The sequence below is a fragment of the Serpentinicella sp. ANB-PHB4 genome, assembly GCF_031432315.1.
Classification (GTDB): Bacteria; Bacillota; Clostridia; order Peptostreptococcales; family Natronincolaceae; genus Serpentinicella.
Genome location: NZ_JAVKGO010000005.1, coordinates 1 through 57,671, shown reverse-complemented (window position 1 = coordinate 57,671; position 57,671 = coordinate 1). Strand labels below are relative to the sequence as shown.

At 32.6% G+C, this 57,671-nt stretch carries 58 protein-coding genes, 1 other RNA gene and 2 riboswitches (1 of these 61 running past the window's edge); of the genes, 50 read left to right on the top strand and 9 right to left on the bottom strand.

Translation table 11 applies throughout. The features are described from left to right. The 23 genes from RH915_RS05720 to RH915_RS05610 form a co-directional block, all read left to right on the top strand. A protein-coding gene (locus RH915_RS05720; protein ID WP_310478511.1) for a DegV family protein crosses the window boundary here: on the top strand, window positions 1-368 show its 3' end. It extends 481 nt beyond the left edge of the window; only the last 368 of its 849 coding nucleotides appear in the window; its start codon lies off the left edge, out of view; the stop codon is at window positions 366-368. 203 nt (window positions 369-571) lie between these two features. Continuing rightward, entirely contained in the window at window positions 572-1,522 is a 951-nt protein-coding gene (gene trxB, locus RH915_RS05715) for a thioredoxin-disulfide reductase (protein ID WP_310478510.1), read from the top strand. A gap of 275 nt (window positions 1,523-1,797) precedes the next feature. Beyond that, on the top strand, window positions 1,798-2,832 hold the full coding sequence (locus tag RH915_RS05710) for a BMP family lipoprotein (RefSeq protein ID WP_310478509.1): 1,035 nt from the start codon (window positions 1,798-1,800) through the stop codon (window positions 2,830-2,832). Window positions 2,833-2,934: 102 nt separating this feature from the next. Beyond that, on the top strand, window positions 2,935-4,473 hold the full coding sequence (locus RH915_RS05705) for an ABC transporter ATP-binding protein (RefSeq protein WP_310478507.1): 1,539 nt from the start codon (window positions 2,935-2,937) through the stop codon (window positions 4,471-4,473). Further along, on the top strand, window positions 4,473-5,570 hold the full coding sequence (locus tag RH915_RS05700) for an ABC transporter permease (protein WP_310478505.1): 1,098 nt from the start codon (window positions 4,473-4,475) through the stop codon (window positions 5,568-5,570). Before RH915_RS05705 ends, RH915_RS05700 begins: the two co-directional genes overlap by 1 nt. Then, window positions 5,567-6,547 carry an ABC transporter permease gene (locus tag RH915_RS05695; protein WP_310478503.1) on the top strand — a complete coding sequence of 327 codons (981 nt, stop codon included), beginning with the start codon at window positions 5,567-5,569 and terminating at the stop codon, window positions 6,545-6,547. Before RH915_RS05700 ends, RH915_RS05695 begins: the two co-directional genes overlap by 4 nt. 103 nt (window positions 6,548-6,650) lie before the next feature. Further along, complete coding sequence (rpoN, locus tag RH915_RS05690) at window positions 6,651-8,024, top strand: RNA polymerase factor sigma-54 (RefSeq protein ID WP_310478502.1); 1,374 nt, start codon at window positions 6,651-6,653, stop codon at window positions 8,022-8,024. Window positions 8,025-8,071: 47 nt separating this feature from the next. After that, a complete protein-coding gene (gap, locus tag RH915_RS05685; protein WP_310478501.1) occupies window positions 8,072-9,082 on the top strand; it encodes a type I glyceraldehyde-3-phosphate dehydrogenase in 1,011 nt (336 codons plus the stop codon). A 71-nt stretch (window positions 9,083-9,153) separates the two neighbouring features. Continuing rightward, window positions 9,154-10,353 (top strand): phosphoglycerate kinase, encoded by a 1,200-nt coding sequence (locus tag RH915_RS05680; protein ID WP_310478500.1) that lies wholly within the window; start codon window positions 9,154-9,156, stop codon window positions 10,351-10,353. A gap of 13 nt (window positions 10,354-10,366) precedes the next feature. Next, window positions 10,367-11,113 (top strand): triose-phosphate isomerase, encoded by a 747-nt coding sequence (tpiA, locus tag RH915_RS05675; RefSeq protein ID WP_310478499.1) that lies wholly within the window; start codon window positions 10,367-10,369, stop codon window positions 11,111-11,113. Between the two features lie 16 nt (window positions 11,114-11,129). Beyond that, complete coding sequence (gene gpmI / locus RH915_RS05670) at window positions 11,130-12,665, top strand: 2,3-bisphosphoglycerate-independent phosphoglycerate mutase (RefSeq protein ID WP_310478498.1); 1,536 nt, start codon at window positions 11,130-11,132, stop codon at window positions 12,663-12,665. A 31-nt stretch (window positions 12,666-12,696) separates the two neighbouring features. Beyond that, a complete protein-coding gene (eno, locus tag RH915_RS05665; protein WP_310478496.1) occupies window positions 12,697-13,992 on the top strand; it encodes a phosphopyruvate hydratase in 1,296 nt (431 codons plus the stop codon). 79 nt (window positions 13,993-14,071) lie between these two features. Further along, the gene (secG, locus tag RH915_RS05660; RefSeq protein WP_310478493.1) at window positions 14,072-14,302 is read left to right on the top strand and encodes a preprotein translocase subunit SecG; all 231 of its coding nucleotides are present in this window, start codon (window positions 14,072-14,074) and stop codon (window positions 14,300-14,302) included. Between the two features lie 33 nt (window positions 14,303-14,335). After that, window positions 14,336-16,354, top strand: a complete 2,019-nt coding sequence (locus RH915_RS05655; RefSeq protein WP_310478492.1) for a sodium-translocating pyrophosphatase — start codon at window positions 14,336-14,338, stop codon at window positions 16,352-16,354. 144 nt (window positions 16,355-16,498) lie between these two features. Beyond that, the gene (locus RH915_RS05650; protein WP_310478490.1) at window positions 16,499-16,813 is read left to right on the top strand and encodes a DUF1294 domain-containing protein; all 315 of its coding nucleotides are present in this window, start codon (window positions 16,499-16,501) and stop codon (window positions 16,811-16,813) included. Window positions 16,814-16,923: 110 nt separating this feature from the next. Beyond that, on the top strand, window positions 16,924-19,053 hold the full coding sequence (rnr, locus tag RH915_RS05645) for a ribonuclease R (RefSeq protein ID WP_310478488.1): 2,130 nt from the start codon (window positions 16,924-16,926) through the stop codon (window positions 19,051-19,053). A gap of 157 nt (window positions 19,054-19,210) precedes the next feature. After that, window positions 19,211-19,678: an SsrA-binding protein SmpB gene (gene smpB, locus RH915_RS05640; RefSeq protein ID WP_310478487.1), complete on the top strand. Its 468-nt coding sequence runs from the start codon at window positions 19,211-19,213 to the stop codon at window positions 19,676-19,678. A 3-nt stretch (window positions 19,679-19,681) separates the two neighbouring features. Further along, window positions 19,682-20,030, top strand: a transfer-messenger RNA (tmRNA) gene (ssrA, locus tag RH915_RS05635). A gap of 172 nt (window positions 20,031-20,202) precedes the next feature. Next, window positions 20,203-20,982, top strand: coding sequence for an ABC transporter ATP-binding protein (locus RH915_RS05630; protein WP_310478486.1), 780 nt, complete (start codon window positions 20,203-20,205; stop codon window positions 20,980-20,982). Then, complete coding sequence (locus RH915_RS05625) at window positions 20,963-22,984, top strand: ABC transporter permease (protein ID WP_310478485.1); 2,022 nt, start codon at window positions 20,963-20,965, stop codon at window positions 22,982-22,984. The genes RH915_RS05630 and RH915_RS05625 overlap by 20 nt, the downstream gene beginning before the upstream one ends. A gap of 151 nt (window positions 22,985-23,135) precedes the next feature. Further along, entirely contained in the window at window positions 23,136-24,215 is a 1,080-nt protein-coding gene (locus tag RH915_RS05620; RefSeq protein ID WP_310478484.1) for an alpha/beta hydrolase, read from the top strand. A gap of 96 nt (window positions 24,216-24,311) precedes the next feature. Continuing rightward, the gene (locus tag RH915_RS05615; RefSeq protein WP_310478483.1) at window positions 24,312-25,481 is read left to right on the top strand and encodes a DEAD/DEAH box helicase; all 1,170 of its coding nucleotides are present in this window, start codon (window positions 24,312-24,314) and stop codon (window positions 25,479-25,481) included. A gap of 50 nt (window positions 25,482-25,531) precedes the next feature. Further along, window positions 25,532-26,254, top strand: a complete 723-nt coding sequence (locus RH915_RS05610) for a M48 family metallopeptidase (RefSeq protein ID WP_310478482.1) — start codon at window positions 25,532-25,534, stop codon at window positions 26,252-26,254. Between the two features lie 57 nt (window positions 26,255-26,311). Here the strand turns inward: RH915_RS05610 and RH915_RS05605 are convergent, their stop codons facing one another. Continuing rightward, window positions 26,312-26,632: a hypothetical protein gene (locus RH915_RS05605; protein WP_310478480.1), complete on the bottom strand. Its 321-nt coding sequence runs from the start codon at window positions 26,630-26,632 to the stop codon at window positions 26,312-26,314. Window positions 26,633-26,828: 196 nt separating this feature from the next. Here RH915_RS05605 and RH915_RS05600 point away from each other — a divergent pair, with 196 nt between their 5' ends. The 4 genes from RH915_RS05600 (at window position 26,829) to RH915_RS05585 (ending at window position 29,378) form a co-directional block, all read left to right on the top strand. Next, a complete protein-coding gene (locus RH915_RS05600; RefSeq protein ID WP_310478479.1) occupies window positions 26,829-27,110 on the top strand; it encodes a hypothetical protein in 282 nt (93 codons plus the stop codon). A gap of 17 nt (window positions 27,111-27,127) precedes the next feature. Beyond that, complete coding sequence (locus RH915_RS05595) at window positions 27,128-27,712, top strand: GDSL-type esterase/lipase family protein (protein WP_310478477.1); 585 nt, start codon at window positions 27,128-27,130, stop codon at window positions 27,710-27,712. A gap of 28 nt (window positions 27,713-27,740) precedes the next feature. Continuing rightward, the gene (locus tag RH915_RS05590) at window positions 27,741-28,223 is read left to right on the top strand and encodes a flavodoxin domain-containing protein (protein WP_310478475.1); all 483 of its coding nucleotides are present in this window, start codon (window positions 27,741-27,743) and stop codon (window positions 28,221-28,223) included. 129 nt (window positions 28,224-28,352) lie between these two features. Further along, window positions 28,353-29,378 (top strand): nucleoid-associated protein, encoded by a 1,026-nt coding sequence (locus tag RH915_RS05585; RefSeq protein WP_310478473.1) that lies wholly within the window; start codon window positions 28,353-28,355, stop codon window positions 29,376-29,378. Here the strand turns inward: RH915_RS05585 and RH915_RS05580 are convergent. From RH915_RS05580 to RH915_RS05560, 5 genes are all read right to left on the bottom strand, one after another. Beyond that, window positions 29,375-30,049 (bottom strand): VanZ family protein, encoded by a 675-nt coding sequence (locus tag RH915_RS05580; protein WP_310478472.1) that lies wholly within the window; start codon window positions 30,047-30,049, stop codon window positions 29,375-29,377. The two genes, RH915_RS05585 and RH915_RS05580, sit on opposite strands and share 4 nt — an antisense overlap. A 172-nt stretch (window positions 30,050-30,221) precedes the next feature. Then, window positions 30,222-31,016: an ABC transporter ATP-binding protein gene (locus RH915_RS05575; RefSeq protein WP_310478471.1), complete on the bottom strand. Its 795-nt coding sequence runs from the start codon at window positions 31,014-31,016 to the stop codon at window positions 30,222-30,224. Next, a complete protein-coding gene (locus RH915_RS05570) occupies window positions 30,982-31,890 on the bottom strand; it encodes an ABC transporter permease (protein WP_310478470.1) in 909 nt (302 codons plus the stop codon). The genes RH915_RS05575 and RH915_RS05570 overlap by 35 nt, the downstream gene beginning before the upstream one ends. After that, entirely contained in the window at window positions 31,883-32,911 is a 1,029-nt protein-coding gene (locus RH915_RS05565; RefSeq protein ID WP_310478469.1) for an ABC transporter substrate-binding protein, read from the bottom strand. Before RH915_RS05565 ends, RH915_RS05570 begins: the two co-directional genes overlap by 8 nt. 301 nt (window positions 32,912-33,212) lie before the next feature. Then, on the bottom strand, window positions 33,213-33,629 hold the full coding sequence (locus RH915_RS05560; RefSeq protein WP_310478468.1) for a HutP family protein: 417 nt from the start codon (window positions 33,627-33,629) through the stop codon (window positions 33,213-33,215). 134 nt (window positions 33,630-33,763) lie between these two features. On the opposite strand from RH915_RS05560, the gene RH915_RS05555 reads away from it, so the two are divergent. Beyond that, a complete protein-coding gene (locus RH915_RS05555; RefSeq protein WP_310478466.1) occupies window positions 33,764-34,021 on the top strand; it encodes a hypothetical protein in 258 nt (85 codons plus the stop codon). A 130-nt stretch (window positions 34,022-34,151) separates the two neighbouring features. Here the strand turns inward: RH915_RS05555 and RH915_RS05550 are convergent, their stop codons facing one another. Continuing rightward, window positions 34,152-35,072 carry a peptidoglycan-binding protein gene (locus RH915_RS05550; protein WP_310478465.1) on the bottom strand — a complete coding sequence of 307 codons (921 nt, stop codon included), beginning with the start codon at window positions 35,070-35,072 and terminating at the stop codon, window positions 34,152-34,154. A 3-nt stretch (window positions 35,073-35,075) separates the two neighbouring features. Then, a riboswitch (cyclic di-AMP (ydaO/yuaA leader) is annotated at window positions 35,076-35,209 on the bottom strand. 245 nt (window positions 35,210-35,454) lie between these two features. On the opposite strand from RH915_RS05550, the gene RH915_RS05545 reads away from it, so the two are divergent. From RH915_RS05545 to RH915_RS05500, 10 genes are all read left to right on the top strand, one after another. Further along, the gene (locus tag RH915_RS05545) at window positions 35,455-36,789 is read left to right on the top strand and encodes a DEAD/DEAH box helicase (RefSeq protein WP_310478464.1); all 1,335 of its coding nucleotides are present in this window, start codon (window positions 35,455-35,457) and stop codon (window positions 36,787-36,789) included. A 170-nt stretch (window positions 36,790-36,959) separates the two neighbouring features. Continuing rightward, complete coding sequence (locus tag RH915_RS05540) at window positions 36,960-39,434, top strand: WG repeat-containing protein (protein ID WP_310478463.1); 2,475 nt, start codon at window positions 36,960-36,962, stop codon at window positions 39,432-39,434. Between the two features lie 121 nt (window positions 39,435-39,555). Then, entirely contained in the window at window positions 39,556-40,461 is a 906-nt protein-coding gene (queG, locus tag RH915_RS05535) for a tRNA epoxyqueuosine(34) reductase QueG (protein ID WP_310478462.1), read from the top strand. 85 nt (window positions 40,462-40,546) lie between these two features. Continuing rightward, the gene (locus RH915_RS05530) at window positions 40,547-42,205 is read left to right on the top strand and encodes a glutamine--tRNA ligase/YqeY domain fusion protein (RefSeq protein WP_310478461.1); all 1,659 of its coding nucleotides are present in this window, start codon (window positions 40,547-40,549) and stop codon (window positions 42,203-42,205) included. A 132-nt stretch (window positions 42,206-42,337) separates the two neighbouring features. After that, entirely contained in the window at window positions 42,338-42,544 is a 207-nt protein-coding gene (locus tag RH915_RS05525) for a DUF1657 domain-containing protein (RefSeq protein WP_310478460.1), read from the top strand. Between the two features lie 14 nt (window positions 42,545-42,558). Next, window positions 42,559-43,419 (top strand): DUF421 domain-containing protein, encoded by an 861-nt coding sequence (locus RH915_RS05520; RefSeq protein WP_310478459.1) that lies wholly within the window; start codon window positions 42,559-42,561, stop codon window positions 43,417-43,419. 10 nt (window positions 43,420-43,429) lie between these two features. Continuing rightward, window positions 43,430-43,909 carry a stage V sporulation protein AC gene (spoVAC, locus tag RH915_RS05515; RefSeq protein ID WP_310478458.1) on the top strand — a complete coding sequence of 160 codons (480 nt, stop codon included), beginning with the start codon at window positions 43,430-43,432 and terminating at the stop codon, window positions 43,907-43,909. Then, entirely contained in the window at window positions 43,910-44,911 is a 1,002-nt protein-coding gene (spoVAD, locus tag RH915_RS05510) for a stage V sporulation protein AD (protein WP_310478456.1), read from the top strand. 13 nt (window positions 44,912-44,924) lie between these two features. Further along, window positions 44,925-45,278 carry a stage V sporulation protein AE gene (gene spoVAE / locus RH915_RS05505; RefSeq protein ID WP_310478455.1) on the top strand — a complete coding sequence of 118 codons (354 nt, stop codon included), beginning with the start codon at window positions 44,925-44,927 and terminating at the stop codon, window positions 45,276-45,278. Between the two features lie 32 nt (window positions 45,279-45,310). Continuing rightward, window positions 45,311-45,514: a DUF1657 domain-containing protein gene (locus tag RH915_RS05500; protein WP_310478453.1), complete on the top strand. Its 204-nt coding sequence runs from the start codon at window positions 45,311-45,313 to the stop codon at window positions 45,512-45,514. Window positions 45,515-45,575: 61 nt separating this feature from the next. Here RH915_RS05500 and speD read toward each other — a convergent pair whose 3' ends face one another. After that, window positions 45,576-46,397 (bottom strand): adenosylmethionine decarboxylase, encoded by an 822-nt coding sequence (gene speD / locus RH915_RS05495; protein ID WP_310478452.1) that lies wholly within the window; start codon window positions 46,395-46,397, stop codon window positions 45,576-45,578. Between the two features lie 153 nt (window positions 46,398-46,550). Here speD and RH915_RS05490 point away from each other — a divergent pair, with 153 nt between their 5' ends. From RH915_RS05490 to RH915_RS05440, 11 genes are all read left to right on the top strand, one after another. Next, window positions 46,551-47,321 carry a hypothetical protein gene (locus RH915_RS05490; protein WP_310478451.1) on the top strand — a complete coding sequence of 257 codons (771 nt, stop codon included), beginning with the start codon at window positions 46,551-46,553 and terminating at the stop codon, window positions 47,319-47,321. A gap of 105 nt (window positions 47,322-47,426) precedes the next feature. Next, window positions 47,427-47,512, top strand: a riboswitch (cyclic di-GMP riboswitch). A gap of 162 nt (window positions 47,513-47,674) precedes the next feature. After that, window positions 47,675-47,839: a Flp family type IVb pilin gene (locus RH915_RS05485; RefSeq protein WP_310478449.1), complete on the top strand. Its 165-nt coding sequence runs from the start codon at window positions 47,675-47,677 to the stop codon at window positions 47,837-47,839. A 74-nt stretch (window positions 47,840-47,913) separates the two neighbouring features. Continuing rightward, the gene (locus RH915_RS05480; protein ID WP_310478447.1) at window positions 47,914-48,417 is read left to right on the top strand and encodes an A24 family peptidase; all 504 of its coding nucleotides are present in this window, start codon (window positions 47,914-47,916) and stop codon (window positions 48,415-48,417) included. A 4-nt stretch (window positions 48,418-48,421) separates the two neighbouring features. After that, window positions 48,422-48,823: a TadE/TadG family type IV pilus assembly protein gene (locus RH915_RS05475; RefSeq protein ID WP_310478446.1), complete on the top strand. Its 402-nt coding sequence runs from the start codon at window positions 48,422-48,424 to the stop codon at window positions 48,821-48,823. A gap of 12 nt (window positions 48,824-48,835) precedes the next feature. Beyond that, a complete protein-coding gene (locus RH915_RS05470) occupies window positions 48,836-49,747 on the top strand; it encodes a pilus assembly protein TadG-related protein (RefSeq protein WP_310478444.1) in 912 nt (303 codons plus the stop codon). Window positions 49,748-49,768: 21 nt separating this feature from the next. Continuing rightward, window positions 49,769-50,479, top strand: coding sequence for a Flp pilus assembly protein CpaB (cpaB, locus tag RH915_RS05465; RefSeq protein ID WP_310478443.1), 711 nt, complete (start codon window positions 49,769-49,771; stop codon window positions 50,477-50,479). 32 nt (window positions 50,480-50,511) lie between these two features. After that, entirely contained in the window at window positions 50,512-51,732 is a 1,221-nt protein-coding gene (locus RH915_RS05460; RefSeq protein ID WP_310478441.1) for an AAA family ATPase, read from the top strand. A gap of 12 nt (window positions 51,733-51,744) precedes the next feature. Next, complete coding sequence (locus RH915_RS05455) at window positions 51,745-53,106, top strand: CpaF family protein (RefSeq protein WP_310478440.1); 1,362 nt, start codon at window positions 51,745-51,747, stop codon at window positions 53,104-53,106. A gap of 16 nt (window positions 53,107-53,122) precedes the next feature. Then, window positions 53,123-54,085, top strand: a complete 963-nt coding sequence (locus RH915_RS05450) for a type II secretion system F family protein (RefSeq protein ID WP_310478439.1) — start codon at window positions 53,123-53,125, stop codon at window positions 54,083-54,085. Window positions 54,086-54,096: 11 nt separating this feature from the next. Continuing rightward, window positions 54,097-55,017: a type II secretion system F family protein gene (locus tag RH915_RS05445; RefSeq protein WP_310478438.1), complete on the top strand. Its 921-nt coding sequence runs from the start codon at window positions 54,097-54,099 to the stop codon at window positions 55,015-55,017. Window positions 55,018-55,019: 2 nt separating this feature from the next. Further along, on the top strand, window positions 55,020-55,379 hold the full coding sequence (locus tag RH915_RS05440; protein ID WP_310478436.1) for a DUF192 domain-containing protein: 360 nt from the start codon (window positions 55,020-55,022) through the stop codon (window positions 55,377-55,379). 82 nt (window positions 55,380-55,461) lie between these two features. Here the strand turns inward: RH915_RS05440 and uppS are convergent, their stop codons facing one another. After that, the gene (gene uppS, locus RH915_RS05435) at window positions 55,462-56,106 is read right to left on the bottom strand and encodes a polyprenyl diphosphate synthase (RefSeq protein WP_310478434.1); all 645 of its coding nucleotides are present in this window, start codon (window positions 56,104-56,106) and stop codon (window positions 55,462-55,464) included. A 199-nt stretch (window positions 56,107-56,305) separates the two neighbouring features. Here uppS and RH915_RS05430 point away from each other — a divergent pair, with 199 nt between their 5' ends. Further along, window positions 56,306-57,508, top strand: a complete 1,203-nt coding sequence (locus RH915_RS05430) for a pyridoxal phosphate-dependent aminotransferase (RefSeq protein ID WP_310478432.1) — start codon at window positions 56,306-56,308, stop codon at window positions 57,506-57,508. The last annotated feature ends 163 nt before the right edge of the window (window positions 57,509-57,671 follow it).

The window sequence follows — 57,671 nt, the reverse complement described above, 5'->3', positions numbered from 1 at the left end:
TTGATACAATGGAAAACCTAAAAAAGGGTGGTAGAATTAATCCTATGAAAGCATCTATCGCTACAATGCTAAACATTAAACCAATATTAACGGTAGTTGATGGTTTAGTTGAACCCCTAGATAAAGTAAGAGGTAGTAAAAAAGTATTTAGTAAAATGATAGAACTTGCCAAAGAACGTGGAGGAGATTTTAGTAACAAAACTGTTTGTATAGCTCATGCAAGTAGTTTAGAACGAGTACATATTCTAAAGGAAAAAGTTGAATCAGATCTAAACCCAAAGGAAGTTATTATAACAGATATTGGGTGTACAATTGGAACGCATTGCGGAAAAGGTACACTAGCACTATTTTACTATCGAACAGAATAATTATATGTAATAGAGATCATTGTATGATTTAAAGCAGAGTGTAATGTGCTAAAAACACATTCTACTCTGTTTATTGACTTGTATAGAAATAAATATCATTTTTATGTTAAAGAATTTTAAAAAAGGGTAATATAGTTAGTGGATACAAAAGCGTAAAAATGGAATGATTATAATAAAATTGATTGGAACAAGGAGTGTTTTATATGGAAAAAATATATGATGTAGTTATAATAGGTGGCGGTCCTGCAGGTTTATCAGCAGCACTATATGCCACAAGAGCCAAGCTTACAACAATTATGATTGAAAAAGAAAAAACAGGTGGACAAATAACTAGTACAACAGAAGTAGCCAATTATCCTGGTTCAATTGAAAATGCAACAGGTGATTCACTATCAAATAGAATGGTGGAACAGTGTAAAGAGTTTGGGGCGGAACTACAAAAAGATGAAGTACAAGAAGTTAAACTGGAAGGCGAAATTAAAGAAGTAGTCGGTAAACAACAAACCTATAAAGCGAGATCAATTATTGTGGCTACAGGTGCTTCACCAAGGTATCTTGACGTTCCAGGTGAAAAAGAATTTACAGGAAAAGGCGTTTCTTATTGTGCAACTTGTGACGCAGACTTCTTTACGGGTTTAGAGATATTTGTAATTGGTGGAGGCGATTCTGCTGTTGAAGAAGCATTGCTGCTTACTAAGTTTGCTAGAAAAGTAACCATTGTTCATAGAAGAGATGAATTTAAGGCTGCAAAATCAATACAAGAGAGAGCGTTTAAGAATCCTAAAATTGATATAATATGGGATACAGTAATTGAAGAAATAAAAGGCGAAGGTTTAGTTCAATCAATTAAAATGAAGAACTTAAAAACAGATGAAGTTACTGAGTACAAAGCCAATGAGGATGAAGGAACCTTTGGAATTTTTGTATTTGTAGGGTACTTACCAGAAACACAATTATTTAATGGGATTCTAGATATGGATGGAGCCCATTATATAAAAACCGATGAAAACATGAACACGAATATTCCAGGGGTATTCGCAGCAGGTGACTGTAGAGTCAAAACTTTAAGACAGGTTGTAACTGCAGTTTCTGATGGCGCAATTGCGGCAATACAGGCAGAAAAGTATATAGAAAATACATTTGATGATCAGTAAGTAAAACGGATAAAATTCTTTTGTAATGATCTAAACAATTAAGGAAATTGTATAATTAAACTATCTATAAGATAAGGTTTGATTATGCAATTTTTTTATTTATGAGAAGATACTAACTGTTAATGTATTTAACAGTATCTGAGTGTAGAATAAATTATTGACTGTTTGGAATAATTAAAGTAAGTGCTTAGTTCAAAAATAGTAATTAATATAAAAGCCAGTAAATAAGGTAAATATTTAGAAAGGGGGAGAAAAAATAACAGGAGGTAAAACCTATGAAATTAAAAAGAATATCATCACTTTTAATTGTTACTTTGTTAATGACTACTATAGTAATTGGATGCGGCAGTGAGCAATCAGAGGATGATACAACAGATCCAATAACGCAAACTAATCGAGTAGCAATGGTAACAGATGTTGGTGGAGTACAGGATCAATCTTTTAATCAAGCAGCTTGGGAAGGATTACAAAAAGCTGAAAATGATTTTGGCATAGATGTTGCTTATAGAGAGTCGAACCAAGAGGCTGACTATGAACCGAATATTGATGATCTTGTAAATGCTGGATATGATTTTATCTGGGGAGTTGGATTTAAAATGGCTGATGCAATCCAAGAAGCTTCTTTTAATTATCCAGATCAACTATTTGGGGTAATTGATTATTCATATGGGGAAGAAACACCGGAAAATGTTATAGGGGTTATTTTTAAAGAAGAAGAGGCCTCTTACTTAGTTGGATTAATTGCAGGGGAAATGACTGAAACGAATAGAATAGGTTTTTTAGCCGGTATGGACTCAGATGTTATTCGTCGTTTTCAATATGGGTTTTATGCTGGTGTAATGGATGCCAACCCTGATGCAGAGTTATTATATCAGGATGCTAATAGTTTTGATGATGAGGCATTGGGTAAATCAATTGCCAATCAATTCTATCAACAAGGAGCGGATATTATATTTCATGCTGCTGGAGCTACTGGTACGGGAATGATTGAAGCTGCAAGGGAGCAAGATAGGTGGGCTATTGGTGTAGACAGAGATCAAAATTACTTAGCTCCAGATCATGTATTAACATCTGCTATGAAGGGTGTTGATTTGGCAGTATATGAAGTTGCTGAACAACTTAAAGATGGCACCTTTGAAGGCGCACAAACCATAGTATATGGATTAGCAGAGGGTGGTGTAGATATTGCACCAACATCGGATAAAAATGTACCTGAAGAAATCTTACAACGAGTAGAAGAGGCAAAACAACAAATTATAAACGGTGAAATTGATGTTCCTGCTACTAGAGAGGAGTTCGAAGCACGTTAGAATTATGAGAAAATATTCCAGATTACTACTCTGGGATATTTTTTTTGTAAAATAGGAAAGTATAAGACTAAAATCATTATTATAGCACTAAGGAGGACGAATATGGATGGGGAAGTAAATATTGATTTTTCAAATAAAATGGTCGAGATGAAAAATATAGTTAAAAAATATGGAGACTTTGTTGCAAATGATGATATAAGTATAAAAGTTCATAAAGGTGAAATACATGCACTTTTAGGTGAAAATGGTGCAGGGAAATCGACATTAATGAACATACTATATGGATTACATCAACCAACTTCTGGTGAGATATATATAAATGGCGAGAAAATTCAGGAAAATAGTCCGGCATTGTCTATTGAAAAAGGAATAGGTATGGTGCATCAACATTTTATGTTAATACCTAATTTTACTGTTTCTGAAAATATTATACTAGGGATGGAGCCAGTACGTAAATGGAATCAGCTAGATATAAATAAAGCAAAAAATGATGTAAGTGAAATATCCAATAAATATGGACTGCGAGTAGATCCTAATTATAAAGTCCAAGACATTAGTGTAGGAATGCAACAGAGAGTTGAAATATTAAAAGCGTTATATAGAGGTGCGGAAATACTTATCTTGGATGAGCCTACGGCTGTACTTACGCCCCAAGAAATAAACGAACTTATTATTATTATGAAAAATCTAACGAAACAAGGAAAATCAATTATTTTGATTACACACAAACTTAAAGAAATAAAAGACGCTGCTGACTTTTGTACAATTATACGAAAAGGAAAAATGATAGATACTGTAAATGTCAAGAAAGTAACTTCGGATGAACTCGCTTCTAAGATGGTAGGTAGGGAAGTGAGCTTTGAAGTAGAGAAAAAACTACAAGCACCTGGCAATAGTGTACTTAAGGTTTCAAAGCTGTCAGCAATGAATAACAGAGGCATTCCAGCTTTAAGGGAACTTGACTTAGAAGTTAGATCGGGCGAAATATTAGGTATAGCTGGAATAGAGGGAAATGGACAATCGGAGTTGGTAGAGGTTTTAACTGGATTAAGAAAGGCTTTAAGTGGTTCAATTAAAATAAATGGTGAGGAAATACTAAATGAAATACCTAAAAAAATAATGAAATCAGGTGTAAGTAATATACCAGAGGACAGACAACGAAGAGGACTAGTATTAGATTTTAGTATTGCAGAAAATATTGTTTTGCAAAATTATGAAAGAGAACCTTTTTCAAAAACCTTTGTTTTAAATGAACAAGCAATAAAATCTTTTTCTAAAGAGTTAATAAAGAAATTTGATATAAGACCTACAAACGAAAATATAAAAGTAAAAGCCCTATCCGGTGGAAATCAACAGAAGGTAATTATAGCAAGAGAGGTGACAAATGATCCCGATTTACTAATTGCAACTCAGCCTACTAGAGGACTTGATGTGGGAGCTATAGAGTACGTACATAAATCCTTGGTCAATCAAAGAGATAAAGGAAAAGCTGTTTTATTAATTTCTTTAGAACTTGATGAAATAATGAGTATATCAGACAGGATAGCAGTAATTTACGAAGGAAAAATAGTTGATATTTTAGATATAGCAGAAGCAAATGAAGATAAACTGGGTTTACTAATGGCTGGAGGTAAAAAATAATGTCTAGAGGAAAACGTTTTAAAGGTAAGATGTTAGATCTAATTTTAAATAAAGACTTAAAACTTACGCTAATTTCTATAGCATTAGGATTAATAACCGGTGGAATGATCTTACTAGTTGCAGGATTTAATCCATTTAGTGCATATCAACTAATGTTTTTAGGGATGTTAGGGTCAAGTCGTAATATTGCATGGACGGTAGTTCAATCCACACCACTTATTTTAACAGGACTGTCTGTAGCATTTGCATTCAGAACCGGTCTATTCAATATTGGTGTTGAAGGCCAGTTTATAATTGGTGCTTTAGCAGCAGCTATGGCGGGATATCTATTAAACTTACCCGCTATTCTTCACATACCTATAACAATTATTGCTGGAATGTTAGCCGCAGGATTATGGGCAGCAATTGCAGGTTTTTTAAAAGCAAAATTTGGAGTACATGAAGTTATAGCGACAATAATGCTTAACTGGATCGCTTTATATTTAAATAATTATTTTCTTGAATTTGACTTTTTTAGAAGACCTTCTAGTGAATCTTCCCATCGTATTCAAGAAAGTGCATCCATAGCGATCGGATGGCTACGAGACATTGTTGGACCAGCCGTAAGAGTAAATTGGGGTATTGGCATAGCTATTTTAACAGTTATAGTAATTTCGTTCATTTTAAAAAGAACCACACTGGGATTTCAACTAAGAGCAGTGGGCTATAATCGAGATGCAGCTGAGTATGGAGGAATCAATGTTAATAGAAACATCGTTCTTTCTATGGCAATAGCCGGGATACTAGGCGGTATGGGAGGAGCTTTACATGTAATGGGTGTTTCAAGACAAGTAAGTGTATTGGCAACGATGGAAGGCTTTGGGTTTAATGGGATTGCAGTAGCACTCATTGGAAATAATACACCTATAGGCGTTCTTTTTTCAGCATTTTTATTTGGTGGCATATCATACGGAGGAAGAAATATGCAAAACATTGGTGTGCCCACAGAAATTATAAGTATTGTAATAGGCGCAATTGTTTTTTATATAGGTAGTTATAGACTACTGGATATCGTACTTAAAAAGTCAAAGCGAAGTAAGGGGAGAAATATTGAATGATTAATAATATAGCACTTATTATCAGTATCACTTTAATGTATTCTACACCTCTTATATTTGCAGCATTAGGTGGTGTAATGTCTGAAAAATCAGGGGTTATTAATATTGGATTAGAAGGCATGATGACAATAGGTGCATTTGCTGGTGCTGCAGCAGGAGTACTTACAGGGAATCCCTGGGCAGCTTTTTGTATCGCGGGAATTGCCGGTGGTATATTTGGGCTTATACATGCACTAGCATCTGTAACTTTATATGCAAATCAAGTTGTTTCAGGCATAGCAATAAATTTTATTGGGCCTGGAATTGCATTGTTTTTAAGTAGAATTATTTTTGAAGGCGCAACAATGACGCCTCTTATCCCATTAGAGAATAAGATGCCCCGTCCATTTAATAATTTATTTACCCTCTTAAACAATAGGTTGCCAGAACCATTAAATAATTTTTTTGCACGAAACTCAGTTATGGATCTAATTTTTAATCAATATATAACCGTTTATATGGCATTTGTCCTAGTCGCAATAGTTTGGTTTGTATTATACAAGACAAAAACCGGACTGCGAATAAGGGCGGTAGGAGAACATCCAAAAGCTTCGGATACTTTAGGTGTTAATGTTTACAAAATTAGATATTTTTGTGTTATAATATCAGGAGTATTGGCAGGATTTGGAGGCGCGTCACTAAGTTTAGCAATAGTTTCTACTTTTAGAGCTACTTTAGTTTCTGGTCAAGGGTTTATTGCACTAGCTGCAGTTATATTCGGCAAATGGAAACCTCAAGGGGCACTAATTGCTTGTCTTATTTTTGGCCTAGCTACTGGACTTAGAATATACTTAGGTGGTGCCACAGTAGGGTTAGACATATCAGAGAATTTGCTATCGATGTTACCTTATATAATAACCTTGATTGCCCTAGTTGGTTTTGTTGGTAAATCTGTAGCACCAGGTTCATTAGGAATACCATATGAAAAAGAAGATTGATTATGCAATAAATATGCCAAATGCATCTTAATTACGCTTTATTAAATTAACTTTTAATGATATAATATTACCGAAGGTCTAATGACGAATAAAGGGTGATATTATGAGAATGGGCTATGGCTTGCACTTAGAACAAACACAAAAACTAGTTATGACACCTCAGTTAAAACAAGCAATACAGATTCTACAATTTACATCAATGGAGTTAGAAAAATTTATAGAGACTGAACTTGAAATAAATCCTGTACTTGAAGTTGATATTGCTGAAAAACCATATGGAGAAGCAGATGCAGAAAGTAAAAAAATTGATTGGAAAGAATACGTAAAAAAGGATAGTTCTAGTTATAGTGTTCAAACAAATTCAGCAGATGAAGAGAACGAATTTAGTTTTGAGAGTGTAACATCAAAAGAGACAAGCTTACAAGAACACCTTTTATTTCAATGTCACTTAACCTTTTTAAATAATAACCATAAAAAAATAGGAGAATATATAATAGATAGCCTTGATGAAAATGGATATTTAACATTACCCTTAGACGAAATAGCAAAAGACTTAAAAACAGATGTCAATATAATAGGTGATGTTCTTGATATTATTCAAAATTTCGACCCTTCAGGAGTTGCTGCAAGAAATCTTAACGAGTGCTTATTACTACAATTACGAAATTTAGAAGTGAAAAACGAAAAAGTATTTACAATCGTTGAGAACTATTTAGAAGAAGTAGCATCAAGAAAATATCCACTCATTGCAAAGAAAATAGGTATAAAAACAACAGAAGTCCAAGAAATTTGTGATTTTATTAAAACCTTAGAACCAAAACCGGGTAGAAAGTTTTCGAAAATTAACAATAACTACGTTATACCAGATGTGATCATAACAAAAATTGGCGATGAATACGTGACTCAAGTAAACGATAATAAAGTGCCAAGGTTAATTATAAGAGATGATTATAAGAAACTTCTGTTGAGTGAAGAACAAAACGAAGAGGCAGTAAAATATTTAAATGATAAACTTAACTCAGCAGCATGGTTAATTAAAAGTATTGAACAGAGAAGACAAACAATCTATAATGTTGTTCAATCTATATTGAAGAAACAAAAACAATTTTTTGAAAAAGGAAAAAAACATCTACGACCAATGACTCTAAAGGAAGTTGCAGAAGAAATAGAAGTTCATGAGTCAACTGTAAGTAGAGCTACAACCGGCAAATATGTCGAGACACCAATTGGTGTATTTGAACTTAAATACTTTTTCTCTAGTGGTGTAGAAGGATTTTCAGGAGAAGAATATGCTTCAGAAAGTATTAAAAATTATATAAAAGATATTGTAAATGAAGAAGACGCTTCGAAACCATTAAGTGATGATAAAATTGCAAAACAATTAGCGATAAAAGGAATAAACATCTCCAGACGTACAGTAGCAAAATATAGAGACGATTTAAATATCCCACCTTCATCAAGAAGAAGGCGATATTAAATATATATAATTATAACAATTTAATTAAAATTATAGGAGGTTATGTTTTGAGTATTAAAGTAGCAATAAATGGATTTGGAAGAATTGGTAGAAATGCTTTTAAAGTTGCTTTAGAACAAGAGAGAGACTGGGAAATTGTTGCCATTAACGACTTAACAGATGCAGAAACACTTGCACATTTATTAAGATATGATAGTTTGTATGGCAAGTTTAATGGTACAATTGAAACCACTGAAAAGGGATTAATTGTAAATGGAAAAGAAATAAAAGTAACAGCAGAAAGAGATCCTGAACAGTTACCATGGAAAGAATTAGGGATTGACATAGTTATAGAGGCTACTGGTATTTTTAGAAGTAAGGAGCAAGCTACAAAGCACCTTAATGCAGGAGCTAAAAAAGTAGTAATTACGGCTCCTGCTAAAAAGGAAGATATAACCGTTGTAATGGGTGTAAATGAAGACAAGTATGATGCTAAGAACCATCATATTATTTCAAATGCTTCATGTACAACAAATTGCATAGCACCTGTTGCAAAAGTTATAAACGATACATATGGAATCAAAAGAGGTCTAATGACAACAATACATGCTTACACAAATGACCAAAAAATATTAGATCTACCACATAGTGATTTAAGACGTGCCAGAGCTGCAGGCCAATCAATTATTCCAACAACAACTGGGGCAGCAGAAGCTGTTGCACTTGTGTTACCAGAATTAAAAGGAAAACTAAGTGGAATGGCAATGCGTGTACCAACGCCAACAGTTTCGGTTGTTGATTTAGTTGTTGAACTAGATAAAAACGTAACAAAAGAAGAACTTAATAAGACCCTTAGCGAAGCAGCAGCAAACTCACTAAAAGGTATTTTGGAATATTCAGAGGAGCCTTTAGTATCTGTTGATTACAAACAAGATCCTAATTCTTCTATTGTTGATGGATTATCAACAATAGTAACTGGAGATAACATGGTGAAAATTGTATCATGGTACGACAATGAGTGGGGATATTCAGTAAGAGTAGTAGATCTTGTTTCACATATTGTTACTAAAGGATTATAATCAGAGGGTCCGATTTTATATTTTATAGAATCGGGCTTTTGATATGTATATTTTTATAGGAGGACTACTTTATGAAAACATTTAATAAAAAAACTGTAGAAAATATAGATGTAAACAATAAAAAAGTACTAGTAAGATGTGATTTTAACGTACCAATGCAAGACAATAAAAATATAACTGACGATCGCAGAATAAGAGCAGCTTTGCCAACTATTGAACACTTACTAGAAAAAGGTGCTTCTATTATACTTATGTCTCACTTAGGTAGACCAAAAGGGGAAGCAAAAAAAGAATTCTCCCTGGAACCAGTGTCAGAGAGACTATCCCAATTATTAGATAAATCTGTAATCTTTTCAGACGATGATGAAGTGCTGGGAAATAAAACTAAATTAATTGCAAAAGATTTAAAGCCTGGACAAATTCTACTTTTACAAAATATGCGCTTTAGAAAAGAAGAAGAAGAAAATGATACTGACTTCTCTAAAGAACTAGCTTCTTTAGGGGATATTTACATAAATGATGCCTTTGGCACTGCACATAGAGCTCATAGCTCAACAGCTGGGATTGCAGACTTTTTACCATCAGCAATGGGATATCTAATCGCAAGAGAGGTAAAGGTAATTGATGAGGTATTAAATGCACCTCAAAGACCACTAGTAGCGATTTTAGGAGGAGCTAAAGTTTCTGACAAAATTGGCGTAATTGAAAACTTACTTAATACAGTAGACACTTTATTAATAGGAGGCGGAATGGCCTACACATTTATTAAAGGAATGGGGTATGAAGTGGGACAGTCGCTATTAGAAGAAGATAAAATTGATTTAGCTAAAGAATTAATAATTAAATCAAAAGAACATAATGTTGAACTGCTACTCCCAATTGATGTTGTTGTTGCTGAAAAATTTGATGCAAGTGCAAAGCACTATATCACATCGATCAAGGATATTCCTAAAGATATGATGGGATTAGATATTGGAGAAAAAACTAGGAAGTTATTCGAAGAAAAAATTAGCAGTGCATCAACTGTAATTTGGAATGGCCCAATGGGTGTTTTTGAAATGCCAGCTTTTGCAAAAGGGACAGAGGCAGTAGCCGCTTCTATGGCAAAAAGCAATGCAAAAACAATTATTGGCGGAGGAGATAGTGCTGCCGCTGCAGAAATGTTAGGATATTCAGATAAAATGAATTATATATTAACTGGTGGAGGAGCATCATTAGAACTACTTGAAGGCAAAATGCTACCAGGAATTGAAGCGATAGAAAACATCTAAGAGGAGGAAAAACATGCGTAAGCCATTAATTGCAGGAAATTGGAAAATGAATGGGGATATGAAAACCTCTTACAAATTAATTACAGAATTAAAAGAAGGTATCTTGAATTCGGATGTTGAAACGTTAATATGTTGTCCATTTACTTTAATAAATGAAGTATCAACGTTAATAAAAGGATCAAACATAAAACTTGGTGCACAAAATATGCACTGGGAAAACAAGGGAGCCTACACTGGTGAAATTAGTGCAGACATGCTTAAAGAATTAGATGTTGAGTATGTAATACTAGGGCATTCAGAGCGAAGAGAAATCTTTCTTGAGACGGATTCCATTGTAAACAAAAAAGTATTAAAAGCACTTGAGAAAAACATAAAGCCTATTTTGTGTGTTGGTGAAACTTTGGAAGAAAGAGAAAAAAAACAAACAAAAGATAAAATAAAAGAACAGGTTTTAAGGGCTTTAGAGAATGTAGATGAGAATGAAATCATAAATGTTGTAATTGCATATGAACCAATATGGGCAATAGGCACAGGCAAGACTGCAACCCCAGTTGAAGCAAATGAGGTAGTAGGTTTTATAAGAGAAATCTTAGAAAATAAGTACGGAGTAGACATTTCAGAAGAAATTCGCATACTATATGGTGGTAGTGTTAAACCTGAGAATGCGACAGAAATTTTAAATAAGCAGGATATAGACGGAGCTCTTGTTGGGGGTGCAAGTCTAAAAGCAAATGACTTTATTTCAATAATCAATTTTTAAGAAGAGGGGAAACGATATGACCGATCCAGTAGCCTTAGTCATTTTAGATGGCTTAGGCATAAGTGATAATAAAATTGGTAATGCCGTTAGTCTTGCTAACATGCCTAATTACAAAAAATTGCTTAATAAATACCCGAGTACTAATATAAAAGCTAGTGGATTAGATGTAGGGCTTCCTGAGGGACAAATGGGCAATTCAGAAGTTGGACATTTAAATATCGGAGCAGGAAGAATAGTATACCAAGAATTAACTAGAATATCCCAAGCGTTAAGAACTGGGAAATTTTATAAAAATAATACTTTGCTAAATGTTATGAAACATGTAAAATCAAATTCTAAAAAGCTTCATTTAATGGGATTAGTTTCTGATGGTGGGGTGCATAGTCACATAGATCATATTCTTGGGCTAGTAGACATGGCCAAAGAACAAGGTATACAAGAATTATATATTCATTGCTTTTTAGATGGGCGAGATACACCACCGAAAAGTGCATTAAAGTACATAAAACAATTGGAAGATAAAGTTACAGAAGTAGGGTTAGGACAAATTGCAACAGTAAGTGGCAGATATTATGCAATGGATAGAGATACTCGTTGGGAAAGAACGAAGCAATCTTTCGATGCAATGGTTCACGGTGAAGGAAGAAAAGCACAAAGCGCTACAGAGGCTATTGAATATGCATACGAGCAAGGGGAAACAGATGAATTTGTTAAACCAACCGTAATACAAATTGAAAACGATGGAATGATTGACAGTAACGATGGAATTATATTTTTTAATTTTCGTCCAGATCGTGCAAGACAATTAACCCGTGCACTTGTCGATAAAAAATTTGCCGATTTTGAAAGAAATATAGTGAATTTAGATCTTCATTTTGTTACAATGACTTTGTATGATAAAAATATACAAGATGTTAATATTGCATACGCTCCACAAACACATAAAGATACCCTAGGAGAATACATAAGCAATCAAGGGTTAAAACAATTAAGAATAGCTGAAACGGAAAAGTATGCACATGTAACTTATTTCTTTAATGGTGGTATTGAGAAAAAATATCCAAATGAAGATAGAAAGCTTGTTAAATCTCCAGATGTAGCAACATATGATTTAAAACCTGAAATGAGTGCTAAAGAAGTTACAGACGAGTTAACATCATTATTAAGTGGAAATCATTATGATCTAATAGTATTAAATTTTGCGAATCCAGACATGGTGGGTCATACAGGTGATTTGGATGCGGTAATAAAGGCACTAGAAGTGGTTGATGACTGCTTAGGCATTGTTGTAGATAAAATAACAAATCTAGGTGGAAAACTTATTATAACCTCTGACCATGGAAACGCTGAAGAGATGATCAATGAAGAAAAAGGAATTAAAGTTACAGCCCATACGACAAATCCTGTACCATTAATACTAATTGATCAAGAAGTAAAAACCTTACGTTCAGGCGGACGTCTTTGTGATATAGCACCAACTATATTAGATTTAATGGGCTTAGATAAACCTGGGGAAATGACAGGAAATAGTCTTATATTAGAAAAAATTTAAAATAAAGTAGAAAAATGGGGAGGCGTACATAATGTCAATTATAAGTGATGTATATGCAAGAGAAGTATTAGATTCTAGAGGGAATCCAACAATTGAAGTAGAAGTATACTTGGAAAGTGGGGTTATGGCCAGTGCTATAGTACCTTCTGGGGCATCAACAGGTGCTTTTGAAGCAGTTGAATTAAGAGATGGCGATACTGAAAGATATCTTGGAAAAGGTGTATTAAAAGCTGTAGAAAACGTAAACGAAGTGATCGCACCTGAAATAATTGGGATGGATGTTATAGACCAAGTTGGTATTGATGAAATTTTACTTAGAGTAGATAGCACTGAAAATAAAGCGAATTTAGGGGCAAATGCAATACTAGGCGTATCAATGGCTGTTGCTAAAGCTGCTGCAGAAGACTTAGAAATGCCCTTATTCCAATACTTAGGCGGAGTGAATGCGAAACAACTTCCAGTACCTATGATGAATATTTTAAATGGTGGTGCCCACGCGGATAATAATGTAGATATTCAAGAATTTATGATAATGCCTGTTGGTGCTAAAACATATAAAGATGGACTTAGAATGTGTGTTGAGATATATCATAACCTAAAATTAGTGCTTAAAAACAAAGGATTAATGACTGGTGTTGGTGATGAAGGTGGATTTGCACCAAATCTTTCATCTAACGAAGAAGCACTACAGGTGATAATAGAAGCGATAGAAAAAGCAGGATATAGTCCGAATGAAGATATTAAACTTGCATTAGACGTCGCAGCAACAGAATTATATGATGAACAAGATAAAGTATATAAACTAGCTGGTGAAGGAGTTGTAAAAACAGCCTCTGAAATGGTTGAGTTTTATGCAGATTTAATAGAAAAGTACCCGATTATTTCTATAGAAGACGGATTAAGTGAAGATGACTGGGAAGGTTGGAAGATTATGACTGATTCATTAGGTCATAAAGTTCAGATTGTAGGAGACGATCTATTTGTAACAAATACTACAAGACTTGAAAAAGGGATCAAAACAAGAACAGCTAATTCAATATTAATTAAACTTAATCAAATAGGTACGATTACAGAAACCCTTGATGCAATTGAAATGGCAAAAAGAGCTGGGTATACTGCTGTAATCTCACATCGTTCAGGAGAAACTGAAGATTCAACAATTGCAGATATTGCAGTTGCAGTAAATGCTGGTCAAATAAAAACAGGCGCTCCTGCAAGAACTGATAGAGTAGCAAAATATAACCAGTTATTAAGAATAGAAGATTACTTAGATGAAACAGCAAAATATTTAGGAGACGATGTATTTTATAATCTGAACGCCTTCTAGGGAGTACTAGTATAATCCTTGATTTTAAAGATATGCTGTGTTAAAATATGAGTGTTAATTACGGTCTGGAGGTGTAAACATGTTAAGAAATGTATTAATGGTAATTCAATTAATAGTTTCAGTTATTTTGATTGCAACAGTATTACTACAAACAGGTAAAAGCGCAGGTCTTACTGGATCAATTGGCGGTGGAGCTGAGCAAACATGGAGTGGAAAAAACAAAGGTTATGAAGGTATGCTTAGTAAATTAACAGTTGTAGCTGCAGTACTTTTTGTAATTGTTGCTATAGCCTTAGTTACTATACAATAAAATTGAATAATAACAAAGGGAGGAACTAAAGAGATGAATTGGATGATCTTAGCGCCAGTTGCAGGTGTAATTGCCCTGTTATTTGCGTACATGCAAGCAAGTAAAATTAACAAAGTAGAACCAGGAAATGATAGAATGAAAGAGATTGCTTCTTATATTCAAGAAGGATCAATGGCATTTTTAACTAGAGAATACAAAACCCTTGTAATATTTGCAATTGTTTTATTCCTTGTATTAGGGTTTGGATTAAATAGCTGGTTAACTGCTATAAGTTTCTTAATTGGAGCATTATTCTCAGGTTTAGCAGGATTCTTTGGAATGCGTGTAGCAACCCAAGCGAATGTAAGAACTGCTAACGGTGCAAAAGAAGGCGGAATGAACAAGGCATTAAGCGTAGCTTTCTCAGGTGGAGCAGTTATGGGAATGTCTGTTGTTGGATTAGGATTATTAGGTGTTGGTGGTTTATTTATACTTATTAATAATGTAACTGGAGATCCTAGTGAAGCTATTGAAATGGTAACAGGATTTGCATTAGGTGCATCTTCTATTGCATTATTCGGACGTGTTGGTGGAGGAATTTACACCAAAGCAGCTGACGTAGGTGCTGACCTAGTTGGTAAAGTTGAAGCAGGTATACCAGAAGATGACCCAAGAAATCCTGCAGTTATTGCAGACAATGTTGGTGACAATGTTGGTGACGTTGCGGGTATGGGTGCTGACTTATTTGAATCATATGTTGGATCAATTATCTCAGCTATTACATTAGGTTTATTAGCACATGGTATGGACGGGGCGCTATTCCCATTATTATTAGCTGCAACAGGAATTATTGCATCAATCGTTGGAACTTTCTTCGTTAAAGGTGATGAAAATACAGATCCATCTAAAGCATTACATATGGGTACTTGGGTAAGTGCTGGGCTTGTAGTTGTAGCTGCATACTTCTTAAGTACAAATTTACTTGGAGATGCTACAGGATTTTTAGCAATTGTAACAGGCTTAATTGTTGGATTATTAATTGCAAATATAACTGAAAGATATACTTCAGGGGAGTTTGCACATGTTAAAAAGATTGCGCAACAATCTGAAACAGGTCCAGCAACAACAATTATTAGTGGATTAGCAGTAGGTATGGTGTCAACTGCATGGCCAATATTAATTATTGCGGTTGGTATTCTAATAGCCTTTGGTGTAGCAGGACTATATGGGATCGCTTTAGCGGCTGTAGGTATGCTTGCAACAGCAGGTATGACAATTGCAGTAGATGCATATGGACCAATTGCTGATAACGCTGGTGGTATTGCAGAGATGTGTGAACTTCCTAAAGAAGTTAGACAGATTACAGATAAATTAGATGCAGTAGGTAACACAACAGCTGCTATTGGTAAAGGTTTTGCAATTGGATCAGCAGCATTAACTGCACTAGCTCTATTTGCAACATATACAGCAGCAGTTAATTTAGAAATTATTGACTTAACTAGTCCATCAGTAATTGTGGGTATGTTAATTGGTGGAATGTTACCATTCCTATTCTCAGCGATGACAATGGAAGCAGTAGGTAAAGCTGCATTTGAAATGATAGAAGAAGTAAGAAGACAATTTAGAGATATCCCTGGTATCATGGAAGGTAAAGGAAAACCAGAATACGCAAAATGTGTTGATATAAGTACAGCTTCAGCATTAAAAGAAATGGTTATTCCAGGGGTATTAGCAGTTGTTGCTCCTATAGCAACTGGATTACTTTTAGGGGCAGATGCAGTAGGTGGATTACTTGCAGGCGCATTAGTAGCAGGGGTTTTACTAGCTATTATGATGGCAAATGCAGGTGGTGCATGGGATAATGCGAAGAAATACATTGAAGAAGGAAACCACGGTGGTAAAGGTAGTGAGCCACATAAAGCCGCAGTAGTTGGCGATACAGTTGGTGATCCATTTAAAGATACATCAGGACCTTCTATTAATATCTTAATTAAATTAATGACAATTGTATCTGTTGTATTTGCACCTTTATTTGCACAATATGGTGGAATGATTGTAAAGTTCTTTGAATAAAATAAATTAATAATAAGCCCTTGATCAAGGATTAAGGGCTTTTATTAATATTGAATTAAACCAGTTAGTATAGAAAATATTCTAACTGGTTTTTAATTTATATAATTAGGTATAGAAAATTAAATAATAAGGGATGCGTGTGAAATGCTAGACACTTTATTAGCTCAAGAAACAGGTTTAAAGTATTTATTTTATTTTATACTACTTTTGGGATTAATAAATATAGGTGCTTTTATATTTATGGCTGTTGATAAATATAAAGCAGTACATAACAAATGGCGAGTGAAAGAGATACATTTATTAATTATTGCGTTATTTTTTGGTGCTACTGGGGTATTAATAGGAATGGTAGTTTTCAAACACAAAATAAATAATAAGAAGTTTAACTATGGCATTCCTTTTTTACTAATTTTAAATAAAATCTTAAAATATTTTGTGATATATTATATTTTGAAATGACTGTAAATTAGACTCATTGCCCAGGAAAAGTAGAATAATTATATAAAAGACTAAAAGTAATAGTTTTTGTGAATAATATACATAAGAAGATAAAAAAAGGAGGGTATAAATTGACTATAAAAGAACGTATTGTTGAATTTATGCGCGAATTAGCCTATAGTCCAATGCTGGAAGAAGAATTGCATGCTGCCTTGGATATAGATAAAAAACAAAGAAAAGTTTTCAAAAAACTTTTAAAGGAAATGGAAGAAGAAGGATTAATTATTAAGACCAGAAAAAAGAGATATGGCGTACCAGAACGCATGGGTCTCATTGTGGGTAGACTTGAGAGCCATTCAAAAGGCTATGGGTTTGTTGTGTCAGATTTACCCGATGTAAACGATGTATTTATCCCATCAAATTATATGAATGGAGCTATGCATCAAGACCGGGTTATTGCTCGAGTAAATGTAATGAGTGATAACACTAAAAAATGTGAAGGCGAAGTTATAAGAATTCTTCATCGAAATAACGAAGAAATAGTAGGAACATATGAAGACAGCAGAAACTTTGGATTTGTTGTGCCTGATGACAATAAATTAAACATGGATATATTCATACCAAAAGGTGAAAAAGGAACAGCCACTACTGGAAGCAAAGTAGTCTGTAAAGTTACAAAATGGCCAGAAGCTCGACGTAATCCAGAAGGTAAAATCATTGAAGTATTAGGACATAAAGACGATGCTGGAACCGATATATTAGCAATAATGCGAAACTATAACTTAGACCCTGATTTCCCAGAAGAAGTCATGGAAGAAGTCAATGCTATTTCTGAAATAATACCAGAAGATGAACTAGCAAGGCGTACGGATTTACGTAATTTAAAAATGGTTACGATCGATGGGGCTGATGCAAAAGATTTAGATGATGCAGTATCAATAGAAAAACTAAGTAATGGAAATTATAGATTAGGAGTACACATAGCAGATGTTGCTCATTATGTAAGGGAAGATACTTACTTAGATAAAGAGGCGGTTAAAAGGGCAACAAGTGTATATTTAGTAGATCGTGTTATACCGATGCTTCCTAAAAAGCTTTCAAATGGCGTTTGTAGCTTAAATCCTAATACTGATACATTAACACTTAGCGTCTTGATGGAAATTGATCAAAAGGGTAAAGTAATAGACCACGAAATTCATGAGAGTGTCATTAATATTAATGAAAGAATGGTTTATGAAGACGTATCGAATATATTAGAACATAGAGATCAAGAATTAATGGATAGATATAAAGATGTTGTAGAAGATTTTGAAATGATGCAGGAACTTTGTAAGCTATTAAATCAAAATAGAGAAGATAGAGGTGCCATTGACTTCGATTTTCCAGAATCAAAAGTAATTCTAGACGAAGATGGCAAACCGATTGAAATTAAAAAGTATGAGCGTAGAATTGCCAATAGAATAATAGAAGAATTCATGTTAGTTTGTAATGAAACAGTGGCAGAACACTATTATTGGTTAAGTAGTCCTTTTGTATATAGAGTACATGAAGAACCTAGCTTAGAAAAGATTGAAGAGTTTAATCAATTTATTCATAACTTTGGGTATCATTTAAAAGGTATTCATGAAGAAATACACCCTAAAGTTTTACATGAACTACTCAAAAAAGTAGCAGGAAAAAAAGAAGAACCAGTTATAAATACACTAATGCTAAGATCACTAAGAAAAGCAAGATATGCGCCAAATAACCTGGGACACTTTGGGCTAGCAGCAAAATACTATAGTCATTTTACATCACCAATAAGAAGGTACCCTGACTTAATGATACATCGTATTATAAAAGAATATTTAAAAGGAAAAGTTTCGAAAAAAAGAGAAGAGAGATTAAAATCTGTTGTTAGTTATATATCAGATCAGTCCTCAGCAAGAGAACGAATTGCAGATGAAGCAGAAAGAGCAACAGTAGATCTTAAAAAGGTTGAATTCATGCAAGAACGAATAGGGGAAGCGTACACTGGTATTGTTTCAGGTATTACCTCCTTTGGTATGTTTGTTGAGCTTGAAAATACAATTGAAGGTATGGTAAGGCTAAGTTCATTAGTCGATGACTATTATATTTACAATAGCCAGCACCATAGCTTGACAGGAGAGAGAACAAAGAAGACCTTCCGTATCGGCGATGAGGTTAGAATTCAAGTAGCTAGAGCAGATATAAAACAACGAGAAATAGATTTTAACTTAATAAGCAAAGAAGAAAACTAAAGTCTTAACGACTTTAGTTTTCTAATCTTAGATTATATAAAAGCATATAAGTGAAGTAGCAGATATACATAATCTCCAAAGATTGCAATAACCAACTGATTATGTTATAATAATTATTCGACGATGTATTCCTATCAATTTAAAGAAGGTGAAACCTATGGCAGGCAAAGGACAAAAATTCTTAGCTACCAATAAAAAGGCTCGATATGAGTATTTTATAGAAGAGACCTACGAAGCAGGCATTGAGCTTAAAGGTACTGAAGTAAAATCCATGAGGCAAGGAAAAGTAAATATAAAAGAAGCCCATGCCAGAGTAGAAAATGGCGAAGTATTTTTGTACAATATGCATATTAGTCCATATGAACAAGGTAACATCTTTAACGTCGATCCGATTAGAATTAGAAAACTTCTACTTCACAAAAGTGAGATTAGAAAGCTAATAGGGTATATACAACAAAAAGGGTACACACTTATACCTTTAAGTGCTTATTTAAAAAATGGTAGAGTAAAAATAGCATTAGGCATTGGTAAAGGAAAAGCCCTACATGACAAACGAGCAGATATTGCTAAAAAAGATGCCAATCGAAGAATTCAAAAAGAATTAAGAGAAAGGCAAAAACAATAACCCGGGGGCGTACAGGTTTCGACGGGGGTTTGGAGTCATGAGTTGCGAGTCGTGTTTGCTTGGTATCACGTAAAAAACTGGGCAATAAATATAAACGCAAACGATAATTACGCTTTAGCAGCCTAGTTGCTGCTCGTTTCTACCAGGTGTCCCGCAGCCCGGATAGAAACGTCATAACCGCGGGGAACGTCTTAAGGGGTGCTCTGACCTTAAGTTGTATAACTGGAGCTGGTCGATTCTAAAACTTGCTACTAGGTGTTAGGAAAGACGAGATCTAAATTAGTAGCTACACTCGTAGAAGCTCATGGTAAAGAGCCTTCGGACAGGGGTTCGATTCCCCTCGCCTCCACCAAATAAGAATACTAAATTCTGATACAATAGATAGTTAATCCTTGATTTCAAGGATTTTTCTTTTTTTTGAAATTCTTTGTTCACTCTTGTACTAAATAATAAGTTTATAATAGTGGTAAATTTTGGTAGATATTACAAAAATAATATTGTATAGTTATATTGAGGTGATTGATATGACTAAAATTTTAAAGATTAACAACATAGAAAAATATTATGGTTCAAAGGGGAAAAGTAATATAACAAAAGCCTTGGATAATGTAAGCCTAGAAGTAAATAAAGGCGAATTTGTAGGGATCATGGGAGCATCTGGCTCAGGTAAAACTACGCTACTAAATTGCATTTCTACCATTGATAAAGTGAGCGCAGGGAATATAATCATAAATGACAAAGATATAAACCAAATAAATGATAAAGACATCGCAAAATTTAGACGGGAGAACCTAGGCTTTATATTCCAAGATTTTAACTTACTAGATACGCTGACAATCGAAGAAAACATTGCCTTGGCATTAACCATTAACCGTACAGATGTTGGTGATGTTGATGATAGAGTGAAAAAAATTGCAAAGGAATTGGGCATTTTTGAGATCCTAAAAAAATTTCCCTATGAAATATCCGGTGGTCAAAAGCAAAGGTGTGCCTGTGCTAGGGCCTTAATTAACAATCCAAAGCTAATTTTAGCCGACGAACCAACAGGTGCACTGGATTCAAAGTCAGCTAAGATGCTACTAGAAACAATACGTAAGATGAATGAGGATTTAGATGCAACAATACTAGTGGTTACTCATGACCCATTTTCTGCTAGCTACAGTAAAAGGATTTTATTCTTTCAAGATGGAAAGATATTCAACGAGTTGAATCGAGGTGCAAAAACAAGGCAACAATTTTACCATGAAATTATAGATGTATTGTCCTTAGTGGGAGGTGATGCGGATGCTAATGAAATTAGCTAGACGCAATGTAAAACGTTCCCTTGGAGATTACTACACCTATATTATTACGATAACGATTGTTGTAGCATTAATGTTTGCATTTAATAGTATGCTATTTTCTGAGTCCATAAGAGAAATCAGTACATATATGACTGAATATTTAATGTTACTTGCTGTTTTTTCATTTATAGTCATTTTAATAGTAACTTGGCTAATTAATTACATGACCCAATTTATGTTGCAAAGGCGAAGCAAAGAATTTGGGACATATCTAATATTGGGCATGGAAACGAAAGACGTATCTAAGTTATTTCTTTGGGAAAATACCTTTATGGGTGGGATATCTTTTGTCTTTGGTGCACTTGGAGGAGTTTTTCTTTTTCAACTGCTATCATATATTGTAATTGGTTTTTTTGGTGAAGACTATCAACTAGCAATGGACTTTAGCATCAAAGCACTATTTTTAACAATTCTTTATTATGGCGCCATAATGATTTTTGTTGTCATGCGAAATAATAGTAAACTTAAAAAAATGAAAATCCACGACTTAATCTATATGGATAAGCAAAATGAAACCATAAAACTTAAGAAAACATCAATTAGCTGGTTTCTTTTTGCTTTATCTTTAATTTTAGGGCTTGTGGTGGTTACAAGTACAAAAATTTTTATTACTATCATCTGCATAGTAATTTCAATTTATAGTTTTTACATAGGTATATCTGGAGTAATTGTGATGATGCTTTCAAAATTCAAAAGCCTGAAGTATAAGAAAATAAACATGTTTTTGTTCCGACAACTGACATCCAAAATTAATACAATGGGTATTACTATGGGGAATGTAGCATTACTCTTTACGTTGACGCTATTACTGGGTAATGTAGCTGTTGGCTTAAGTAATGTAAAAGAAGAAATAGAATCATATGTGCCCTTTGATGTAAGTATAGCAGTTCATAATCAAGATGAATCCTTTGCGGATGTACAATCCTATATGAATGAAAATGGTTGGTTAACTGATGAAAATGGTAAAAGTATAGTTTATCGGGTTTATAAAGGAGAATCTAATTCCTTTACAAATGTGTTAATTAATAATGATATATCAGGTGGATACTTTCAATACGATACGTACTTAAAATTAAGCGATTACAATGTATTAAGGAATATGCTTTCCTTAGACCAAGTTCAGATGGGACCAAACCAATATATTATTCATGCAGTGCCATCTGTAAGGGACTACTATGAAAGCTATATAGAACAAAATCCAACAATTAAAATAAATAATAATATATATAATAATAAAGGAATTTATTCAGAAGACTTCGCTCAAAATGGTCAAAATGGTGCTGGGTTTATTATAGTGGTACCTGATGAAGCAGTATCAAATAAAGAAGTATACTATTCTTTATTTGCTGCTAGCTGTGCAAAAGAACCCAACGAAGATTTATATACAGGACTACTTCAGTACGTTAATCAAGATTCCGAATACTGGACAATTTCAAACACAAACATTAGGAGAGAAACGATTGATCATGGAATGGGAGTAGATAGTGGATATGTAATATATGACAACATACTGGTAAAGGGTGGAGGCATTGATAACGAAGCCAAGTCCGGTATAATATTATTAGTATCATCTGTTTTTTATGTTGCATTAGTATTTGTTAGTGTTGCTTTAACCGTAATGGCAGTTCAACAATTAAGTGATGCAGCAAAATATAAACATCGATACAAAATACTATCTCAATTAGGTACAGATAAAAAAGAACGTAAGAAGCTAATCTTATTACAGCTACTTATGTATTTCACGCTACCCCTTATACTACCTATCTTATTTAGCTCAATATTATCCATAAGATTAAATAGTCTACTAATAAGCGGAACAAAACTTGAATCTGCATCATTTAGTTACTACTTAATCACCTTATTTATATTCTCTTTACTGTATTCAACCTACTTCTTAATAACCTACATAGGCTACAGAAAAATTGTAGAAGAGGATAAAACAATAAATTCCGTACGAACATAAAAAGTAAAACCACTTATAGTGGTTTTACTTTTTGTTATATACTATTCAAATACATATTTTACTAATAATTTATAACTAGTTATGCTATACTGAATAAAGCACATAGACTATAAAGTATATGATTTAAAAATTTAGTATAGTGGGTGATCATATGAAATTAGAAGAAATAAAACAAAAGAAGATAAGTAAAATCTTAGGGGTAGGTATTATAGGTTTTATCCTTATTTTTTCGATCATTTCTATGATCGTTGTAAAGGTGATCTATGACGGTCAGTTCCCAAGATATGATAGACATGATGAGACGATTACAGCCCACTTAAGATATTCAGATATTGAGGAAGCGTACCCAAGGAAGCTAGTAAACTTTAAATCAGGAAACAATCGATTACAGGGCTATGTATATGGCCAGAATCAAGAACAAGGACTTATTGTATTAGCCCATGGTTTAGGAGGCGGCGCAGATATATATTTACCTGAAATTAAATATTTTGTAGACAATGGTTGGCGAGTATTTGCCTATGATGCAACAGGTAGTTTTGATAGTGAAGGGAAAACAACAAAGGGATTTCCTCAGGGGTTAATAGATTTAGATGCTGCACTTACATATGTAAGTGGTCAATCCGAATTTGATAATCTTTCAATAGTGTTATTTGGTCACAGTTGGGGTGGGTATGCAGTAGCTAATATATTGCACTATGATCATGAAATTAATGGTGTTGTCTCAGTTGCTGGAGCCAATAGTCCTATGGACATGATTTTAAAACAAGGACAACGTATGATGGGTAATTTTATTCATACGCAGCGGCCTTATTTGTGGCTATACCAAAGAATGCTATTCGGTCAAGTCGCTTCATTCAATGCAGTTGATGCTATTAATGGATCAGATGTACCAGTATTAATTTTACATGGGACAGAAGATGACCTAATAGAATATAAAGGGAGTTCTATTATATCGAAGACCGATAAAATGACGAATCCTAATATCAGAACAAGATCACTAAGTGATCCAGGTCGTAATGGACACAATAATCTTTTGCGCTCTGATGATGCTATAGCCTATATTGATGAAATTAATATTGAATACCGTGAACTTTATAATGATTATGAACAGAATATTCCATATGAAGTGAAGCAAGACTTTTATGCAAAGATAGATCGTGTTCTAGTCCAAGATATAAATCTAGACTTAATGGATGATATACAAGGATTTTTAATGGAGTGTTTGAATTAGTTTTAATATAGTTTGAAAGTAATCGAGTATATGAAACGAATGCTTTAGGTAATATATAAATAAGGTATGTACCATACACAAAAGGAGAAATATAATTTGAGTAAAAAATTTAATGACTTAAATCTTAAGCAATTTATAATAGAAAATCTTGAGGCAGAAGGAATAACAAACCCTACAGAAATTCAAGCACAATCGATTCCTTTTATTTTGGAAGGGAAAGATGTAATAGGAAAAGCAAAGACCGGTACTGGAAAAACATTGTCTTATCTGTTACCTATGATTGAAAAAATTGATCATGAGAAAAGAGAACTTCAAATGCTTGTATTGGCACCAAGTAGAGAATTAAGTCTACAAATTCATAGAGAAGCAGAGCAGGTTATAAAAGATACAAAAATTACTTGTATGTCTTTGGTTGAAGGAATGAATATAAGTAGACAACTTGATAAGTTAAAAAGCAAACCTCAGCTGATTATAGCCACACCTGGCAGACTATTACATATAATTGGATTAAAAAAACTAAAAATGCATGGTGTTAAGATGATAGCTTTGGATGAAGTGGATCAAATATTACAGCAAGGACTACGTGAAAAAGTAAACGCAGTTATTTCTAGTACACTTAAAGATAGACAGCTAGTTAGTTTTTCTGCTACCTTGTCAGAAGAAGCACTAACAACGCTACGAGATATTATGAAAAGTCCAGAGCATATATCTTTAGATCGTGCTAAGCCTATTCCGTCAAAAATAGAACATCTATATATTATAAGTAAAGCACCAAAGAAAACGGAAACCCTTGCAGAACTCACTCATGTTTTAAAGCCAGCCAAATCTTTAGTTTTTATTAATAAAAATGAAAATGTAGACCGATTTGTTAAGGAATTAAAATCCCTTGGGTTAGCTGTAGCTGGAATACAAACAAGGACAAAAAACCAGGATCGACAACATTACTTAAGTTCTTTTAATAATGGAAAGTTAAATGTGTTAGTTACTACAGATATATTTACTAGAGGGATGGACTTTAGAAATGTATCACATATATTTAATATGGATTTACCCCTTAATCCAGTAGATTATTTACATAGGGCTGGTCGTACTGGTAGAATGAATACCAATGGTGTCGTTTATAATATTGTGAGAGATCGAGAAAAATTCATCATGTATAAAATGATGAAGCAATTAAATATAGATGTCAAAGCAGTGAGTATAGTAAACCAAAAAGTTGTTGATGTAGACAAGATTATAAAAAAGAAAAAGATAAATAAGAAATAAAAACTCACTGTTTAACAGTGAGTTTTTCAACTAGACCGAGGTGCTCAACAATGGTATTATCTTATGAATACGAAAATAAAATTATAAAGTTCGAATTAGTTCATAGAAACAGAAAAACCTTATCAATTCAGATAAAGGGAAAAGAAGAAGTCCTAGTTATTGCTCCTGTGGGTGTATCTAAAGAAAAGGTCCTTGAAATTGTTAAGAAGAAATCAAAATGGATAGTACGAAAACAATTAGAATTAAAAGATATTAAACATGAACAGAAAAGTATAGACTATGTGAATAACGAAACACTCTATTACTTAGGAGAAGTATGTAGTTTAGATGTGGTCTTAGATAAAGAAATTACAATACCAGAAGTGCGAAAAATTGAAGGCAAGATACAAGTACACAGTGGATCAACAGATAAAGAGACGATAAAAGAAGCACTAAAACAATGGTACTTTAACGAAGCTAGGGAGTGTATAGAGGGAATTATATTGGATTATCAAAGCGTTCTTAAGGTGAAACCTACAAAAATCACAATTAAAGATCAAAAAAAACGCTGGGGTAGTTGCACTTCAAAGGAACATGTGCTATTTAACTGGAAATTAATTATGGCGCCTAAATCTGTAATCGAATATGTGGTGGTACATGAATTATGTCATTTAATTCATTTAAATCATTCAAAAGAATTTTGGCAGCTAGTTAAAAATACGCTACCAAATTACGAGTTAAGTAAAAATCATCTAAAGAAATATGGCTTGATTTACATGACGCATATGGGATGAATTTAGTTAAAAGAAACCGTCTTTTAACTTTATATAAGACGGCTCTTTTATACACTACTACCCAAAAAAATATGGTTGATCAACATGGTCGCTTCGAATTGCCTTTTGCAAAATAGTAAAGTCTATTTGCTTTGCATCCATTGTAAATTCGCATGGGTATTTCTCCCCACAGTCATCACACTCAATGTATTGACTAGCATTTTTTTGTTCTCTATTATCAAATAAAAAAGGTAAAGCCTCTTCATTTTTAATAACTGGATTAACTTCTTTTGAATCTGGATTTTGAATTTTGTAGGAATAAACATAGGTAGACTCATACTTTGCTACAAAGTTTTTACCCTCACATTGAGGACAGTGTATCTTACTATTTAATTTCAACTCTGTCACATCCTTTTAAATAAAATTTATTATATTTTATTAGATTGTCTAAAAAGCAATATTTTATCCTCTTATGTTAGACCATATATAGCAACACAATCTATTATCTTAAAAAGTGAAGCGTTGATTAGACAACAGATATTGTTATAAAATAGTAGGGGAATAATAAATAAAAACTTTAAAGGAGACTTTATGCATGCGTATACAGGAATTAGCAGAAGAATTACAAGAAGGTTTAGAAGAAGGAGTGATGAATTATATTGTATACCAAGAGGGAAGACAATGGAAATATGAGCTTTATCCTTCATTTAATAGTGAAAATGTGAATGAAGAAGAGGAAAAAAGATTTTTATATATAAAATATAGATTAGATGATGAAGTCATTGTTATAAATGGAAAAAAAGATTTTGATTCATATGATTTAAAATACATACAAAAACAAATAAAAGCCTTAAGAAGTGAAAAAGGCTATGTTTAGGAAAAGAAGGTGACAATGTGAGCTTAGTTTGTATAGGAGATAGTTTAACCTATGGTTTTGGGGTAAAGTCTTCTCAGGCATGGGTAAACCTAATAGAGCCTACATTAGGCGAACGTGTTTTTAACCGAGGGATAAATGGTGATACAACAGAAGGAATGGTCTCTCGATTTAAAAATGATGTTATTTTTCAAAAACCAACTGAGGTCATAATTATGGGTGGTTCTAATGACTTTATCATGGGTATTTCAGTTGATGTAGTGTGCTCAAACATAGAATATATGGTGCGAATGTGCAATAACAATGGTATAACACCTATAATAGGAATTCAACCACAAGTAGACCCTGCAATGGCCAATAAATATTGGTCAGCAACAACGGATTTTATAAGCGTAAATGATAAAATAGAATCATATCGCAATTGGGTATTAGGCTTTACGAAAGATAATAATATAAAGTATATAGATATATATGCACAAATTCTGAATTATTTAGCTGAAATGGACAAGAAAACAATTTTTACAGATGGGGTACACCTTACGCCTAAAGGACATGAGATAGTTGTAAAAACAGTAAAAGATACATTAAAGACCAATGAAATTTAATTATTATATAAATGGGGGGGATAAAAAGATGAGGACTTTGATACTTTATGGTACAAAATATGGATGCACTGAAAAAATTGCAAAAACTTTATCTGAGAAACTAAAAGGTGAAGTAGAAATATTCAATCTTATAAATAATTTTGATGTAAGTAATCTAGAAAAGTATGATGCTATTGTAATCGGAGGACCAGTTTATGTAGGGATGATCAATAAAGAAGTTAGCTTATTTGCATCGAAGCATGAAGATATCTTAAAAGAAAAAAAACTAGGATTATTTATAAGCTGTATGGGCGATGAAGATATGGTAAAGACACAGTTAAACAAAGCTTTTCCAGATATATTATTAGAAAAGGCCGTGGCAATAGAAAACTTTGGAGGCGCGTTTCGGCTCAAAAAAATGAAATTTATGGATCGCTTAATTACAAGATTTATTGCAAAAACAAAGCATGATAAAACAAATATTATAGAAAAGAATATTGATCGTTTTGTTCAATTACTGCAAGAAAGCTAATACTTTGTCTTTCCTTAATTTTTATTCTTTATAACGAAACATACTACTAATACAGTATGTTTTTTTATTGATTGTTTTTTAAATTTGTAATACTATTCTAATGGAGCAAAATTGAAGGAGGTTATTAGATTGGATGGAGAAAACCCAATACGTGTAAAAAAAGCAATTTTACATATTTTGGATAATAGTGTACAGATTCCAGTGATCTCAACAAAGGAATTAGAAAAGAATGAAGAGGTTTTTTATTATTTGGAAGAGCATATTTTAAAAGTTTTAAATAATAGTAAAGTAAAAGAAGGGGTTTTTGATAATCCTGATAATAAAATATTGAGCTTATGTGAAAAGCTACGAACAAATTCAGAAAGTTTTATTGGGATTAGTATTGAACTAGCAGAAGATTTATTTGAAATTATGAAAAAGAATGCAAATATTTCGCCGGGGGACGTAATTATTTGTATATTTGAAATGGACATGGCTGAATATCTGGCCGTATTAAAATTTAACTACAAACCAAGCTATATCCATCATGTAATTAATACAGAAGAAGGTGTGGCAAATAATATTATTAGACAGATGACAACACTGCCTAACATCACGCAAAAAGTAGACGAAAGTATTATTATTAACTTTTCGGATATGAGCATTAAATTACTAGAAAAATTATATGAAATTGATGATGAAAAAGACTTTTATTTATCAACAAAATTTCTGAACTGCAGTTTTGATTTATCAAGTCATGAAAAATTTAAAATAATAAGCGATGTGACAAAAAAGCTAAACAAAAAGTACTTCGATGAAGATTTTAAAACACCAGTTAAACTAAATCAAACATTAGCAACTCAATTAAAGGAAAACCATGAGATACAAGTTTCAGATGTGGCTAATGAAGTATTTGGAGATTATCAAGAGATTAAAGAAGAGTATATGGAAGAGGTAAAAAGTGCAGGGATAAATGAAGATCAAGTGAAACTTACAGAACATGATAGTTTTTCTAAAAAGTTAATTACCCAAAAGTTTAAAACCGATAGTGGTATAGAGATAAAGTTACCATCAGATTATTATAATAATAAAGACATGATTGAGTTTATCAATAATCCTGATGGTACAATATCGATTATTTTAAAAAACATCAACAAGCTATTTAATAGAAGTTAATCTTCTTTTTTTACTTTTTCTGAAAAGGATGTATCAAAAACCTGTGTATCTTGGTTTTGGATAGCATCTTCTGTTACTTGATCCTTTTGCTCAGTTTGAGCTAAGTTGTTTTTATTTCTAAAATTTTTATAATAGTACTCTTGAATACGTGCACTTTTGGTAATAAAAAGAGCAAAAAGAATAACCATTATTGCTATTGATACGCCAATAAAATTTATAAATACATCCATTAAACTTGCAACTCTAGTTGGCACAAAGCTTTGTCTATATTCATCTAAAAAAGACATAGTAGTACCGCCTAAAAACGCAATTATAATCGCATTGCGAGGTTTCTTGGTGTACTGGCTTGCTAATAGAAAAAAAGCAATTGTGATGAAGAAAAACATAATTACATGAGCAATTTTTCTTAAAACAAACTCAATAATTGCTGGATTATCATTAGCATATAAAAGAAAATCTTCACTTACTGTTCTAAAAGGGCCGAGTTCATTAAAATTTAAAGGGATTATACTAGCTAACCACTCTGAAAACCTAACTAAACTTAAATCTAAACTTCCTAAAAGTGAATTAAGTTGTTTAAGTAAAGGAAGGACTTGCAAACCTGGTATAGAAGATAGATAAAAAACAAGCCCTATAAAAAAGAGTAAAATAAACCAAGATTTCAATTTCAATATAATCACCTTCTTATTTAAATTATCTGGGTAGTTAATAGTAAAATTATAGCATATCATAACATGAACCAATAGAGATTTATAGTTAATTATTAAAAATTTATGAATAAACCCCACATGATCTATAACGGAGAACATGTGGGGTTTATTATTTCGCAAAAAATTAGTTTTATTATGAAAATAACATAGCGTCACTAATCAAATCATTTGATTTAATTTCATCAAAATAACCTAGTAACTTTTCAATTGTAAGGTGCTTCTTATCATCTCTTTGTATATCAAGAACAACATTACCTTTATGGAACATAATTAATCTATTTCCTAGTGCAATCGCTTGGTTTAGATTGTGTGTAACCATTAAAGTTGTAATCTTTTTGTCTAATATAATTTTCTCAGTTAATTCAATTATTTTTTCAGATGTTTTTGGATCTAGAGCTGCTGTATGCTCATCTAACAATAGTAGTTTAGGGTTAGACATCGTTGCCATAATCAATGAAAGCGATTGTCTTTGTCCACCAGATAAAAGACCTACCTCAGTGTTAAGCTGATTCTCAAGACCAAGGTCAAGCTGCGTTAATAGTTCTTTAAAATGGGGAATATGGGTTTTTGAAGTCCCACGAGTTAGGTTAAATCGTTTTCCCTTATTATAGGCCATTGATAGATTTTCTAAAACAGTCATAGAAGGAGCAGTACCCAAAGAGGGATTTTGGAACACTCTACCCATTATTGTAGTTCTTTTATATTCGGAAGACTTAGTTACATCATTACCATCCACTTCAATAAAACCGCTATCACAGTCTAAAGAACCGGCTAAAATATTAAGAAAAGTAGATTTTCCTGCTCCATTACTACCTATTATAGTTACAAAATCACCTTCATTAATGGAAAGGTTAAATTTATTAAACAATAATTTTTCATTAATTGTATTTTTGTTAAAAGTTTTTACTAGGTTTTTTACTTGTAGCATCAAGAACACCCCCTAGTTTTTTATCTTTTAATTTATTAAATAAACTAAATTTTCGTCCATTTAAACCTAAAGCGATAATAACGATTATTGCTGTTATTAGCTGTAAATCCGTAGCCGGAAGACCCATTCTCAATGAAAATGCAATACTGGTTCTATACAATAGCGTACCAATCAAAGCCATTAAAGTCATACTAAATGAAAAACGCTTTAAAATCGTTTCACCAAGAATAATAGAAGCAAGGCCCATGACGATAATACCTCTTCCCATACCAACATCAGAAAACCTACTAAATTGAGCCATTATTGCCCCGGAAAGTGCTACAAGACCATTTGATAACATAAGTCCTACAATTTTTATTTTCCCTATATCAACACCTAAAGAGGTTACCATTTGGGGGTTGTCGCCAGTTGCTTTTAACAAGAAACCAAACTTTGTTTTAAAAAATAAATCAAGAAATACTTTAACAATAATTGCAAAAGCAAGAATCATTACAATTGGTGGGTATCCTCCAGAAAAGATTGTCTCTTGAGCAAACAGTGGAACATTAGCTCTGCCACCCATTACTCTAAGGTTAATAGAATACAGACCGATCATAACTAAAATACCAGAAAGTAAATTTGTAATTTTCAGTTTTACGTGAAGAATTCCCGTGATACCTCCAGCTAACATGCCAGCTATTAGAGCTATAAAGCAGGCTAAAAATGGATTAATATCATTAACCAGTAAAGTAGCACAGACGGCAGCACCTAAAGGGAAGCTACCGTCAACTGATAAATCAGGAAAATGTAAAATTTTATAAGTAATAAATACACCTAAAGACATTATAGAGAAAATTAATCCTTGTTCTAGTATACTTAACAAAAAACTATTCATCTTCAACTTTCACTCCGTCTCTAATTAATGTAGCTGATGCTTTTACGTCATCAGATATATCAAGTTGAATTTCATCCGCTGTATCCAGATTAATAACTATATCTAACTCATTAGATTTTTTTATACCCATTTCTGATGGTAGTTCACCGTTAATAACTTCTATAGCCATTAAAGCTGTTTCAAAACCAAGTTGATAGTAATCAATTCCCTTAGTTGCTAGGGCGCCAGCATCAACATGCGCTTTATCCGCAGCGATAATAGGAATATTCTTTTGATTAGCACTATTTGCAATTAAAGGCATAGATGAAGCAACAACATTATCTTGAATAGTGTATAGTGCATCAACTCTATCTAACAAAAAGTCTAATGATTGATTGACATCATTTATATCGGATACAGAAGCAGTAATAATTTCTAAGTCAAAATCAGCAGCAGCTTCTTTAGCTTGAGCAACTTGAACTTCTGAATTAGTTTCACCAGTATTGTACAATATACCAACTTTTTTAGTTTCAGGTGCAAGTGTTTTTAATAGATTAAAATGTTTGATTGAATCAATATTGTCACTTGTTCCAGTAACATTCGTTCCAGATTTTTCCCAAGAGTTAACAATACCTGCCTTTACAGGATCTGTAACAGCAGTAATTAAAATTGGAATATCATTTGTTGCTTGAAAAGCAGTTTGTGCTGATGGAGTAGCAATTGCAAAAATCATATCTTTATTTTGTGAAACAAAATTTTGTGCAATACTTTGGGCAATAGAAATATCACCTTGTGCACTTTGAAAATCTATATCAATTTGTTCACCTTCATTATAACCTTGAGAAGCAAGACCATCTATAAATCCTTGGCGTGCACTATCAAGTGCAGGGTGTTCAATAATCTGGCTTATGCCAATTTTAATTTGATCTTCTACTGTAACGCTAGTTAAGTCATTATCAGTGTCAGAACCACATCCAATCATTAATACACCAATAATCATAAAACATAAAAGCTTAATTACCATTTTTCTTTTCTCTACCATACTACCATCCTCCTAAAAAATTATGATTTAAACTAAAAACTAGTTAAATATAAAAAACTCCCTGGGAACAGAGAGTTTAATAACAAATTAAGTACTACAATAGAAACCTTTAATCAAAGGTTCATTGTCATTATCTCCTACCATATTACCCATTCTACATTATGTTATAATACAAATTATTCGCTACGGTTGAACACTACTATTCTACAATTCTACATAAATACTCTTTTCTTGAATTAGTTCACTTATATATAAATTAGTATTAGTATATAATAATTATTCTTAGATTGTCAAATAATTTTTATAATTTCGGTAATGAACGATGCCCTAATCCAACTACAACCTCGTTAAGGTGAAGAAGACCAATATTCATAAAAATACATACACTAACGTGCTCGCCACAACGGGCTATTCCAATTTTACCTCCAACATTAAGGCCATTGGCTTTTGCTTCAAGCTGCATAATAGCTTCTCTACAAGCCCCAACAATTGCCCCATCGTGTAAATGGTTTTCTTTTGTAACGCCACTACGTTTAGAAGCGACAATCGTTCTTTCCAGTATTTTTGGTATAGAAGCTATTAAATTACCACCAAAATCTACTGCAGCAGCATATATTCCATCATTTTTAAATTCTTGTATGAGTTTTTCTTCATCATTTCTTGATGAAATAGCCATTCTAATTGAAGTTTTGGCTGCATCAGTACTTGTCCAATTCATAAAAACACTCCAATCCTTTGAGATTTATAATTAGTATACCATATTAAACTAATTATAATAAAAGTAGTTATTTGTAAAGTAATAAAATATGTAATTAAGGGAATTATGATAAAAAAGGAAAAAGGAGAAATAAAATGACTAATATTGAAAATGCAATTAAGCGGATAGAGAGATTAGAATGTCCTACTGGAGAATTAGAATATAGAGTAGCCGAAGTACTCGAAGCCTATAATGTTGCAAGTAGAGATCACATAACTATTAAGAAACAAGAAAATGAGGAAGAGGGGAATGAAGTATATAAAGTAAATATACAAAATAACAATCGCTCAATGATGGTACAAGCTACATCAGGTCAAGACGATTATGTAACAAAGGTAATAAATGTATATTAAGGATCGTGCTGAGTTAAACAAAAATAAATAAAACAGTATTATATGAAAATAAGCTGTGAATAAATTCACAGCTTATTTTCATATTAAAGAACAAATTTGTTCAATTTTATCGTTTTTGCCTATCTATCTTTTACTGATAGAAAGTATGTCCGCCTATTCTTGTAACATAGGTATTGTTTTCTACTATCCAGCGACCTTCGGCTTTGTCTGGATTAAAGAAGTATGTCGAATTTCCAACAGGTCTTGCCCCATTTAGAGCTTCACGGGCAGCCCTTACGCTAGCTTCACCTGGTGTATTATAAATTGTTCCTTCCTCAACAGGACTGAATTGAGGAATATTCCCCCAATATTCAAAAATTACACCATAAATAGAGTTAGGGAATTGACTTGAGTTTACTCTGTTTAATACTACATTTCCTACAGCAACCATCCCTTGATAAGGTTCACCTTGTGCTTCTGCATGTATAATTCTTGAAAGCCAGAACACATCATCTTCTGTAAAACTTCTAGATCTACTTGTCCCACGTGAAACTACAGGAGTGGCAGACTGACTAAATAAAGCACCTTGAGTTTGAGGACCGGCTATTCCATCAATGATCAAACTATTATCTCTCTGAAAATTTATAACAGCGGTCTGGGTAATATTGCCGTAATATCCCGTTGTATTAGCATGAAAATAACCTCTATTTTTTAGTTCTTGTTGTAATCTTACAACTTCACTCCCACGACTACCAAATTTTAATACAGTATTTCTTTGGCTGTATAAAGAACGCTTAGTTTGACGACCAGCAATTCCATCAATTATTAAACGATTATCTCTTTGATAATTAGTAACTGCTGTTTCAGTAATAGGGCCATAGTAACCAGTAGTGTTAGCATCAAAATAACCCCTGTTTTTAAGTTCTTGCTGTAATCTTATAACTTCACTTCCACGACTGCCAAATCTTAGAACTGTATAGCTATTAGCAAATACACCTACAACTTGTGTTGATACTAGAAACATAATGAAAAGCATTGAAAAAATCTTTCTTTTATGACTTTTAAACAACATAGTATACCTCCTCCTTTGTGCTTACGAAGTTAGCTGACGGGTGTGGGAAAGAAGGCTTCCCTACCAAATAAATATGGATTAACCCCTTTAACTGGTTCCTCCGTACCTGATTATTCAGGTTTCAGCAACCAGCTGTTAGTTTTAGGCAACTGGTATGCCCTATTATATTACAATAAAAATATTATGTAAACTTGGAAACAATTCTAGTTCTGATAATATATAATTAAAACAGCAAAAATTGCACTAGTTGCTTGTTAATACCAAGTTTACTATGATAAAATGATTTGATGGTAATTAAGAATGATTTTATTAGTTATGATAAATAATAGAAATAAGCAATTATCAGCTATTTAAAAAATATACATAAGAAGGGTCGTTAAATATGAATTTTAAAACACTAGGAGTAAGTCAAGCGTTAACAGATAAGCTAAAAAAAATAAGGATAATTACCCCAACACCAATCCAAGAGCAGGTAATCCCTATTATTATGAGCGGAAAAGATGTAATTGCCCAGTCACAAACAGGTACGGGAAAAACATTAGCTTTTGTATTGCCAACTATGGATATGATTGATACAAATAAAGGTGGCGTACAATCTTTAATTATTACGCCTACAAGAGAACTGGCGATTCAAATTACACAAGAAGTTCAGAAACTTGCATCCGTAAAAGGAATCAACATTTTAGCTGCTTATGGAGGTCAAGATGTAGAAAAGCAAATTCACAAACTCAAAGGGGATATACACATGGTTATTGCTACCCCGGGGAGATTACTTGATCATTTAAGAAGGAAAACAATCAATTTTGGACAACTTAAGTTTCTAATCTTAGACGAGGCAGATCAAATGTTACATATGGGCTTTTTAAACGAAGTAGAAGAAATAATTGCCCAAACTCCAAAACGTAGACAAACGATGCTTTTCTCCGCAACGATGCCCGACGCAATTACACGTTTAGCATCTAGGTATATGCAGACACCTAAAAAAATTGAGATCCAAAGTAATAAAGTAACCCTTGAAGAAATAGAACAAGTTATTATAGAAACAACCGATAGGAAAAAGCAGGAAGAATTGTTTAATTATTTTAAAGAAAACAATCCTTTTTTAGCGATAATCTTTTGTAGAACAAAACGCAGAGCAAGTAAACTAAATGAATTACTACTAGAACAAGGTTTTAACTCAGATGAACTACATGGAGATTTAAGTCAGGCAAAAAGAGAACGAGTTATGAAAAGATTTAGAAATGTTGAAATACAGTACCTTGTAGCTACGGATATTGCTGCTAGAGGACTGGATGTTGACGGTGTAACCCATGTAGTTAATTATGACGTTCCTGAGGATACGGAAAGCTATATTCATCGTATAGGGCGTACAGGAAGAGCCGGGCATACAGGAGTTGCATTAACTTTTGTTACACCAAGAGATAAAGAAAAGTTGATTACCATTGAAAAAGGTATAAAAATGACGATAAAGAAACAAAAAAAAGATATTGAAGCCAAAAATTCTCCTAAATCTCCAAGGGGAAGTAGAGGTGGAAGAAAACAGGAAAAAACTTCAAGAGAAGAAAATGAACGAGGTAATAAGAAATTTTCAAATAACAAGCAGCGTAATAGTGAAAGTAACAACAGAGGGACCCGAGGAAAAGGTGATTTTAAATCAAAAGGCACAGGGAAGTTTGGTAACAAATCAAGAAGTAGAAGTAAAGGTAGACAGAAATAAAATACTGGCTACGCAATAAAAGAGACCTCTAAGGTTAAATTGACTTGGAGGTCATTTTAATTCAAAAATATCTGCTAAGTTGTTTAATATAAACTTTAATAACTGGTTATTGTCACACACCTAGTAGTCATCCCATAAAATAATATATAAAGGAAAAATGAGGTGATGTTATGTTATGGGATGTAGTACAGCATTTTCTACCCGAAGGGGCAGAACTAATAATTCCCAAAAAACCATTAGGAATAAATGCTATAGAAACTTATGATTTAGATGGCGATGGTAATCAAGAAGTGATTGTAAGTTACAAATACAACAATGAAGCCTTAGTTATGGTACTAAAAGATATTGGTGAGTATTGGCAAAGAGTTAGTATTATTAGAGGCAATAGTCATGATTTAGACTATTTAAATGTTGCTAATATAATAGATGAACAAATTAATTTAATGATAGGCTGGAAAAACTCAAATAACAAATGTGATCTAAATATATATGTTCTTAAAGAAGATCAACTTCTTAACGTTACAAGAAATGTAGAATATAGTTTAGTAGAAATAGAACAAAATAAGAAGTCAAAACAAGATTGTCTTATAATATGGAAACATATAGAAGATAGCGCCTATGAGGTTGACATATTTAAAAGTTCAGGAAATCAATTAGTTTCAGATCATACTGTCTACCATGATTATTTTTCTAATGTTGTTTCTTATTATGAAGTACTAGTGGATAAAGAACCTAATAATCGTATATATTGGTATTACTTAGCAGATGCACAGATAAAGGCAAGAAATGAAAAGGATGCATTAGAATCGATAAAAAGAGGAAAAGCATTGAGGGGAGAGTATCCTTCAATTGAAGACTTTAATTTGTTAAAAACTAAGGTCAATATTAGTAAAAATGATAATGATAATATAATAAATAAAGGAACAAGATCTAAATCAGTTACTAGATATCCTGCATCAGTTAATAAAGTAGGTGGTATTAAATGGGGCTATGTCAATAACGAAGGAAGCATTACCATTGATCCAATTTTTGATTCTGCTCAGGATTTTCAAGATAACAATCTTTCAATAGTATCAATAAATAATAAAGCTGGAATAATTGATGATACAGGAAACTTTGTAGTTAAACCAGTATTTGATAGTATTTCTGAATTTCACAATGAAAGAGCTGTGGTGTGGAATAAAGAAGGTTCAAAACTTATAGATACAAAAGGAAAAGTAATCTTTCAGACTACTGGATATCTCGACTATATCATAGAAAATCGTGGAGCTTTTGGACATATAGATAGTACGTCTAACCAAATTAAGTATGGTTTTATTGATAAAAATGGAAATATTGTTGTGAAGCCGAAATTTATGAGTGTCAGTCCATTTGCAAATGGAAAAGCAATTGCTCAAGTATCAGAAAGAAAATTTATTATGATAAATTATGATGGTGAAGTGCTACACAGCTATGAAGGTGTTGCGCTGATGGGCAATTTAAGTGAAGGAGTAGTTTCTTATAAAGAAAGTTTAGATGGTAAGTTTGGATATATGGACGAGAGTGGTGAAATACTAATTCCTCCGAAATTTGATATTGCAGGGGATTTTATAAAGGGAGTAGCAATTGTTGCAAATAAAGAAAGAGGAATGCTGAAGCACAGAATAATTGACAAACATGGTAAAATTATTTTAAATGGCGACTATAATAGCATAACCTTAATTAATGAAGAAAAAATAGCTATTGGAAAAACCCATGAGCAAAAATCAATACCAACTACAATTTATGCAGTAGCAGACAATAATGGACGATTATTGACAGATTTTATGTTTACGAACATAAATAAGTACTATAATGGATATGCCTCTGTTACAGATCAAAATAATACCTACTTTATTGATAGAGAAGGCAAAAGATCAAATCATTTACCGACTTTAGATGCATCTTGTTCAATGAGGATGCTTCAGGATTTAATAGAAGTTAATAAAAACAATGAATTATTTTACATTGATAAGAAAGGCAGGACAATATACAGACCGAATAATATTATTACACTAACTAAGCAGTATGAGATTGAAATAAAAGAATATGTACCCAAGAAAAACTATACTGTGAATTATCCTTATATTAGGGGCATAGAGGATAAAACTATAAAGAATTATGTTAATGATTGTTTAGAGAAAATGTCATTTGTCAATTCGTACGAACAACCCCTTAGCAAAAATACTTCATATAGTGGTGGGTTTACTGTAGGATATTATAAAAAAAATTTAGTAAGTTTGAAGTTGTGGGGATATGATTATCCAGTTGATGCAGCTCATGGTATCCCATCACAGATGTACGCACATACTGATTTAGAAACGGGTAGGTTCTATAAACTTAAAGATTTGTTTATAGGCAGATCATATATGCGTATTCTAAGCGAAATAATCAGAAAACAAATACTTGCTTCAGAGAATGAAAAAGAATACTGGATAGATGAATATAAAGGAATAAAAGAAAACCAATCTTTCTTTATTACTGAAAATAGTTTAAAAATTTGTTTCGGAGTTTATGAAATTGGTCCTTATGCTTTAGGTTTTCCTTCTTTTGAAATTCCTTTTAATGATATAATGAATATTATTGATGCCTACGGAGAATTTTGGCTATCTTTTAATGATATATAAACTTGTCGTGCTATAAAGCAGCACGACAAGTTTATATATAGTGAGCATTGGTAAATAATAAAACAATATATAATTTATTAAATAGAATATATATTGTAGAGTGAAATAGGGGTAAGATAAAATGATGAAAGAGAAATTAAAAGAATTTTGCAAAGCGTTAAATATTGAGAAAGTTGGAATCGCGCCAATAGGTCCATATAATGATTTATACAAAAGGTTAATGATGAGAAAAGATAATGAACAATTAACTGGTTTTGAAGAATTAGACATTAACCTAAGAACGGATCCAAGATTAACAATGGCAAATGTAAAATCTATAATTGTATGTTTATTCCCTTACTATGTTGGAGAAAAAGAAGAAGCTAACCTGTCAAAATATACATATGCTCAAGATTATCATATGATAGTAAGGGACAAGTTAAATGAAATAGGAACTTATCTTACAAATAATATTGCAAATTTTGAGTACATGTCTTTTGTAGATACAGGACCATTAGTTGACAGATACTTAGCTTATTTAGCTAGCCTAGGCTATTTTGGTATAAACAGCCATTTAATTACTGATGACTATGGTTCATATTTTTTTATTGGTTACATACTAAATAATTATGACTTTAAACCTGATCAACCAATGGATAAAACATGTTATCAATGTAAAACCTGTATTAAGAAATGTCCTGGTCAAATTATACTTGGTAATTTCGATATTGACCCAAGAAAATGTAGAGCATATATAACTCAAATTAAAGGGGACTTAACGGAAGATGAAATAGAAATATTAAAAAAAACTGACATGGTGTTTGGATGTGATATATGTCAGGACGTATGTCCACATAATAGAGGAGTTAAGCATACAGAAATAGAAGCGTTTAAAAATGATTTAATATATTCCCTTAAACATGAAGACCTTGAAGGGATATCAAATAAAGAGTTTATGAGACGCTATAAAAATAGAGCTTTCTCTTGGCGGGGGAAAAAAACAATATTGAGAAACTTCAATTACATAAAAGGACATATAGATAAATGAGTTTTTATAGAAAAAATACACTATTTATGATATATTTATTTAATTATAAAACAAAAATAGATACATATTAAGAAAGGGGATCATTATGGACAACAAGACAAATAGTTCAAATTTTATAAGGAATATTGTTATACAGGACTTGCAAGAAAATAAACATAATGAGATTATCACACGTTTTCCTCCTGAGCCAAATGGCTATTTACATATTGGTCATGCAAAATCTATTGTACTTAATTTTGAATTGGCAGAAGAGTTTAAAGGTAAAACAAATCTGCGTTTTGATGATACAAATCCTACAAAAGAGGATACCGAATATGTAGAATCTATAAAAGAAGATGTTTCATGGTTGGGTTATGATTGGGACAACCTATATTTTGCTTCTAACTATTTTGAAGAAATGTACAATAGAGCTGTCTTACTAATTAAAAAAGGTAAAGCTTTTGTTTGTGATCTTAATGCAGAAGAAATGAAAAATCACAGAGGTACACTAAAAGAGCCAGGAAAAGAAAGTCCTTATAGAAATCGTTCAGTAGAAGAGAATTTAGATTTATTTGAACGTATGAAAAATGGGGAGTTTAAAGACGGAGAAAAAGTTCTTAGAGCTAAAATTGACATGGCATCACCAAATATGAATATGCGTGATCCTGTGATTTATAGAATTGTACATGCTAAACATCATAATACTGGAGATAAATGGTGTCTGTATCCTATGTATGATTATGCCCATCCTTTAGAAGATGCAATTGAAGGGATCACTCACTCTATTTGTACGCTGGAATTTGAAGATCATAGACCATTGTATGATTGGGTTGTAAAAGAATGTGAAATGGATAAGCAACCTCAACAGATAGAGTTTGCACGACTTAATATCACTAATACAGTTATGAGCAAAAGAAAACTAAAGATGTTAGTAGATGAAAATATAGTAGATGGATGGGATGATCCTCGAATGCCAACTATCGCAGGATTAAGAAGAAAAGGTTTTACCCCCGAATCCATAAGAAATTTTTGCCGTGAGATTGGTGTTGCAAAAAGTAATAGTGTTGTAGATAATCAAATGCTAGAACATTTTATTAGAGAGGACTTAAATACATCTGCACCTCGTACTATGGCAGTACTAAGACCATTAAAAGTTGTAATTACAAATTATCCAGAAGATAAGGTAGAAATGCTTGAAGCGGATAACAATCCTGATGATGAATCAATGGGTAAGAGAGATATACCGTTTTCTAGGGAAATATATATAGAACAAGAAGATTTTATGGAGAATCCTCCAAAAAAATATTTTAGACTATTTCCTGGTAATGAAGTAAGACTAAAGCATGCTTACTTTATAAAGTGTGAAGAAGTAATTAAAGATACAGCAGGAAACATAGTAGAATTACGGTGTACTTATGATCCAGAAACGAAAAGCGGCTCAGGCTTTACCGGTAGAAAAGTAAAAGGAACACTACATTGGGTAGATGCGAAAAATGCTGTGCCAGCAGAATTCAGACTATATGAACCACTTATTTCAGATGAAGAAAAAGAGGATACAAATACTTTTATGGATCAGATAAATCCTAATTCTTTAGAAATTTTAGAAGGTTATGTAGAACCAAATATGAAGGAAGTCAAATTACATGATAAATTTCAATTTTTTAGACATGGATATTTTAGTGTAGATCCAAAGTATACAACAAGTGACAAAAAAGTATTTAACAGAATTGTTTCATTAAAAAGTTCATTTAAAATTAATAAATAAGACTGAAATAACAAAAGCTATACTTAATTAAGTATAGCTTTTGTTATTTTTTGTAATGAATCAAATTTATATTAAGGCAAATAAAATTTCAACATACTACATACTATAACGTTGTAAACTAGGAGGGAAACAATGACTATAGGAGTGAATGTAAAAAAAACAATTGCAAATCTAAAAGGTAGCAAAAGCACAATGAAAATCTATGCAATACAAGCACAAAATGACGAAACAAAAAATACATATGAACAAGCTGTAAAAATGACTGATGAGATTATAAAAGATTTAGAAGAAAGGCTTAAAAAACTAGAATATGAAGAACCACAGTATAAAGGGTTTTAAGAAAGGAAAAACATATGAGAAATTGGATCGAAATTTTATTAAGGTCAGTTGCATTATTTTTTGTCGCATTAGTTTTTGTGAAAATTATTAGCAAAAGAAATGTTGCAAGAATGACCGCATTTAATTTAGTAAATTATTTAGTAGTAGCTATTATAGCTGGGCTAATATCTGTAAATGTAATAGATAATGTTGCTCTAGGGATGGTTGCATTATCAGTTTGGGTAATTCTTTCTTTTGCTTTAGATTATTTATCTTTAAAGAGTAAAATGATTCATGATTGGATAAATGGAAAAGAGATGGTCTTAATTAAAGATGGAAAGATCATGGAAGAAAATTTAAAACAAGCACGCTTGACTGGTGAGGAGTTATTAAAAGAGTTAAGATCGAAAGAAGTATTTAGCTTTATGGATGTTGAATTTGCAATCATGGAAACAACAGGCGAAATCAATTTTCTATTAAAATCCGAAAATACGCCAATTACACCAAAACAAATAGGAAAAAAAGTGAGCAAACAAACTGCGCCGCAAACGGTTATCCTAGATGGAAATGTAATAGATGAGTCACTAAGCAATATTGGATTAAATCAAAATTGGTTATATACACAATTAGAAGGCATGGGGGTTTCTTTAGATAATGTATATATAGCACAAGTAGATTCTTCCGGTGATTTATATGTTGACTTATTTGATGATGCATTGCAAATACCAGAACCTACTGTAAGAGAAATGTTATATGCAAATTTAGAGAAATGTCAGGCGGATTTAACATCTTTTTCATTAGAAACTGAAGACAAGAATGCAAAAAATATGTATGCATTAAATGCTGAAAAATTAGGAAAAGTAATAGACTTATTAGAACCACATTTAATGAAATAGAGGTGAAGAAATGTCTAATAAAAAAAATAAAAAATTAACAACAACACAACTAAAATATCAAGAGTTTGCAAAAGAAAGGGAACCCAAAAGATCAATAGTAAAAAATTGTATTAAAGCATTTTTAGTAGGTGGCACTATTTGTACATTTGGACAGTTTTTGCAGTGGATGTTTATGACTTATTTTGATTTTGATAAAGTAACTGCATCAAATCCTACAGTAGCTGTATTAATTATGATCGCATCTTTGCTAACAGGACTGGGGGTTTATGACCATATAGCGCAGTTTGCTGGCGGAGGTACAATTATACCTGTAACAGGGTTTGCAAATACGATGACAGCTGCAGCTATAGAACACAAAAGTGAAGGTTATGTTTTAGGAGTAGGCGGAAATATGTTTAAAATAGCGGGACCAGTTATTACCTATGGGGTATTTTCAGCATTTATAATTGCGCTAATAAAAATGACAATTACATGGTTAGGTGGGATGTAGATGCTTAAAGGTCATCAATCTTGGTCTTTTGATTCAAAACCAGTTATTTTATCATCATCTGCTGTAGTAGGGCCTTTTGAAGGAGAAGGTTGCTTAGCCAGAGATTTTGATATAATCCATAATGACCTATGGTTAGGACAAGATAGTTTCGAAAAAGCAGAGCAAAAACTATTAGAGCAGGCGTGCACTGTTGCAATAGAAAAGGCACAAATGAAAAAAGAAGATATCCAATTTTTAATAAGTGGCGATTTAATGAACCAAATTATATCAAGTAGTTTTACGGCTAGGACGTTAGCAATTCCGTATCTAGGTATATTTGGCGCATGTTCAAGTTCGATGGAAGGACTAGCCCTAGCAGCTCAATTTATAGATAGCGGATCAGCTCAGTATGTAATAGCAGGAGCTTCAAGTCATAATGCTGCTTCTGAGAAGCAGTTTAGGTATCCAACTGAATATGGTGCACAAAAACCGCCTACTGCTCAATGGACAGTAACAGGAGCTGGAGCGGCGGTTGTAGGAAGCAAAGGAAACGGTCCTAAAGTAACCTCTGCAACAATTGGTAAAGTCGTAGATATGGGAATTTCTGACCCATTTAACATGGGGGCTGCAATGGCACCAGCTGCAGTAGACACAATAGAAGCACATTTTAGAGATTTTAATATTGACCCATCTTATTATGACGTGATTGCAACAGGTGATTTAGGAAAGGTAGGACATCAAATTGCTGGAGATCTATTAATAGAACATGGATTTAAAATACCAAAAGAAAAATTTACTGATTGTGGAATGCTAATATATAGTAAAGACCAGCCAGTCATTGCTGGAGGTAGTGGTTGCGGTTGCTCTGCAACTGTAACTTATGGTCATTATCTAAATCGCATGAAGAAAGGCGAATTAAACAGGATATTAATTGTTGCTACGGGGGCATTATTATCTCCAATATCATATCAGCAAAAAGAAAGTATCCCTTGTATAGCTCATGCAGTTTCAATTGAAATGTAAAGAGGTGATATATATGGAAAAATTCATTTGGGCATTTATAGTAGGTGGTGGGATTTGTGTAATTGGACAGATCATGTTAGATGTGTTTAAACTAACACCCGCACACACTACAGTATCCCTAGTAGTAGCAGGAGCAATTTTAGGTGGATTGGGTTTATACGAGCCATTAATTGAGTTTGCAGGAGCGGGAGCTTCGGTACCAATAAGTAGCTTTGGCAATTCATTAGTAAAAGGTGCGTTTGCAGAGCTAGAGAGGTCAGGGTTTGTGGGTATATTAACTGGAATATTTGAAGTCACCAGTGCCGGTATATCATCAGCAATTATTTTTGGATTTTTAGCTGCTTTAATTTTTAAGCCTAAAGGTTAATTGTGCAATTTCGGAAAGGAGGTGATTTACAAATGACAGTAGCTACGCAAATGCAGCAAGTTATGTCAGGAATACAAAGTGCATCTGCTTCCCTTAAAAACTTTGCTTTACAAACAGAAGATCAACAAGCTAAACAAGATTTTCAACAACTGGCTCAGAACTTAGATAATGCATATCAAACCCTTGAGAAAAGAAATCAATTTATTCAAAGTCAGGAACCACAATACAAACAATAGTGATTGTATTGATAAATATAAAAATAAGAACTGTGGATTTTATAATCCACAGTTTTATAATTTAAACTTTACTTATGTTTCTCCCGTAAAATATTTCCATCATTTCATGTTTTAAAGCTTGTTTTATTTTCTTCTTCTCTTTTGGAAGAAGTTCTTTTTTTGAAATTCCAAACAAATATTCATCAAGTTCAAATTGTTTTAGAATCATCTTAGTGTGAAATATATTTTCTTGATAAATATTTACGTCCATCATATGATAAAGTGACTTAGTTTCAGGTGCGATGTAGTTTTGGATAGAATTTATTTTATGATCAATAAAATATTTTTTCCCACTTACATCTCTAGTAAACCCACGAACTCTGTAGTCGATAGTAATTATATCAGAGTCAAAACTATGGATTAAATAGTTTAATGCTTTTAGTGGTGAGATTTTACCACAAGTTGAAACGTCAATGTCAGCACGGAAAGTACTGATACCTTTGTCTGGATCACTTTCTGGATATGTGTGAACAGTAATATGACTTTTATCTAAATGTCCAACAACAGAATTAGGCAGTGGGCCAGGGGCTTCATCAGATTCATCAAAGTGTTCTGTATTTTCATGATTAATTTCCTCTTCAGAAACTAGAATAGTAACACTAGCACCCTGAGGATCATAATCTTGCTTAGCGATATTTAAAACATTTGCTCCAATAATATTTGCAACATTGGTCAAAATATTAGTAAGTCTATCTGCATTATACTGCTCATCAATATACTCGATATAACCTTTACGATCTTCTTCAGTTTTGGCATAGCATATATCGTAAATATTAAAACTCAAAGTTTTTGTTAAATTATTGAAGCCATAAAGTTTAAGCTTCTTTATAGATTTAATTTTCATTTATTAAGCACCTCATTTTTATATATTTTGCATTATAGAACATATATGTATTATTCCATAATACAATAATTTTTATTAGGTGTATAGATATTATCGACAAAAAAATACTTTTTGAATATTTGAAATTAAGTAATATAGATGGGAGATATAAAGGTGAGAATACAGTACACGAGAAGATGGGTTAATTTAGTTACTTTTATATTACTAATTATTACAAATATATTAGCTAATTATTTAAAACTTAATAATCAAACAACGGGTGAAGTAGCAGATAAATTCCCTACTTATTTTGTGCCTGCCTCATTTACTTTCTTAATTTGGGGATTAATATATCTTCTGTTATTATCTTTTACTATATATCAATTTAAACGAAGGAATAAAAGAAACCCATATATAGTCGCAGTAGGGTACTGGTTTTCTTTAAGCAATATTTTAAGCAGTTTATGGTTAGTTTTGTGGCACTACGAAGTTATTGTATACGCTTTCTTTACAATGATTGCTTTAACTATAACATTAGTAAAAATCTATTATAATATTATTACCTGCAGGTACAGAGCGAAATTAACGGATAATATATTAGTTAAAGTACCTTTTACTATGTATCTCTCATGGATTAGTTTTGCAACAATTGCCAATTTAGATATTCTTTTGTACTCGTTAGATTGGAATCAATGGGGTTTATCTAAAGAAGCTTGGTTTATTGTATTATTAGGACTCGTAACAATGCTTATATCCTTTCTACTGTTATTTAGAAAAGATATGATATTTTGGTTAGTTTTTGCATGGGGATTTTGGGGAATAAGAAGTCGTTTCCATGATGTTGGATTAATAAGAAAAAGCATAACAGTAGCATTCATTGTGATAACCCTGTTTTGGGTATTAACTTTCATCAAAAAGAGAAAAGATAGAAATATCTTTCGTTAATCCCAAAAAATATTAGTACTCTAGGCTTATCAAATTTAGGTATAATGATTGATTTACTCCAATGCATTATATGAATATAATGTAACTAAGAACAAAGCACAACTAAATAATCATTGGCAAAGCTACTGAAAGGTAGTGACGCAAAGCTAAAGGGGCTAAGGTGGTTTCCACTATGCCAGCCAGTTGCGAGGGTATATCATTAAGCATCCTGTACTAACAACCCCACTCGTCAACTGATGAGTGGGGTATTTTGTTAACAGGTAAACATTTTTCGAAATGTACCCCAGCGGCTGTTCATCCTAAGCAAGAGCGTAAGATGAGCAAAAAAACAAAATTTTAAGGGGGTAAGATTTATGAAATTATTTAAAAGATTATGGAAAGAAGAAGCAGGTCAAGGAATGACAGAATATGGGCTAATCATAGGGATCATTTCAGTAGTACTTATAACTGTATTAGTAGCCTTTAGAGGAAAACTAACGGAAATATTTGAATCTATTACCAACAGCACAGAGATATAGTGATGAGATAATGCTCTAGAAAAGGCCCTACTGAATCAGTAGGGCCAATTTTTTCACAAAAGGAAGTGTTTCTTATGATTAACGTAGTACTTATATTAATAGTACTAATTTGTCTAGTAACTGACTTAAAAGAAAGAAAAATATACAATAGTCTATTATTACCAGGAGTAATCTTCGGAATGGTATTAAATATATATGAATTAGGCTTTGAGGGCGCTCTACTTACTTTATCCGGGTTTGTATTGGGATTGATATTACTAATTGTTCCTTTTTATTACAATGGCATAGGTGGTGGAGATGTCAAATTACTAGCTACAATTGGAGCCATAAAGGGACCGGAATTTGTTTTTTATACATTTATAATTATGGGTGTAGCTGGTGGTGCTATAGCACTGGGCATTCTAATATATTACAAGAGTTTGTTAAGTACTTCAAAAGGTTTATTAACGGGAGTTAAAGTAATGATTACATCTAAGTTCAGTGTAATGTCATTTAACAATGATGAAAAAAAATACTCGTTTCCATATGGTGTGCCTATTGCTATTGGTGCAATTGTTGGGCTTATAATATTGGGGTGATTAGATGATTAACCTATTTAAAAAAAATAATGAAGGGCAAGCATTAGTAGAGTTAGCATTAGTTTTACCAATCCTATTGCTATTAGTTTTTGGAATAATAGAATTTGGTAGGGTTTTTGGCACATATCTAATGGTAACCCACAGTGCAAGAGAGGGTGCTAGGGCAGCAGCAGTGGGTGCATTAGACGAAGAGATAAAGGCTTTAGTCGAGGAACGAACCTCTGCATTACATCTAAATAAAGATAAAGTAAATATTCATATTACACCAGGTGAAATATATAGAAGTAGAGGGGATGGTATTTCTATACAGGTTGAGTATCCTCTTAAAATACACCTACCCATCATTTCGATTTTTATAGGTGATTCATATAATGTCAAATCTCATATTACCATGCGTATGGAGTAGGAGGTGGATATGATGAAAAAAATAAATAGAATTCTTGAAAATGAAGAAGGTAGTGCACTAATAATTGTAGCAATACTAATGATTGTTTTTATTGGATTTGTGGCCCTTGTAGTTGATGCGGGCCTATTATACCTAAATAAATTTCAAATAACAAATGCCACTGATTCAGCTGCGTTAGCAGCAGTTCAAGAACTTCCACATAATCCATACAGAGCTGTTGAGGTTGGAAAATCATTTGGAGAGAAAAATGGGCTACATGAAAGTACTATTTTAATTGATATAATTAATAATAATCATTCCGTTAAAGTTACGACTAAACGTAGGGTAGAATTTCTATTTGCGAAGGTTTTAGGCTTCTCAACAGGACAAGTAGAAGCTGTTGCTATAGCAGATGTTGCCCCAATCGTTGGACTAAGAGGGGCTGTACCATTAGGGGTAGAAGACTATGATTTCACTTTTGGGCATCAATACACTTTAAAAGTGGGTGCCGGTGATGGAGATACAGGGTGGTTCGGCGCACTTGCTCTTTCAAAGCCCGGGGCAAGGATATATGAAGATAACTTAACCTATGGATTTGACGGCGTCATTCGCGTTGGTGACATTTTAGATGTAGAAACAGGAAACATGTCAAATCCAACCAAAAGAGCAATAGATTACAGAATTGCCCAATGCAATCATATTCCTTATTGTACTTCAGATAATTTTGACCCAAATTGTCAAAGACTTCTTAAGGTGCCAGTCATAGAATTTAAGAGTCATAGACAAGTTGAAGTTTTAGGTTTTGCAATATTTTTAGTTGATGAAGTAAAAGGTCAAGGTAACGAAAGCATTATAACAGGTAAATTTATAAAAACAACAATATCAGGTGAAATAGATATAAATGGAAAAGATTATGGTTTATATGGAACAAAACTATCTTATTAAGTTATTAAAGGGGGATCGACGATGAAGAATAAAGTAGTGTTTCTTTTAGCTATAGTTTTTGGATTAGCAACTGCTTTGATGACTTTTTCCTATTTAAACAATTTAAAACAGTCTGTTGATAATACTGAGTATATAGAAATTATTGTGGCGAAAGAAAATATACAAGAAAGAACCGTTGTAACTATGAACATGATTGAAAGAAAAACCATACCCGTACAATATATGGACTCAAATCAGATTACAAGCTCAAAAGAAGTTGTTGGAAAAATTACTTTAACAACACTTAGTAAAGGTCAAAGTATTTTTCAAAGTCACATTATTGAAAAAGGGGACTATAAAGAAGGACTGGCATATATGATTCCACAAGGAAAGAGAGCTATGTCAGTTCCAGTAGATGAAGTTAGTGGTGTTTCAGGATTGATAAAGCCTGGAAATAAGGTTGACGTTATAACAACGATAGCTATAGGGGAAGAAGTTCAGGTACCACATTCTGTAGTAGTACTTCAAAATATAGAGGTTCTTGCTATAGGTAGAGACTTAAATATAAAAGTCGGAGAAAATGCTCAAAATCCTACAGAGGCAAGAACAGCTACTTTAGCAGTAACATTAGAAGAGTCTTTACCTTTACAAATGGCAACACAGCGTGGAACAATTAGTTTAATGTTAAGATCTCCCATTGATAATACAACAAGCGATCCGGAGCCTTTTGAAATAAATGATTTTTTAAGATAATTAAAGTATCGAGTCAAAGGGGTGTGAAGATTATGGAAAAAATTAGAGTGTTAATAGCCAGTGATTATATAAAAGAAGAAGGTTATTATAAAACATTTTTATTAGGTTACGATGATATCCAAATCATTGGTGAGGTAATTAATGGAGAGCAAGCACTTAAAAGAACTGAACAACTTTTACCCCATGTTGTAATAATTGATTTAAACCTATCAGTTATGGATGGTGTTGAGACTACTGAAAAAATTACAGCAAATTATCCAAACATAGCTACGATACTAATAAGTGCAAGGAACGATATAGAATACTCAAAAAAAGCCATTCACGCTGGAGCTAAAGACTATTTAGTAAAGTCATTCAATCAAGAGGAACTTATTAATAGTGTGAGACGGGTTTATCATAACGAAAAAAAGAAAATCGCAACATTACAAGCAAATTCTAATAAAAAGGAGAATAAGTATAAAGTGCCCCAAATAGTAACTATATTTGGCACTAAAGGTGGAGCAGGAAAAACAACTTTATCCGTTAATTTAGCAGTTCAGATGATTAAAGATACAAATAAAAAGGTAGTATTAGTTGACTTAGACCTGCAATTTGGTGATGTTTCAGTATTTTTAAATATTCTACCAAAAAAAAGTATAGCAGAGCTTGTACAAGAGAGAAATCAGTTAGATATAGATTTAATAGAAAGCTATTTAATTACACATATGTCTGGGATAAAAGTGCTTCCAGCACCAATTAGACCAGAAGATTCTGAGTTGGTAACTCCTGAAAATATATTAGAAATCTTAACTGTATTACGTGAGCATTATGACTACATCATTATTGATACTCCACCTTTTTTTCATGAAACGACCTTAAGTGCATTAGATATATCTAATCAAATACTATTAATTATGTCCATGGATTTACCAGCAGTAAAAAATATGAAACTAAGTATTGATCTATTAGAAACCTTGCATCATAAAGAAAAAACTAAACTGATATTAAATAGAGCATCAGAAGATTTTGGTATTACACCTTTTGATGTGGAAAAAACATTAGAATTTTATATAGCAAATCATATGCCTAGTGATGGAAAACTGGTAGTAAGAGCTGCAAATAGAGGTATTCCCTTTGTATCGAATAAAACAAATAGCAAAATAAGCAAGTCGATTGAGGAAATTTCAAAAATGGTAATTAAGGATAAGGGTTATCAAAAAGATTTAGAAGAGTCTAGTGGGAAAAGGTCTATTTTAAAAAAACTCTTTAGATAAAGGGGGGATACAATGTCATTACTACAGCGATTAGAAAAAGAAAAGATACCAGTAAAGGTAAGGGATGAAGAAAGTAAGAAGTCTGATTCACCTAAATCAGAGAAAAAAGATAAGTATGAAGATCTAAAAATTAAGATTCATAAAGAAGTCATTGATGAGATGAACAAAGAAATAAAAAAGAAGGGGTTAACAGATGAAACATTAGATGAAAGTATTAATGATATAGTAAAAAATATCCTCGATAGAGATGCAGGTTTTTTACCTTATTCTGAAAGGCAGACTATTGCATTAGAGATAGTCAATGAAGTAATCGGATTAGGACCATTAGAAGGGTTGATAGAAGATGAGGATGTATCAGAAATTATGGTAAATGGTCCAAAACAAGTATATGTAGAGAAAAAGGGTCGTATCGTACAAACTGATATTGTATTTCGAGATGAAAGTCATGTAATGCATATTATAGATAAAATTGTTTCTCCTATAGGGAGAAGAATTGACGAAAGCATGCCTATGGTTGATGCAAGATTGAAGGATGGGTCTAGGGTAAATGCAATCATACCTCCACTTTCTCTCAAAGGTCCATGTATCACAATAAGAAAATTTTCTAAAGATCCTTTTAAAATTCAAGATTTAATTAGATTTGGCACTTTATCATCTAATATTGCAAAGTTTTTAGAAGCTTGTGTCAGATCTAAATTAAATATTGTAATATCTGGAGGAACGGGTAGTGGAAAAACTACAGCATTAAATGTACTATCATCGTTTATTCCTAATGATGAAAGAATTGTAACCATAGAAGATGCTGCAGAACTACAACTTAAACAAGACCATGTTATTACTTTAGAAACAAGAGCCGCTAATATAGAAGGTAAGGGAGCTATTACGATGAGAAATCTAGTGAAAAATTCACTAAGGATGAGACCGGATAGAATCGTTGTTGGTGAAGTTAGAGCTGGTGAAGCATTAGATATGCTTCAAGCGATGAACACTGGACATGACGGTTCGTTAACAACTGGGCATGCGAATACTCCAAGAGATATGCTATCTAGATTAGAGACGATGGTTCTAATGTCCGGGATGGATTTACCTGTAAGAGCAATAAGAGAACAAATTGCTGCAGCGATAGATGTAATTGTCCAACAAAGTAGGTTAAAAGATGGGAGTAGAAAGATTACTCATGTAACGGAAGTTGTGGGAATGGAAGGAGAAACTATTGTACTTCAGGATATATTTACTTTTATCCAAAAAGGTACAGACAAAAACGGTAATGTAGTTGGTGAGCACCGAGCCACCGGAATCGTTCCTAAATTTTTAACTCAAATCGAGGAACAGGGAATAAAATTGCCAAGGGAGATTTTTTTACCTTCAGATTAAGGTAAGGGGGGATCATATGGAACCGATCATTGCAACATTAGTATTTATTACTGTAGTGCTTTGGGTCATGGGAGCATACCATCTAATAAGTGCAAAAAAAGAAGTGATAAGTAAACGGTTAAAAAACTATACGATGCTTCAACAAATTGTTCATGAGGAAAACACAAAAAAAGTACTAAAATTGAATAGAAAAAATATTCTGCAAGTCTTAGGTTCTTTTTTTGTTGCTAAATCGTATACAAAGAAGTTAGAGGGACAATTATTAAAAGCAGAGTTACCAATGCGGGCTGAAGAGTTTCTAGCTTTAAATATAATAGGGATTTTAATATGTACTTTTGTCGGACTGGTATTACTAGGAGGAATAGCCTCTGCATTAGTAATGGCATTGCTTGCTTTGGTCATTCCTCAGATAATAATTACACGTAAAAAAAGATTACGAATAGAAAGAATAAATCAACAAATTGGAGACTGCTTAACGGTGATGGCGAATTCATTAAGAGCCGGATATAGTTTCCAGCAAGCAATCGATCTAGTAGGCAAAGAGATGAATGGCTCTTTAGCTTTAGAGTTTAAGAAAACAAATCGAGAAATAAATCTCGGAACTACAATAGATCAAGCACTTATTAATTTAACAAAAAGAGTAGAAAGTGATGATTTAGAACTATTAATTACAGCAGTACTTATACAACGCCAGATAGGTGGAAATTTAGCTGAAATATTAGACAACATATCCTTTACTATTAGAGAAAGAATACGTATAAAAGGAGAAATAAAAACACTGACTGCACAAGGGCGTGCATCTGGACTTGTAATTGGATTAATGCCTCCTATTTTATTTGTTATATTACTACTAATTAATCCTTCATATATGAATGTTATGATACAGTCTAAGGTTGGTTGGTTAATTTTATTTGCAGGACTTATATCAGAAATTATAGGTGTACTGTTAATTAAAAAAGTAATAGATATTGAAGTTTAGGAGGTTTTTTTATGATAATAATTGTCATGCTGACATTTCTATTTATAACATTTTTATCATACGGGATTATGATAACTTTATTTGAAAATAAAATTTTAATTAGTAATAGATTATATCAGTTAAGAGGCAACAACAAAAATCTAAAACGAAATTACGATGAAGAATTACAAAAATCCTTTTTTGAAAGACTAGTCAAACCAATCTTAGAATGGCTATCAAATATTACACAAAAAATAATACCAATTCGAAGAAAAGACATTCTTGAAAAAAAATTACTTTTAGCAGGCAATCCCGGTGATTTAACCCCTAGTGAACTTATGACGCTTTACTATACATTTACAATAATATTTGCAATGTGTGTATTTCTAGTAGTATATCTAAATAATATAAGTACAATTTATCAAATTTTAAGTCTATTATGGGGACTTATAATAAGTAGAATATTGTTTGATTTGGCAATAAAAATAAAAACAACAAATCGTCAAGATGCAATTTCAAAAGAACTACCAGATGTGCTAGATTTATTGACTGTAAGTGTAGAATCTGGTTTAGGTTTCGATGCTGCTATTCAAAAAGTTGTAAAAAAAACAAAAGGACCTATTTCCTACGAGTTTAATAAGACTTTACAGGAAATGAAAATGGGAAAACATAGAAGAGAGGCTTTAAGAGGTTTAGCATATAGAACAGGGGTAGAAGACCTCAATACCTTTATAAGTGCAATTATTCAAGCAGATCAGTTAGGTGTTAGTATTGGAAATGTTTTAAGAATACAATCAAAACAAATGCGGCAAATAAGGAAGCAAAGAATAGAAGAAAAAGCAATGAAAGCTCCAATTAAAATGTTAATACCAATGGTATTTTTTATTTTCCCTACTTTATTTCTAGTTCTTCTAGGTCCAGCTGTTATTCAATTATTGGAAACGATGTGGTAATAATGAAAAAGAATTATAAAATAATAAATGAAAGAAATAATGAAATAGTCGCTTCAAAAGTAGTACTTGCTAATACTTTTTGGGGAAGATTGAAAGGTTTATTAGGACGGGAGAATTTAGAAATAGGCGAAGGTATAGTTCTCTACCCTTGTAATGCAATCCATTGTTTTGGTATGAAATTTAATATCGATTTAATATTTTTAGATAAAAATAAAAAAGTAATCAAGATGTTAAAAAATATAAAACCTAATGAAAGAGCCTCATGTAAAGAGGCTAGTTATGTTGTAGAACTTAAATCAGGCAGCTTAACAAGTAAAGAGATTGATATGGGAGACACACTATTATTAATTGATAATAAATAAAATTAAACGGTAACATTAAAACTGTTTAAAAATATTAGTGGTCTAGTTCTTCTTAGAACTAGACTACTAATATTTTATTATGTTATCCACCTAGTGTTATATCTTGGTGATTATACCAATCTAGAGCATCATACAGATGCTGGGGTTTAAAATCTGGCCAATATTCATCAATAACATAAAAATCTGAGTAAACAGATTGAATTGGTAAAAAGCCACTTAAACGTCTTCTACCTCCCCATCGGATAATGAGATCAATTCTTGATATATCAGAGGAGTAAATATGTTTACTGAGACTTGCTTTTGAAATGTTATCTTGACTGCTTGCCTTTGCTAAATCCCACTGCCAACCGTAATTAACAAGGAAATTGACTTTGATTGAACCTTTTCCAAAAGTCTGTCGCTCTGTATAAGGAAGTAGTTTTTTAGGGAACATTGGGGATTTTGTGTTTCCTAAAACAAGTAGAGAAGCATCCTCTTTTGCCAACATTTCTACAGCTTTTATACACGCTTGAGTAAAAGCTACCCTTTGCATCGTAGGCCGTTTAGTGTTATCTACAGTAAACCCATAATAAGTAATTTCTTTAATGCCTAATTTTTTACATAAATTGAATAGCTCTAAGCCTGGGTCTAGTCCCCATGAATAACCTTTATCTTTTGTAAAACCACGGTTTAAGGCCCACCTTCTATTACCATCAGGAATAACTCCAATGTGCTGTGGCATCCTCATTATATAACCTCCTAACCTTCTAATAGAAATATGTCTAGTATTATTGCCACTAAATATATAAAAATACAAATTTTTTTAAATAATTGTTCAATTTTGGTTTTTTTATTTAATGAATTAATGTATTATGTAGTTATAATAATTAAAAAATATATTATAAACAAATATTTATTTATTAAAATAAAAGGAGGACGACTAACAAATGAAATTTTCAAATAGAATTACATCTATGCAAGAGTCACCAATAAGAAAATTGGCTCCCTACGCAATAGGAGCAAAGAAGGCAGGTAAAAAGGTATATCATCTTAATATTGGACAACCTGACATTGTAACACCTCCTGAATTTATACAATCTATTAAGGCGTTTGATGAGAAAGTTCTTGCTTATACAGCTTCAGAAGGAATTCCAGAACTAATTGAGTCTGTTGTTAGCTATTATAAGAATCATAATATAGATTTCTCAGAAGAGGATATTCTGATTACAAATGGCGGGTCTGAGGCACTACTATTCTCAATAATTGCTGTAGCAGATGATGGTGATGAAATATTAGTACCTGAACCATTTTATACAAATTATAATGGTTTTAGTACTGCAGTAGATGTTAACGTAGTACCAATAACATGTAAGGCAGAAGAGGGATTCCATCTTCCATCCAAAGAACATATAGAGGGATTAGTAACACCAAAAACAAAAGCTATTATCCTATCGAATCCTGGTAATCCAACGGGTGTGGTTTACACAGAAGAAGAGGTAAGAATGTTAGCTGACATTGCACTAAAAAATAATTTGTTTATTATTTCAGATGAAGTGTACAGAGAATTTGTTTACGACTCTTTAAAATTTGTTAGTTTCGCACATATAAAAGAAGTTGAAGATAGAGTTATTATAGTAGATAGTATTTCGAAGCGCTTTAGTGCTTGTGGAGCACGTATTGGCTCAGTAGCTTGTAAAAATAAAAGCTTCATTTCCCATGTACTTAAATTATGTCAAAGTAGACTGTGTGTACCAACATTAGAGCAGGTTGGAGCTGTAGAATTATACAAGACAGATAGTCAATATTTTGATACGGTAAATCAGGAATACGAAACTAGAAGGGATATCATATATAAGGCATTAAATACAATACCAAACCTTATATGCAGAAAACCAACTGGAGCATTTTATGTTGTTGCAAAATTACCAGTAGATGATGCAGAAAAATTCGCTATATTTATGTTAAAAGATTTTGATGTAGATGGTGAAACAATTATGGTAGCTCCTGCAGAAGGGTTTTATGCCACCCCAGGGTTAGGATCTGATGAAGTTCGAATTGCATATGTATTAAATACTGAAGATTTAAAAAGAGCAATGGAGATATTAAAATTAGGAATTGAAGCTTACAATAAGCAAAACACAAATCTATAAAGATAAAAACATGTCCCTTTTGGACATGTTTTTATTATATTCTTTTGGCTCTTTGTCAATAGTTGGGGTGGGATTATATTTAATCTCGCTCCATTATTACATTAGAGCCTATTTTAGTATAATAATGAGACTCCACGTGTTTTAGGGTGCACTTAATAAACCT

Excerpts from the sequence above, each read along its gene's own strand:
- trxB (WP_310478510.1), top strand. The coding sequence starts at position 572 with ATGGAAAAAATATATGATGTAGTTATAATAGGTGGCGGTCCTGCAGGT.
- RH915_RS05710 (WP_310478509.1), top strand. The coding sequence starts at position 1,798 with ATGAAATTAAAAAGAATATCATCACTTTTAATTGTTACTTTGTTAATG.
- RH915_RS05705 (WP_310478507.1), top strand. The coding sequence starts at position 2,935 with ATGGATGGGGAAGTAAATATTGATTTTTCAAATAAAATGGTCGAGATG.
- RH915_RS05700 (WP_310478505.1), top strand. The coding sequence starts at position 4,473 with ATGTCTAGAGGAAAACGTTTTAAAGGTAAGATGTTAGATCTAATTTTA.
- RH915_RS05695 (WP_310478503.1), top strand. The coding sequence starts at position 5,567 with ATGATTAATAATATAGCACTTATTATCAGTATCACTTTAATGTATTCT.
- rpoN (WP_310478502.1), top strand. The coding sequence starts at position 6,651 with ATGAGAATGGGCTATGGCTTGCACTTAGAACAAACACAAAAACTAGTT.
- RH915_RS05680 (WP_310478500.1), top strand. The coding sequence starts at position 9,154 with ATGAAAACATTTAATAAAAAAACTGTAGAAAATATAGATGTAAACAAT.
- tpiA (WP_310478499.1), top strand. The coding sequence starts at position 10,367 with ATGCGTAAGCCATTAATTGCAGGAAATTGGAAAATGAATGGGGATATG.
- gpmI (WP_310478498.1), top strand. The coding sequence starts at position 11,130 with ATGACCGATCCAGTAGCCTTAGTCATTTTAGATGGCTTAGGCATAAGT.
- eno (WP_310478496.1), top strand. The coding sequence starts at position 12,697 with ATGTCAATTATAAGTGATGTATATGCAAGAGAAGTATTAGATTCTAGA.
- secG (WP_310478493.1), top strand. The coding sequence starts at position 14,072 with ATGTTAAGAAATGTATTAATGGTAATTCAATTAATAGTTTCAGTTATT.
- RH915_RS05655 (WP_310478492.1), top strand. The coding sequence starts at position 14,336 with ATGAATTGGATGATCTTAGCGCCAGTTGCAGGTGTAATTGCCCTGTTA.
- RH915_RS05650 (WP_310478490.1), top strand. The coding sequence starts at position 16,499 with ATGCTAGACACTTTATTAGCTCAAGAAACAGGTTTAAAGTATTTATTT.
- smpB (WP_310478487.1), top strand. The coding sequence starts at position 19,211 with ATGGCAGGCAAAGGACAAAAATTCTTAGCTACCAATAAAAAGGCTCGA.
- RH915_RS05630 (WP_310478486.1), top strand. The coding sequence starts at position 20,203 with ATGACTAAAATTTTAAAGATTAACAACATAGAAAAATATTATGGTTCA.
- RH915_RS05625 (WP_310478485.1), top strand. The coding sequence starts at position 20,963 with ATGCTAATGAAATTAGCTAGACGCAATGTAAAACGTTCCCTTGGAGAT.
- RH915_RS05620 (WP_310478484.1), top strand. The coding sequence starts at position 23,136 with ATGAAATTAGAAGAAATAAAACAAAAGAAGATAAGTAAAATCTTAGGG.
- RH915_RS05610 (WP_310478482.1), top strand. The coding sequence starts at position 25,532 with ATGGTATTATCTTATGAATACGAAAATAAAATTATAAAGTTCGAATTA.
- RH915_RS05600 (WP_310478479.1), top strand. The coding sequence starts at position 26,829 with ATGCGTATACAGGAATTAGCAGAAGAATTACAAGAAGGTTTAGAAGAA.
- RH915_RS05590 (WP_310478475.1), top strand. The coding sequence starts at position 27,741 with ATGAGGACTTTGATACTTTATGGTACAAAATATGGATGCACTGAAAAA.
- RH915_RS05575 (WP_310478471.1), bottom strand. The coding sequence starts at position 31,016 with ATGCTACAAGTAAAAAACCTAGTAAAAACTTTTAACAAAAATACAATT.
- RH915_RS05570 (WP_310478470.1), bottom strand. The coding sequence starts at position 31,890 with ATGAATAGTTTTTTGTTAAGTATACTAGAACAAGGATTAATTTTCTCT.
- RH915_RS05565 (WP_310478469.1), bottom strand. The coding sequence starts at position 32,911 with ATGGTAGAGAAAAGAAAAATGGTAATTAAGCTTTTATGTTTTATGATT.
- RH915_RS05560 (WP_310478468.1), bottom strand. The coding sequence starts at position 33,629 with ATGAATTGGACAAGTACTGATGCAGCCAAAACTTCAATTAGAATGGCT.
- RH915_RS05555 (WP_310478466.1), top strand. The coding sequence starts at position 33,764 with ATGACTAATATTGAAAATGCAATTAAGCGGATAGAGAGATTAGAATGT.
- RH915_RS05550 (WP_310478465.1), bottom strand. The coding sequence starts at position 35,072 with ATGTTGTTTAAAAGTCATAAAAGAAAGATTTTTTCAATGCTTTTCATT.
- RH915_RS05545 (WP_310478464.1), top strand. The coding sequence starts at position 35,455 with ATGAATTTTAAAACACTAGGAGTAAGTCAAGCGTTAACAGATAAGCTA.
- RH915_RS05540 (WP_310478463.1), top strand. The coding sequence starts at position 36,960 with ATGTTATGGGATGTAGTACAGCATTTTCTACCCGAAGGGGCAGAACTA.
- queG (WP_310478462.1), top strand. The coding sequence starts at position 39,556 with ATGATGAAAGAGAAATTAAAAGAATTTTGCAAAGCGTTAAATATTGAG.
- RH915_RS05530 (WP_310478461.1), top strand. The coding sequence starts at position 40,547 with ATGGACAACAAGACAAATAGTTCAAATTTTATAAGGAATATTGTTATA.
- RH915_RS05525 (WP_310478460.1), top strand. The coding sequence starts at position 42,338 with ATGACTATAGGAGTGAATGTAAAAAAAACAATTGCAAATCTAAAAGGT.
- RH915_RS05520 (WP_310478459.1), top strand. The coding sequence starts at position 42,559 with ATGAGAAATTGGATCGAAATTTTATTAAGGTCAGTTGCATTATTTTTT.
- spoVAC (WP_310478458.1), top strand. The coding sequence starts at position 43,430 with ATGTCTAATAAAAAAAATAAAAAATTAACAACAACACAACTAAAATAT.
- spoVAD (WP_310478456.1), top strand. The coding sequence starts at position 43,910 with ATGCTTAAAGGTCATCAATCTTGGTCTTTTGATTCAAAACCAGTTATT.
- spoVAE (WP_310478455.1), top strand. The coding sequence starts at position 44,925 with ATGGAAAAATTCATTTGGGCATTTATAGTAGGTGGTGGGATTTGTGTA.
- RH915_RS05500 (WP_310478453.1), top strand. The coding sequence starts at position 45,311 with ATGACAGTAGCTACGCAAATGCAGCAAGTTATGTCAGGAATACAAAGT.
- speD (WP_310478452.1), bottom strand. The coding sequence starts at position 46,397 with ATGAAAATTAAATCTATAAAGAAGCTTAAACTTTATGGCTTCAATAAT.
- RH915_RS05485 (WP_310478449.1), top strand. The coding sequence starts at position 47,675 with ATGAAATTATTTAAAAGATTATGGAAAGAAGAAGCAGGTCAAGGAATG.
- RH915_RS05480 (WP_310478447.1), top strand. The coding sequence starts at position 47,914 with ATGATTAACGTAGTACTTATATTAATAGTACTAATTTGTCTAGTAACT.
- RH915_RS05475 (WP_310478446.1), top strand. The coding sequence starts at position 48,422 with ATGATTAACCTATTTAAAAAAAATAATGAAGGGCAAGCATTAGTAGAG.
- RH915_RS05470 (WP_310478444.1), top strand. The coding sequence starts at position 48,836 with ATGAAAAAAATAAATAGAATTCTTGAAAATGAAGAAGGTAGTGCACTA.
- cpaB (WP_310478443.1), top strand. The coding sequence starts at position 49,769 with ATGAAGAATAAAGTAGTGTTTCTTTTAGCTATAGTTTTTGGATTAGCA.
- RH915_RS05460 (WP_310478441.1), top strand. The coding sequence starts at position 50,512 with ATGGAAAAAATTAGAGTGTTAATAGCCAGTGATTATATAAAAGAAGAA.
- RH915_RS05455 (WP_310478440.1), top strand. The coding sequence starts at position 51,745 with ATGTCATTACTACAGCGATTAGAAAAAGAAAAGATACCAGTAAAGGTA.
- RH915_RS05450 (WP_310478439.1), top strand. The coding sequence starts at position 53,123 with ATGGAACCGATCATTGCAACATTAGTATTTATTACTGTAGTGCTTTGG.
- RH915_RS05445 (WP_310478438.1), top strand. The coding sequence starts at position 54,097 with ATGATAATAATTGTCATGCTGACATTTCTATTTATAACATTTTTATCA.
- RH915_RS05440 (WP_310478436.1), top strand. The coding sequence starts at position 55,020 with ATGAAAAAGAATTATAAAATAATAAATGAAAGAAATAATGAAATAGTC.
- uppS (WP_310478434.1), bottom strand. The coding sequence starts at position 56,106 with ATGAGGATGCCACAGCACATTGGAGTTATTCCTGATGGTAATAGAAGG.
- RH915_RS05430 (WP_310478432.1), top strand. The coding sequence starts at position 56,306 with ATGAAATTTTCAAATAGAATTACATCTATGCAAGAGTCACCAATAAGA.